The organism is Acidobacteriota bacterium (assembly GCA_016208495.1).
Lineage (GTDB): Bacteria > Acidobacteriota > Blastocatellia > Chloracidobacteriales > Chloracidobacteriaceae > JACQXX01.
Genome location: JACQXX010000019.1, coordinates 115,344 through 173,014, shown reverse-complemented (window position 1 = coordinate 173,014; position 57,671 = coordinate 115,344). Strand labels below are relative to the sequence as shown.

The 57,671-nt window shown below is 51.4% G+C and carries 45 protein-coding genes (1 of these 45 only partly in view); 29 read left to right on the top strand and 16 right to left on the bottom strand.

Features of this window, described 5'->3' with window-relative positions:
* Positions 1–401: 401 nt before the first annotated feature.
* The gene (gene lpxI / locus HY774_03770; GenBank protein MBI4747577.1) at positions 402–1,238 is read right to left on the bottom strand and encodes a UDP-2,3-diacylglucosamine diphosphatase LpxI; all 837 of its coding nucleotides are present in this window, start codon (positions 1,236–1,238) and stop codon (positions 402–404) included.
* A gap of 592 nt (positions 1,239–1,830) precedes the next feature.
* Between lpxI and HY774_03765 the strand changes: the two genes are divergently transcribed.
* The 3 genes from HY774_03765 (at position 1,831) to HY774_03755 (ending at position 6,415) form a co-directional block, all read left to right on the top strand.
* Entirely contained in the window at positions 1,831–3,057 is a 1,227-nt protein-coding gene (locus HY774_03765; GenBank protein MBI4747576.1) for an ABC transporter permease, read from the top strand.
* 37 nt (positions 3,058–3,094) lie between these two features.
* Positions 3,095–4,357 carry an ABC transporter permease gene (locus tag HY774_03760; GenBank protein MBI4747575.1) on the top strand — a complete coding sequence of 421 codons (1,263 nt, stop codon included), beginning with the start codon at positions 3,095–3,097 and terminating at the stop codon, positions 4,355–4,357.
* A 426-nt stretch (positions 4,358–4,783) separates the two neighbouring features.
* Positions 4,784–6,415 (top strand): acyl-CoA carboxylase subunit beta, encoded by a 1,632-nt coding sequence (locus HY774_03755; GenBank protein ID MBI4747574.1) that lies wholly within the window; start codon positions 4,784–4,786, stop codon positions 6,413–6,415.
* A 77-nt stretch (positions 6,416–6,492) separates the two neighbouring features.
* Here the strand turns inward: HY774_03755 and HY774_03750 are convergent, their stop codons facing one another.
* Complete coding sequence (locus tag HY774_03750) at positions 6,493–7,866, bottom strand: D-alanyl-D-alanine carboxypeptidase (GenBank protein MBI4747573.1); 1,374 nt, start codon at positions 7,864–7,866, stop codon at positions 6,493–6,495.
* Positions 7,867–8,043: 177 nt separating this feature from the next.
* Positions 8,044–9,033 carry a tryptophan--tRNA ligase gene (gene trpS, locus HY774_03745; protein ID MBI4747572.1) on the bottom strand — a complete coding sequence of 330 codons (990 nt, stop codon included), beginning with the start codon at positions 9,031–9,033 and terminating at the stop codon, positions 8,044–8,046.
* Between the two features lie 328 nt (positions 9,034–9,361).
* On the opposite strand from trpS, the gene HY774_03740 reads away from it, so the two are divergent.
* The 5 genes from HY774_03740 to HY774_03720 all read left to right on the top strand — a co-directional run bounded on the left by HY774_03740 (position 9,362) and on the right by HY774_03720 (position 18,793).
* Positions 9,362–12,877 carry a response regulator gene (locus tag HY774_03740; protein ID MBI4747571.1) on the top strand — a complete coding sequence of 1,172 codons (3,516 nt, stop codon included), beginning with the start codon at positions 9,362–9,364 and terminating at the stop codon, positions 12,875–12,877.
* A 132-nt stretch (positions 12,878–13,009) separates the two neighbouring features.
* Positions 13,010–15,751, top strand: coding sequence for a valine--tRNA ligase (locus tag HY774_03735; protein MBI4747570.1), 2,742 nt, complete (start codon positions 13,010–13,012; stop codon positions 15,749–15,751).
* Positions 15,752–16,474: 723 nt separating this feature from the next.
* The gene (gene nadC, locus HY774_03730) at positions 16,475–17,335 is read left to right on the top strand and encodes a carboxylating nicotinate-nucleotide diphosphorylase (GenBank protein ID MBI4747569.1); all 861 of its coding nucleotides are present in this window, start codon (positions 16,475–16,477) and stop codon (positions 17,333–17,335) included.
* A 179-nt stretch (positions 17,336–17,514) separates the two neighbouring features.
* The gene (locus HY774_03725; GenBank protein ID MBI4747568.1) at positions 17,515–17,937 is read left to right on the top strand and encodes a hypothetical protein; all 423 of its coding nucleotides are present in this window, start codon (positions 17,515–17,517) and stop codon (positions 17,935–17,937) included.
* A 49-nt stretch (positions 17,938–17,986) separates the two neighbouring features.
* Positions 17,987–18,793 carry a biotin--[acetyl-CoA-carboxylase] ligase gene (locus tag HY774_03720; GenBank protein MBI4747567.1) on the top strand — a complete coding sequence of 269 codons (807 nt, stop codon included), beginning with the start codon at positions 17,987–17,989 and terminating at the stop codon, positions 18,791–18,793.
* Positions 18,794–18,902: 109 nt separating this feature from the next.
* Here HY774_03720 and HY774_03715 read toward each other — a convergent pair whose 3' ends face one another.
* The 4 genes from HY774_03715 to HY774_03700 all read right to left on the bottom strand — a co-directional run bounded on the left by HY774_03715 (position 18,903) and on the right by HY774_03700 (position 22,286).
* On the bottom strand, positions 18,903–19,418 hold the full coding sequence (locus HY774_03715; GenBank protein MBI4747566.1) for a hypothetical protein: 516 nt from the start codon (positions 19,416–19,418) through the stop codon (positions 18,903–18,905).
* 22 nt (positions 19,419–19,440) lie between these two features.
* Positions 19,441–20,448 carry a VWA domain-containing protein gene (locus HY774_03710; GenBank protein MBI4747565.1) on the bottom strand — a complete coding sequence of 336 codons (1,008 nt, stop codon included), beginning with the start codon at positions 20,446–20,448 and terminating at the stop codon, positions 19,441–19,443.
* A gap of 191 nt (positions 20,449–20,639) precedes the next feature.
* A complete protein-coding gene (locus HY774_03705; GenBank protein ID MBI4747564.1) occupies positions 20,640–21,806 on the bottom strand; it encodes a radical SAM protein in 1,167 nt (388 codons plus the stop codon).
* A gap of 183 nt (positions 21,807–21,989) precedes the next feature.
* Positions 21,990–22,286, bottom strand: coding sequence for a YggU family protein (locus tag HY774_03700; protein ID MBI4747563.1), 297 nt, complete (start codon positions 22,284–22,286; stop codon positions 21,990–21,992).
* Positions 22,287–22,480: 194 nt separating this feature from the next.
* Between HY774_03700 and HY774_03695 the strand changes: the two genes are divergently transcribed.
* The 5 genes from HY774_03695 (at position 22,481) to HY774_03675 (ending at position 29,015) form a co-directional block, all read left to right on the top strand.
* Entirely contained in the window at positions 22,481–23,215 is a 735-nt protein-coding gene (locus tag HY774_03695; GenBank protein ID MBI4747562.1) for an NYN domain-containing protein, read from the top strand.
* A gap of 368 nt (positions 23,216–23,583) precedes the next feature.
* Entirely contained in the window at positions 23,584–24,252 is a 669-nt protein-coding gene (locus HY774_03690) for a hypothetical protein (protein MBI4747561.1), read from the top strand.
* Between the two features lie 297 nt (positions 24,253–24,549).
* Complete coding sequence (gene cysK, locus HY774_03685) at positions 24,550–25,473, top strand: cysteine synthase A (protein MBI4747560.1); 924 nt, start codon at positions 24,550–24,552, stop codon at positions 25,471–25,473.
* Between the two features lie 148 nt (positions 25,474–25,621).
* Positions 25,622–26,767, top strand: a complete 1,146-nt coding sequence (locus tag HY774_03680) for a cystathionine gamma-synthase (protein MBI4747559.1) — start codon at positions 25,622–25,624, stop codon at positions 26,765–26,767.
* 877 nt (positions 26,768–27,644) lie between these two features.
* Positions 27,645–29,015: a serine/threonine-protein phosphatase gene (locus tag HY774_03675; protein ID MBI4747558.1), complete on the top strand. Its 1,371-nt coding sequence runs from the start codon at positions 27,645–27,647 to the stop codon at positions 29,013–29,015.
* 268 nt (positions 29,016–29,283) lie between these two features.
* Here the strand turns inward: HY774_03675 and HY774_03670 are convergent, their stop codons facing one another.
* Entirely contained in the window at positions 29,284–30,546 is a 1,263-nt protein-coding gene (locus tag HY774_03670; GenBank protein MBI4747557.1) for an ABC transporter permease, read from the bottom strand.
* 416 nt (positions 30,547–30,962) lie between these two features.
* Between HY774_03670 and HY774_03665 the strand changes: the two genes are divergently transcribed.
* The 7 genes from HY774_03665 (at position 30,963) to HY774_03635 (ending at position 38,943) form a co-directional block, all read left to right on the top strand.
* Positions 30,963–32,078, top strand: coding sequence for a HEAT repeat domain-containing protein (locus tag HY774_03665; protein MBI4747556.1), 1,116 nt, complete (start codon positions 30,963–30,965; stop codon positions 32,076–32,078).
* A gap of 206 nt (positions 32,079–32,284) precedes the next feature.
* Positions 32,285–33,934, top strand: coding sequence for a glycosyltransferase family 2 protein (locus HY774_03660; protein ID MBI4747555.1), 1,650 nt, complete (start codon positions 32,285–32,287; stop codon positions 33,932–33,934).
* Between the two features lie 166 nt (positions 33,935–34,100).
* On the top strand, positions 34,101–34,733 hold the full coding sequence (locus HY774_03655; GenBank protein MBI4747554.1) for a radical SAM protein: 633 nt from the start codon (positions 34,101–34,103) through the stop codon (positions 34,731–34,733).
* A gap of 6 nt (positions 34,734–34,739) precedes the next feature.
* Positions 34,740–35,450 (top strand): hypothetical protein, encoded by a 711-nt coding sequence (locus HY774_03650; GenBank protein MBI4747553.1) that lies wholly within the window; start codon positions 34,740–34,742, stop codon positions 35,448–35,450.
* The gene (rimO, locus tag HY774_03645) at positions 35,386–36,825 is read left to right on the top strand and encodes a 30S ribosomal protein S12 methylthiotransferase RimO (protein ID MBI4747552.1); all 1,440 of its coding nucleotides are present in this window, start codon (positions 35,386–35,388) and stop codon (positions 36,823–36,825) included. Before HY774_03650 ends, rimO begins: the two co-directional genes overlap by 65 nt.
* Positions 36,826–37,508: 683 nt before the next feature.
* A complete protein-coding gene (locus tag HY774_03640) occupies positions 37,509–38,330 on the top strand; it encodes a M20/M25/M40 family metallo-hydrolase (GenBank protein MBI4747551.1) in 822 nt (273 codons plus the stop codon).
* 274 nt (positions 38,331–38,604) lie between these two features.
* The gene (locus HY774_03635) at positions 38,605–38,943 is read left to right on the top strand and encodes a hypothetical protein (GenBank protein ID MBI4747550.1); all 339 of its coding nucleotides are present in this window, start codon (positions 38,605–38,607) and stop codon (positions 38,941–38,943) included.
* Here the strand turns inward: HY774_03635 and HY774_03630 are convergent.
* The 5 genes from HY774_03630 to HY774_03610 form a co-directional block, all read right to left on the bottom strand.
* A complete protein-coding gene (locus tag HY774_03630; protein MBI4747549.1) occupies positions 38,925–40,124 on the bottom strand; it encodes a hypothetical protein in 1,200 nt (399 codons plus the stop codon). The two genes, HY774_03635 and HY774_03630, sit on opposite strands and share 19 nt — an antisense overlap.
* Before the next feature lie 30 nt (positions 40,125–40,154).
* Positions 40,155–41,156, bottom strand: coding sequence for a hypothetical protein (locus HY774_03625; GenBank protein ID MBI4747548.1), 1,002 nt, complete (start codon positions 41,154–41,156; stop codon positions 40,155–40,157).
* A 223-nt stretch (positions 41,157–41,379) separates the two neighbouring features.
* Positions 41,380–41,817, bottom strand: a complete 438-nt coding sequence (locus HY774_03620) for a hypothetical protein (GenBank protein MBI4747547.1) — start codon at positions 41,815–41,817, stop codon at positions 41,380–41,382.
* Positions 41,818–41,852: 35 nt separating this feature from the next.
* The gene (locus HY774_03615) at positions 41,853–42,485 is read right to left on the bottom strand and encodes a DUF1579 domain-containing protein (GenBank protein MBI4747546.1); all 633 of its coding nucleotides are present in this window, start codon (positions 42,483–42,485) and stop codon (positions 41,853–41,855) included.
* Positions 42,486–42,822: 337 nt separating this feature from the next.
* On the bottom strand, positions 42,823–43,059 hold the full coding sequence (locus HY774_03610; protein MBI4747545.1) for a thioredoxin family protein: 237 nt from the start codon (positions 43,057–43,059) through the stop codon (positions 42,823–42,825).
* Positions 43,060–43,200: 141 nt separating this feature from the next.
* Here HY774_03610 and HY774_03605 point away from each other — a divergent pair, with 141 nt between their 5' ends.
* Positions 43,201–43,560, top strand: coding sequence for a helix-turn-helix transcriptional regulator (locus HY774_03605; protein ID MBI4747544.1), 360 nt, complete (start codon positions 43,201–43,203; stop codon positions 43,558–43,560).
* Positions 43,561–43,649: 89 nt separating this feature from the next.
* On the opposite strand, the gene HY774_03600 is transcribed toward HY774_03605, so the two are convergent.
* Both HY774_03600 and purH read right to left on the bottom strand, forming a co-directional pair.
* Complete coding sequence (locus HY774_03600; protein ID MBI4747543.1) at positions 43,650–44,825, bottom strand: M48 family metallopeptidase; 1,176 nt, start codon at positions 44,823–44,825, stop codon at positions 43,650–43,652.
* A gap of 271 nt (positions 44,826–45,096) precedes the next feature.
* On the bottom strand, positions 45,097–46,683 hold the full coding sequence (gene purH, locus HY774_03595; protein ID MBI4747542.1) for a bifunctional phosphoribosylaminoimidazolecarboxamide formyltransferase/IMP cyclohydrolase: 1,587 nt from the start codon (positions 46,681–46,683) through the stop codon (positions 45,097–45,099).
* 263 nt (positions 46,684–46,946) lie between these two features.
* Between purH and clpB the strand changes: the two genes are divergently transcribed.
* The 5 genes from clpB to sixA all read left to right on the top strand — a co-directional run bounded on the left by clpB (position 46,947) and on the right by sixA (position 54,268).
* Positions 46,947–49,583, top strand: coding sequence for an ATP-dependent chaperone ClpB (gene clpB / locus HY774_03590; protein MBI4747541.1), 2,637 nt, complete (start codon positions 46,947–46,949; stop codon positions 49,581–49,583).
* A gap of 380 nt (positions 49,584–49,963) precedes the next feature.
* Positions 49,964–50,416 (top strand): Hsp20/alpha crystallin family protein, encoded by a 453-nt coding sequence (locus HY774_03585; GenBank protein ID MBI4747540.1) that lies wholly within the window; start codon positions 49,964–49,966, stop codon positions 50,414–50,416.
* Between the two features lie 80 nt (positions 50,417–50,496).
* The gene (locus HY774_03580; protein MBI4747539.1) at positions 50,497–51,144 is read left to right on the top strand and encodes a nucleotide exchange factor GrpE; all 648 of its coding nucleotides are present in this window, start codon (positions 50,497–50,499) and stop codon (positions 51,142–51,144) included.
* Positions 51,145–51,415: 271 nt separating this feature from the next.
* Positions 51,416–53,656 carry an ATP-dependent Clp protease ATP-binding subunit gene (locus HY774_03575; protein ID MBI4747538.1) on the top strand — a complete coding sequence of 747 codons (2,241 nt, stop codon included), beginning with the start codon at positions 51,416–51,418 and terminating at the stop codon, positions 53,654–53,656.
* 105 nt (positions 53,657–53,761) lie between these two features.
* Positions 53,762–54,268 (top strand): phosphohistidine phosphatase SixA, encoded by a 507-nt coding sequence (sixA, locus tag HY774_03570; protein MBI4747537.1) that lies wholly within the window; start codon positions 53,762–53,764, stop codon positions 54,266–54,268.
* A 127-nt stretch (positions 54,269–54,395) separates the two neighbouring features.
* Here sixA and HY774_03565 read toward each other — a convergent pair whose 3' ends face one another.
* Positions 54,396–54,653, bottom strand: a complete 258-nt coding sequence (locus tag HY774_03565) for a hypothetical protein (GenBank protein ID MBI4747536.1) — start codon at positions 54,651–54,653, stop codon at positions 54,396–54,398.
* 467 nt (positions 54,654–55,120) lie between these two features.
* Between HY774_03565 and HY774_03560 the strand changes: the two genes are divergently transcribed.
* The 3 genes from HY774_03560 to HY774_03550 form a co-directional block, all read left to right on the top strand.
* Positions 55,121–55,942: a rhomboid family intramembrane serine protease gene (locus HY774_03560; GenBank protein MBI4747535.1), complete on the top strand. Its 822-nt coding sequence runs from the start codon at positions 55,121–55,123 to the stop codon at positions 55,940–55,942.
* A gap of 72 nt (positions 55,943–56,014) precedes the next feature.
* The gene (locus tag HY774_03555; GenBank protein ID MBI4747534.1) at positions 56,015–56,389 is read left to right on the top strand and encodes a response regulator; all 375 of its coding nucleotides are present in this window, start codon (positions 56,015–56,017) and stop codon (positions 56,387–56,389) included.
* Between the two features lie 367 nt (positions 56,390–56,756).
* A protein-coding gene (locus tag HY774_03550; GenBank protein ID MBI4747533.1) for an HNH endonuclease crosses the window boundary here: on the top strand, positions 56,757–57,671 show its 5' portion. The gene runs 357 nt beyond the window's last position; the window shows 915 of its 1,272 coding nt (coding positions 1–915); the start codon lies at positions 56,757–56,759; its stop codon lies off the right edge, out of view.

Below are 57,671 nucleotides of genomic sequence, written 5' to 3'. Positions count from 1 at the left end.
GTCTGTCAACTCCTTAGGGACCCAGAAGAAAATAAAATCCCACTGAAATCGGGTTCAGGGTTCAGGGTTCAGGGTTTCTAATCCCCCCGGATTTTGTGGGGTGATTAGTCTTGTGTTGAAAACAAAGGACTTAGCTAAACCACATTTTTGTGGGTGACAGGTAAAACAGCTCAAAACAGGCCATTTTTAGGGCTTTTGGATTCATTTTTGAGCTTACCCCACAAAATCCGGGGGGATTAGCAGGGTTTCGGCGATGAAGCGACTGATCCCACACAAGATGAAGACTGGGGAACTGGCGGGTACCATTCAACGTGGACTATTTGGCCCTGAACCCCGAACCCTGGTGGTATGATGTTTCCATCCGACTCCCTTAACTCTATGGTTTTGACTATTTTGCTATTTCACTCTTCATGGGCGGTGATGGTGATCTTATACCGATTTGCCAGATTGAGCATTTCATCTTTATCAAAAAGAAGTGTTTTTCCAGCCGTGACCGTGAGGGCCGTGGCACCCGCGCGCTTGAGGGTTTCAATCGTCGGCAGTCCAATGACTGGAACGTCAAAGCGCATATCCTGATTTGGTTTCGCCACCTTGATCACGGTCAATGGGCGACCGTTGGCAAGTTCACCAGCGCGTAAGATCGTGGCATCCGTGCCTTCCATGGCTTCAATCGCCACCACCGCGCAATTGCTCACCACAATCGTTTGACCAAGATCAAGGCGGGCAATCTCGCGGGCCACCTGCAGCCCATAGGCGAGATCTGCCTTCTCTTTTTGATTTGGTAAGCGGCGAGTCAGCGTTCCAGGTGGCGGCAGCAGGTGTTTCACAAAATAGGTGGAGTCAATCAGGCGGATGCCTTCAGCCTCCAGTTCGCCCGCCACGGCCCCAAGGAGTGAGTCCGTGTTTTTCATCGTGAGCCGGGCCAGCATCATCAGCATTCGCAAATCCGGCAAACTGGAACTGAAGATTTGCTTGTGTTTGACCTGACCAGCCATCAACGCATGCGTGACCCCTTCACGTTTAAAAAATCGAATCAATTTGCCAAGTTGCCCAATTCCCAGCCATTCAATGCGCTGTGTGTGGTTGGTGATGTCCGGAAAAGTCTCTTCTTTAATCGCGGCCACCACTATCTCCACACCTTGCACACGTGCGCCCTCCAGGACCAAAAACGGAAACTGGCCATTGCCGGCGATGAGCCCAAAAGTTGTATTGGAAGGAAGTGAGGAAGACTCAGCCATGACATCACTCTATAGGGTGCTTTTTCAGAGAAATCAAGCAAATAGCGAATTAGATAGGAAAGTGAAATAGCGAAGTGGCGAAATAGCGAAATAGTCAAAATCACAGAGTTTTAGGAGTAGACAGACTAGAACCAGGAATCAAGGCTGAACTACTTCACTACTTCACTACTCACTACCTCCGTTGCGGAAAGGTCGGTTTTCGCCCGGATGGGCGCCGGAAAGTAGCCGGTGGGAAGCCTGCTTTGAGGCGCACCCACCGGAATATGGGCACAGCATGGTTTGCGCCCGGATGGGCGCTGGACCAAAGTTTCAAGCGGGTCAGTGAATGCTGCGATGCCAGACCGAACCAATCTTCCAGCGCCCATCCGGGCGCGAGACGGGGCTGGGCAGTGAACCGGTGGTAGCGCCCAAAGCTGCGCGACCACCGGCTACTCTCCATCGCCCTCCGGGCGGGGGTTGTCAAGCTCAAGTGACCTTTCCGCAACGGAGTACTCACTACTTCGCTCCTTCCTCTTCCTTCAGGTTGCTTGCGCCGGCATTTCCGGATAGCCTTACAGGCCACCCCAATTTCCGAAAAGTGCAGTCTTTACCCATGAATTGGATCGAAGCAGTACGCATTGCCTGGAATGCGATTCAGTCGAATAAGCTCCGTTCGTTTTTAACACTTCTGGGCATTATCATCGGCGTGGCCGTGGTCACGCTGGTGGCAACCGTGATCGAAGGCGCCAATGTGTATGTTTCGCAGAGTATTTCCTCCCTTGGGGCCGGGGCCTTGCGCATTGAGAAGGCCAGCTTTCAGGGGTTTGGCAACTTTGACAGGTTCTTGAAAGCTTTTAACCGCAATCCGGATCTGAAACTTGATGATTTGCGGGCGCTCAGTGAACAGCTAACGGATGTCCTGGCTGTCGGTGCCCAGGATGGAACCAGCGCGCCAGTCCGCTATGGCAATACTGAATTGACCGGGGTTGGTATTCAGGGAGTCACCCACAACTTTGAACTGCTTTCAAAAATTGATGTGGAAACCGGACGGTATTTTTTACCTTTCGACGATGAAAACCGGCGGCCAGTCTGCTTTCTTGGACAGGATATCGTCAAAGGATTGTTTCCGACCGGAAATCCGCTTGGGCGCGAAATTCGGGTTGGGAATTCGCTGTATACCGTGATTGGCGTCGCACGTCCCCTGGGTGTTTTTCTCGGTCAATCACAGGATAATTTCATTCAGATTCCACTTTCCTCCTACCTCAAACAATTTGGATCACGCCGATCACTCATCCTTTATGTTAAACCTGAAGCGAAGGCCGATCCTTTAAAAGTCGAAGACCAGATGCGGGTTGTCATGCGCACCCGTCATCATCTGGGGCTGTCGGAAGAAGATGACTTTAGTATCGTCAACGACGAAGCGACCCAGGCTTTTCTCAATAGCATTACTGGTGCCGTGGCGGCGGTTGCCTTGCCGATTACCAGTATTTCACTGGTGGTCGGTGGCATTGTGATTATGAACATCATGCTGGTATCGGTCACCGAACGAACCCGCGAAATCGGGATTCGCAAAAGTATGGGTGCCCGGCGACGTGATATCCTGGCTCAGTTTTTAGCTGAGTCAATTTTACTCTCTGGATTTGGTGGAATGAGTGGTGTGGTGCTGGCCTTTTTTCTGGTCGAAGTGCTCTCGCTTTATCTTGGAATTCCAGTTCACATGCCGGTGTGGGCCGTTCTGACAGCACTTATTGTGTCAATTGCGGTGGGGTTGTTTTTTGGAATTTTCCCAGCCAATCGAGCTGCGAAACTTGATCCCATTCAGGCTCTCAGATCCGAATAAACCCGCCACCTGCTCACGCAGGTGGTACTGACTTTCTATGCACGCATTTCTGGAAAACCTGCTCCTGGCCATTTCGACGATCTTCTCAAACAAATTACGGTCGCTCCTGACCGTGTTGGGGGTTGTCGTGGGGACGGCAACCGTGATTGCCGTGTCTTCGGTTTTGACTGGGCTCCGCGTGCGGACTCAGGAATTGGCGGATCAAACTGGCCCCAATGTAATTTATGTCAGCAAAAACACCAACATCGGCCCGCGATTCAGCCGACCAACTCCCGAAGAACGCAGACGCAAACCATTGACATTAGAGGATGCCGTGGCTGTCAATGAGCTTCCTTCGGTAAAGGCTGCCAGCCCGCAACTGGTCATTGGAAGTTTTGGCCCCAGTGCCACGCAGCTCGGTGTGAAATATCGCGGGCAGGAAGCCATCCGCCCAATCATTTTTGGGGTTTGGGCCAATTATCCTACTGTGCGTCGGACCGATTTGCGGAGCGGGCGGTTTTTTACGCCACAGGAAGTCGAGCACAAATTGAATGTGGTTGTGATTGGTCCAGCCATTGCCGATACACTGTTTGGAACTGAGTCACCATTGGAAAAAGAAATTGAGGTCGAGGGGCAGGTGTATCGAGTGATTGGTGTGGTTGAGAAAGGCCCAACGGGCATTTTTGGTGATACAGCGGAGGACCGCCAGCTTTTGATTCCTTATGACAGTCTGGCCAAACGGTACGCTGATGTTTTAAGAGATCGTGGAATTACCGTTATTGCCTGTGCCCAGGATGGCAAACTGGAAAAGATGAGGGATGAAATTACCGAGTTGATGCGCCGCCGTCGTGCCGTCCGGTATGATCAACCTGACAATTTTGGTCTCAACACACCTGACGCCATTTTTTCAACCTTCGATAACATCACCACCATTCTCGGACTGATCGTGGTGCCGATTTCCGGGGCGGGACTTCTGGTCGGAGGCGTCGGCGTGATGAACATCATGCTGGTTTCAGTGACTGAACGCACGCGTGAAATCGGAGTCCGTCGGGCTATTGGAGCTCGCAAACTGGATATTTTATCCCAGTTTTTGATCGAAGCTGTTTCACTCACAGTGACTGGCGGCGGGATTGGAATTCTCCTTGGCTTTGCCGTCAGCCTTGGGCTGAATATCTTTATGCCCACCGTACCGTCAGTGGTTCCACTCTGGGCAGTGGTGATTGGGTTTGGCATTTCGGTTGCGGTGGGAATTTTATTTGGGCTTTGGCCAGCGATGCGCGCTGCACGCCTTGACCCATCTGAAGCACTTCGGTATGAGTAATATCAATCAGGGCTGAAGACATCGAGCTGAAGACATTCTTTTCAGGTGTAGATTTTTTAATGAACTCCGGCTGGGACGAGGCAATGAACCTGTTTTGAGCATCCCGAAGGGCTGCCGTTCGGATAGCCGGTTGGTTGCGAGGTTTTGGGAGCTACCACCGGGAAAAAAGGTCGTTTCCCTATCCCTCCCCGCGCGTGAGCCGCGCCCTGCAGGGCGCGGCTCACGCGCGGAAAAAGAAGGGTCACCGGATCCGGTGGTAGGCCCAAAGCGGCCAACCGACCGGCTATCCGACCTGCAACTCTTCGAGGTGCAAGCCAAAAACCCACACGTGAAAGGATGTCTTCAGCCCCAAGCCCCAAGCCCGAAGTTTTCAGCCCGAAGTCTTCAGCCCCAGATTGGAATCCAACCCTGAAAGCCAAAATTTATATGTCTTCTTCAGAAAATACCGACCAACGCACTCATTTTCAGAAATTAACTGATGAACTCCGCACCCTCGAAGCCAGACTTCGACTGGGTGGAGGTCCCAAAAAAATCGAACAACAACACAACCAGGGCAAATTGACTGCCCGCGAACGGGTAACCAAACTGCTTGACCCGAATACCTACTTTCAGGAAATCGGGTTGTTAATGGCTTATGACCAGTATGACGGGCAAGCACCAGGCGTCGGCGTCATTACCGGCATTGGCTGGTGTTGTGGCCGCGAAGTCGTTGTGGTTGCCAATGATGCCACGGTCAAAGCCGGCGCCTGGTGGCCGGAAACCATTACCAAGATGCTCCGGGCGCAGGAAATTGCCATGCGCTCACGGGTCCCGATTATCTATCTCGTTGATTCGGCTGGGGTCAACCTGCCATATCAGGGTGGCGTCTTTCCTGGCCAGTATGGAGCGGCACGCATTTTCCATTACAACTCAATTATGCGTCGCCACTTGAAAGTGCCTCAACTGGCTGCCGTGATGGGACAGTGCGTCGCGGGTGGTGCCTATCTGCCAGCCCTTTCAGATGTGATTGTGATGGTTGAAGGCACGAGCTTTATGGGACTTGGCGGCCCAAATCTGGTCAAGGGCGCGACCGGACAAGTCGTGGATGCTGAAACGCTTGGCGGCGCCCGCATGCACAATGAAATTTCGGGTGTGGCTCATTATCGCGAACCCAACGATGAAGCCTGCCTTGAACGCCTTCGCAAACTGGTTCTGGAATTGCCGCCCCGGCCCGTTTCAGATGTAACGCTGGTTGAATCACGGTCACCAAAACGCGCTGAAACCGATCTCTATCAAATCATTCCAAATGACCACAAGCTGCCTTATGACATTCGCGAAGTGCTTGATTGTCTGGTGGATGCCGATAGTTTTGAGGAATTTCAGGCGGATTTTGCCAAAGAGGTGATATGTGCCCACGTTCGATTGCGAGGGCTCCCGGTTGGGTTAATCACCAACCAGCGTGGATTGATCAAAGGCGCCAAAGGTAAACCGCCCCGGTTTGGAGGGATTATCTATCGCGAAAGCGCCGAAAAAATCGCTTATTTCATTGAAACCTGCAATCGCCATCGAACGCCGCTGCTTTTTGTCCAGGATGTGTCAGGGTTTATGGTCGGGACGGATGCCGAGCAATCTGGAATTATTCGGGCTGGCGCGCATTTTGTTGAAGCTATGGCCACGGCAACTGTTCCACGGCTGGTGCTGACGGTCAACCATGCTTCCGGGGCCGGGTACTACGCAATGGCGGGCCAGGGGTTTGATCCCGATTTTATTTTCTCGTGGCCAACTGGTCGGATGGGTGTCATGGAAGGAGATTCTGCTGTGATGGCGCTCTTTTCAGCGCAACTCGACAAGATCAAGAAAGAAGGGAAAGAACCCGACGAAGCATTGAAAGCTGAAATGGAAAAAGTGCGGGCAACCTATGAAGAGCAGTTGGATGCCAAATTTGCCGCCGCACGCGGGTTTGCCGACGCCGTCATCACGCCTGAAGATACCCGCTCAGCTTTGGAACTTGCCTTGCGGACCACGCTCAACAACCCTGGCTCACACCTGGGGCCGTTTGTCCTGCCGGACGTACGATGACCGCTGTCAGTACCACCTGCGTCAGCGGGTGGGTAGCATTGGAACCCGCCCGTTGACGCAGGTGGTACTGACTTTAGTTAATTCCGGCTGGTTTCTTCACGCAGAATGTAGACTCGTGCATCTTCCACGAGGGACACACCCATTTCCGAACCATAGGCAATTCCAAGGCCGCCACCGCTGTCATTGGCCACCAGGCTAATGATTTCTTCCTGCAACCGGCGCATTGAGCCAGGATAGCCACGCTCCAGAATGGCAAAGAAAACCGGCCCCCGCGCTTTGGTGTACATCACGCCAGCCAGCGCGCTCACATTGGAAAGTGTTCCGGTTTTGGCCACGACGCTGCCAACGAGGTCTGATCGTCTGAAGCGATCCGCCAGCGTTCCATTATCAACCCCGCCAATGGGCATCAGGTCAGTCATTGCAATTCGATTGCGTTCACACCAGTTGTGGGCATAGCGCATCAACTTGACCGTGCCGCGTGGGGTGATCGCGTTGTTGCCCAGACCTGAGGTGGATTCCAACCGGATTTCCCCAGGGAACAGTTTGACCCGCCGAATCATAAAATCCTGAACTCCCGATGGACCACCCACCAGTCGTCCGAGCAGGTGAGCCATGTCATTGTTGCTGTAGGCATTCATGACCTTGATGATTTTCAGAATTGGCGCCGAATGGTATTCAAGCAATCGTTTGCGTGGCTGACTGACATCATCGGCGAGCACTTTGCCCGAAACGAAGGTCACGCCGCGAAACTCAGTTGAATCAATTTTCATCTTCGCGGCGATTTTTGCTTGCAAATAGTATTTCCAGGCATTTTCACTGGTCCGGGTCCAACGGGCTTTATCCATCGTGGTGAGGATTTCATTGCCGGCGGACACACCGCTTTTCTTCAAATTGAGCACCAGGCCGCTGCTGACCAGAAGATTGCCTTCAATGGTTGAGATTCCGGCTTCATTCAATTTTTCAACAATATAGAACAGACTGTCATAGTTGAGTGTCGGGTCATAATTGCTTTCAATCACCAGATCCCCGACCAGGGTTTGGCGTTCCCGGTCAATGCTGCCGGTATAGCTCAAGCGGGTGGTATACCGATAGTTTGGGCTATAGCGTTCGAGCACGGCCAGGGTGGTCATGACTTTGGTGACCGATGCCGGGTTGTAGGCCGCGTCAGGATTGGTTTCAAGCACCGACTTTCCGTCCAGGGTCTCAAAGTATAAACCGTGAGCCAGGTCTGTACGGGAATATTCACTGATTCGACTGCTGACCAGATCCAGCAGGCTCGGAGGTGTCAGAACAACACCCTGGACATTTTCACCAGAGGCGAGTGGTTGCGGGGTCGTCGTGTTTGGGTACCCCTGTTGTTGCGCCCATACAGTGTTTGAAAACAAACACACGCTAAATCCCACTGCTAAAAAGACGCGCCCTGGATTGATCAATCGGGTTTTTTTCAACATAAGGTCCCTCAGCTTTCAAGGAAGAATTTGAGTGGTTAGTAGTTAGTGGTTAGTGGTTAGTACTACAGCGAGGATTTGGTGTTGAATCTTGGTTTTGAGCCCAAGAGCTGGACTCAAAACCGCTCTTTTTTCAACCCTTCATTCGCATCCTAACCACCAACCACTAACCACTAGCTACTAACAAGTCAGTCCACACGCCTGGCGAACCTGTTTCATGGTTGCTTCGGCGGCAACTGCGGCGCGCTCGGCACCATCGCGCAATACCTGGTTCACAAAATCGAGGTTTTGTTCCAGTTCCTTGCGTCTGGCGCGGGCCGGTGCAAAATAGGCGTCGAGTTTTTCGAGAAGCGTTTTTTTGGCTGTCCCGTAGCCATACCCACCAGCGCGGAACTTTTCAGCCATGTCGGCTGCTTCTTCAGGGGTGGCGACCAGCGAGTACAGTTGATAAATGGAATTCGTTTCTGGATCTTTCGGGGCTTCGATGGGAGTGGAATCGGTAACGATGCCCATCACTGATTTCTTGAGCGCGGATCCTTCGGCGAAAATTTCAATCGTGTTGTTGTAGGACTTGCTCATCTTCTGGCCGTCGGTGCCGGGAACAATTTTGGTGGCTTCGTTGACCAGACATTCCGGCATGGCCAGGACCTCGCCATAAATTGAGTTGAAGTATCCGGCCATGTCACGGGTCATTTCAACATGCTGTGCCTGATCCGCGCCGACTGGAACGTGAGTTGGGTGGTAGATCAGGATATCCGCCGCCATCAGAACCGGGTAGTAAAACAACCCGACTTTGGCTGGAATGCCACGGGCGACTTTGTCTTTATAGGCATGGGCACGTTCAAGTAAGCCCATTCCGGTCACTGTGGACAGAATCCAGGCCAGTTCCGTCACTTGCGGCACATCTGACTGACGGAAGAAAACAGCTTTTTGGGGATCCATGCCGAGCGCCAGATAGCTCAGCGCCACATCCTGGATGTAATTGCGTAAAGTGGCCGCATCATTTACCGTGGTCAGGGCATGAAAATCAGCGATGAAGTAATAGGCTTCACCCTGGTCCTGATATTTGATGTGTTGTTGAATTGCTCCAAAATAATTGCCAATGTGCAGTTTTCCGGAAGGTTGAACCCCGGAAAGCAGCCGCAGGCGCTGTGGTTGTTCGGTTGTCATAAATTGTATTTTGAGTGTAACCGGGAATAGGTGTGTGGGAACCGAATTGACAGTTGCCCTGCAGAGAGATACGTGACTTTACACTGTTCTTCCCCAGGGAAACAATGGCAAGCTGATGGAAAAACGGATGAAATGTGCTGTCATCATTTTGGTGAACCCCATCCATAATCCAGCAAAAGCCTTGACTTTGCAGATACTTGCACTGGGCCCTACCTTGACAGTCTCACCGTATCGGTGCTAGCGTTAGGCCGCTTTTCAACCCGCTCATCTCTCTATACCTGGGTCGCAATCAGCCAAAGTTTTCATTCATTTACCGTGGAGGTCTCGGATGGGACGGAAAATCCTGCTCGCCGACGACAGTATCACCATCCAGAAGGTCGTCAATTTGACCTTTTCTGACGAAGGGATCGATGTCGTAACCGTAGGGAATGGGGAATTAGCCATTCATAAGCTTGAAGATGTGCGCCCCGATTTGGTATTAGCCGACATTTTTATGCCCGGTCGGAACGGGTACGAAGTTTGCGGGTACATTAAGGACCACCCGGAATTCAATCGGATTCCGGTTTTGTTGCTGGTGGGCGCCTTCGAGCCATTTGATAAAAATGAAGCCGCGCGCGTTCGAGCCGATGGTCATTTGACCAAACCGTTTGAATCACGTGCGCTGGTGGCAACCGTCAAAAAATTGCTTGACCAGATCGAACCGCCAAAGGCTGTTTTTACGCCACCTCCACCGCCACCACCGCCGCCAGTGGTCAACCCCTATGCGCCAGTGGAAGCACCGAAACCGATTTATCCTGCCCCGCCGGCTGTTGTGCCGCCGGCTGTTTTTGCGCCACCACCTGTTCCTGTGGCGCCACCCCCAATCACGGTGCCCCCAGCCCCCATTGTGGATTCAGGCTTTCAACTTGGGCAGGAACCGCCGATTGCCACCAAACCTTTTGGAACTTCGTCACCTTCTGCGCTCCAACAGGAACCAATTGGGTTTTCGTTTGATGCCGGGACACCGGCTGCCCCACCACCAGTGGTGACAACCCCGTTTGGAATGGAGCCGCTTGCCCCACTGGGACCAGTCGAACGGGGTCATATTGATGATGGGAAGCATCCGGATTTGGAACCATTAACCCCAACCCCGGCGCCGGCGCCACCTGCCCGGAGTGAAGCTGTGCTGCCCGTGCTTGATGTTCCCACGTTGGCTCAGCCTCCTCGGGTGGCGTACCCGGAACCCAGTGCCAGCCAGTTTGAAACGGTCAAAGCCCCGCCGACTGTCCCGTCGCCCTCCTCTCTCCACGCCGATGATGTAGTTTCCTACCAATCGGTGGATATGCAGTCTCCGCTGGAGTTGGATTACCTTGATACGGCGGTCAGTTATGAGTCGGTGCGTGATCCGTTGCTGGATACTTTCGCCGATGTGGCAGCGTCAACGGCTACGGTTCAGGGAGTTTTTGACCCAAGTGTCGTCGAAACAACTGCCTTGCCAGGTACGGAAGCGGCGGTTGTTTCTTCCATCCCAAAGCCGATGGCCGAAGCCCAACCCGTGGTCATTCCCTCAGGACTCGAAGCCCCGGTTGCATTTTCGCCGCTCTCAACCGAACCAATCTGGGCGGCCCCCGAAACAACTCCACCAACCCAACCCGAACTTCCGCCAACGCTGGAAATTGCTTCGATTCCTTCGTTTGATCAAACCCCGATTGAAGAGCCAGTCGAAGAGATTTCACCGGTTGAATATGAGCCAGTGGCCGAGGCGCCTTCAACTCTGGTTTTTTCTTCTCCGCCAATTGCGGAAGCGTCACCGATTGTTGAGCCTGAACCGCTGGCTGAGGTTTTAGAAGCGGCACCCACCCTGGCTCCAGAAGCTGAAGTACTGGAGTTACCACCAGTTGAGACGCCTGAACCGCCAGTGGTGGAAGCGGCTCCAACGTTTGAAACCCCAGTGGAAGTGGCAGAACCGCCAGTTGCTGAAGCAGTTCCTCTATTTGAAGCGCCAGTGCCTGAGCCTTCTCCTCTGTTTGAAGCGCCAGTGGCCGAAACGGCCCCAGTGTTTGAGCCCGTTGAAGTGGCGGCACCTGAAGCGCCGGTTGAAATGGCGAGTGAACCACTCCCTGAACCAGTTCCTGCGCCGCTACCGCCGTCAATGCCCGTTTTTGAGTTGCCAGGCGATGACACTGAGCCAGTTGACACCGAATTTATGCCGCCAGAACTGGCCGCTGTGGTGTCAGGACGTAAGTCTGAACCTGTGGTTGAAGCCCCAGCCCCGGTTGTGATTGAAGAACAGACACCAACTCCGATTGGCGCCGCGGCCCCAGCCGTGTTTGAACTCCCGCCAGAACCAACCGAAGAATTGCCGATTGTATTTGAGCCGCCACCGGCTGCCAGAACCGAGCCACTGGCTGAAATTCAGCCGCTCGAAGAAGCTGCTGCCGCGGAACCAACCCCAACGGCAGTACTTGAACCAGCCACTGTGCCGGAATTTGCCCTGGCTCCAGAACCGGTTGAAGCTGAAGAAACAGCCCAACCGTCATTTGTGGTGACAGAGCCGATTACCGAGGTTTCTGAACCGGTTGTCGAAGCCTTCAGGGTTGAGCCACCAGTTGAACCTGAGCCAGTCGTTGAAGCCGCCGCCACGGAGTCAGTGGTTGAAGCGGTGGAAGTTGCCGAACCGACCGAGGTTTCAGCTCAGGTGTATGAAGCGGTCACCGAACCTTCCTTTGAGTTGCCTCCACCCGTCGTTGAACAGGCGGAACCTGTTTTCGAATTGCCGCCTCCGCCAGTTGAGACGGCTGAACTGGTGGCTGAAACTGAAGCTGTTCCGCATACAATTGAAGAACCTGCCGTGACCCTGGAATCACTGCCGGTGAGCGAACCTGTCGAAGAGACGGTGGTCGAAGCTCTGGTTGAGCCAGAACCCATTGCCCCTGAAGAATTTGCCGCACCCGTGGCTGAAGAAGCCGCTGTTACGTTAAGTGAAACCTCAGTTGTGGAAGAAGTCCCGGTTGAGGCCATTTCAGTGGCCGAACCAGAACCGGTCGCGGAAGCTGACTCGGGCTTAACCGCAGGTGTTGTGGCCGCAGTCGGTGCCACGATGCTTGCCGCACCACTTGTAACCGAAGCATTTTCTGGCGGCGAAGCTGCTGAAGCTGTGACTGAAGCTCAACCGGTGGAAGAAGCTCCAACACCAGCCGTGGAAGAAGCTCCAGTCGAAGAAGTCGTCATGGCCGAAACGGCGGCGCCAGCCGTTGCAGAAGCCCCGGTTGCCCCGGTGATTGTGGCGGCTGAAGTGACCGACATCAGCCAGATTTCGCCGTCCGTGATTGATCAACTGGTGCAACGTGCTGTCGCAGCGGTACCAGCAGCCCCAGTGGTGACGACTGAAGTCACGGATATCAGTCAGATTTCCCCAGTGGTGATTTATCAACTTACGCAGCGTATAGCCCCAGCCGCTACACCGGCCCCCGTTGCCCCGGTGGTCACTGAAGTCACTGATATCAGTCAGATTTCCCCATCTGTGATCGAGTACATTGTGCAGCGTGCCGCCCCCGCTCCCGTTGCCCCGGTGGTCACTGAAGTCACGGATATCAGCCAGATTTCGCAAACTGTCATTGATCAACTGATCCAGCGTATGGCCGCAGCCGCGCCACCAGTTGCCGCCGCGCCGGTCGTAACGGCTGAAGTAACGGACATTGCCCAGATTCCACAAGCTGTCGTCGGACAGATTGTAGAACGCGTTATCGTAGAACTCTCTGATCGAGTGGTCCGCGAAATTGCGTGGGAAGTTGTCCCAGACCTGGCCGAATTGCTCATTAAGCAACATCTTGAAAGCGGTGCTCTGAAAAGTTCATCCCGGTAAGGTTGCCAAACAGTGACGTAATTTGTTGTAAGGAAAAGCAGCGGATCAACCATGTACCAGTTGATCCGCTTTGCTTTTTTTGAGCGGCGACTGGGCAAGCACCAACCCTCAACTCCAAAAATTTTCAAATTTATGACCGAACAAGCACAACCAAAAGCACAACCAACCGAACAGGAAATTCCAAAAGTGTATAACCCGGCCCAGATTGAACAAAACTGGTACCCAGTCTGGGAAAACAAAGGGTATTTTCAACCTCAGGGCGACGGTGAACCCTATTGCATCGTCATTCCCCCACCAAACGTCACCGGTTATCTGCACATGGGTCACGCCTTGCAGCATTCGTTGATGGATACCCTGACCCGCTGGCGACGAATGCAGGGACTCAAAACCTTGTGGTTGCCCGGTACCGACCACGCCGGAATTGCCACCCAAATGGTCGTTGAACGCCAACTCAATGAACAGGGAATTCGTCGCCTGGACCTTGGTCGCGAAGCCTTTGAGCAAAAAGTGTGGGAATGGCGCGAACATTCCGGCGGCACAATCCAGAAGCAAATGCGCCTCGAAGGGGTCAGCGTTGACTGGTCACGCGAACGCTTCACGCTTGATGATGGCCTGAGCGAAGCCGTGCGCGAAGTGTTTGTCCGCCTCTATGACGCAGGGCTGATTTTCCGCGGTGCCTATATGGTCAACTGGTCGCCGGTGCTCAACACTGCGGTGTCTGACCTCGAAGTGGAAATGAAAGAGGTCAAGGGCAAGCTCTATCACATCAAGTACCCGATCAAAGACAGCGATGAATATGTGGTTGTCGCCACGACTCGACCAGAAACCATGCTTGGTGACACGGCGGTGGCCATTCACCCCGATGACGAACGCTATCAAAAGTACCACGGCAAACACGTGGTGTTGCCGCTCGTCGGTCGTGACATTCCATTTATCACTGATCATCTGGTTGAAATGGACTTTGGAACGGGTGTGGTCAAAGTCACCCCGGCTCATGACCCGAACGACTTTGAAATGGGCAAGCGGCACAATCTGGAATTCATCTCCGTGATCGGTAAAGACGCCAAAATGACGGCTGAAGCCGGGGAAGCCTTTGTTGGACTGGATCGCTACAAAGCCCGCGCCAAAGTGATTGAACTCCTGACCGAGCAGGGCTTGCTGGAAAAAATCGAGGACTATACCCACAAGGTTGGTCACTGCCAGCGGTCACAGGTCGCGATTGAACCACTCATTTCCGACCAGTGGTTTCTGGATGTGAAGGACATGGCTCAGAAAGCCATCCAGGCAGTCAAAGACGGACGCACCCAGTTTGTGCCCAACAACTGGGAAAAAGTGTTTTTTGACTGGCTCGAAAACATTCGCCCGTGGTGCATTTCGCGTCAACTCTGGTGGGGACACCGGATTCCAGCCTGGTATACTCCGGAAGGAAAGCTGGTGGTGGCACGTTCGGAAGCCGAAGCCCGCGAACGGTTGGGTGATCCGACGGTTGCATTACGGCAGGAAACGGATGTGCTTGATACCTGGTTTTCATCGGCACTCTGGCCGTTCTCGACACTTGGCTGGCCAAACCAGACCGAAGACCTGAAAACCTATTATCCCACCACTATTTTGGTCACTGGCTTTGACATCATCTTTTTCTGGGTGGCTCGCATGATGATGTTTGGACTCTACTTTATAGATGACGTGCCATTCCGAACGGTCTATATCACGGGCCTTGTGCGTGACGGAATGGGGCAGAAAATGTCCAAGACCAAAGGAAATGTGGTGGACCCGCTTGAAGTGTTTGTTCGCTATGGAACAGATGCCGCACGGTTTACCCTGGTTTCCGCCGTGACAAGCGGCAATGATATTAAGCTCCAGGAAAAGAAGAAAAAGGACGAACCCAGTGATTTTCCGCAAATGGAAGCCGCTCGGAACTTTGCCAACAAAATCTGGAATGCCAGCCGCTTCGTCTTGATGAACCTTGAAACTGGAACCGAAGTTGAAACCGATAGCGGTGACTCAACGGTCCCGCATTCGCTTCCAGATCGCTGGATTCTTTCGGAACTCAATCAAACCGCAATTGATGTCAATGCAGCCCTGGAAAACAATCGGTTCCACGATGCGGCGCAATCGCTTTATCATTTCTTCTGGGATGATTTCTGTGACTGGTACATCGAACTCTCAAAACAACTGGTCACCGCAACCCAGGTCACACCGGAAGTGAAAGCCGCCCGGCAACAGATTGTGACCGTGCTTGAGCAATCGCTCAGGTTGTTGCACCCGATTATGCCCTTCATTACCGAAGAGTTATGGCAGCGGTTGAAAATCTGGCGTGATGCCAATGGTGAGACTGATCTGCCGGAGAGCATTTGTATCGCTCCGTTCCCAGCCGGGGACCGGTCGCTCATTGACGAAGAAGCCCATCAGGATATGGAGGTGCTCACCGGAATTATCACCCGTGTGCGCAATATTCGTTCGGAGATGAATATTTCTCCGTCGGTGTTCTTTACCTTAAATGTGGCCACACCAAACGAACATCTGGCGGATATGGTCCGGGAATATGAATGGGCGATCAAACGGCTGGCCAGGGTTGAAAGCCTGAATGTATCGCCGGAATTACCTGCGACTGGTTTGGCCGCTAAAGCTGTCTTGGCCGAAGTCGAACTTTCGATTCCGCTGGAAGGCGTGATTGATCTTGAGAAGGAAAAGACCCGGCTCACCAACGAAGTGATCCGACTCCAGAAGCAGTTAACTGGATTACTGGCGGCACTGAGCGCGCCAGACTTTGCCTCAAAAGCACCAGAACATATCGTGGCTGAGAAAAATGCTCAACGCGAGGAACTTGAAACCAAACTGGCCAAACTGAATGAAGTTCTGGCCATGATGAACTAAAGGAATGAAGAATGATTAAAGTGGTTAGTGATGCCAGTGAAGAGTTGAAGCCGTTTTGGTTCTCAGCCCACGAAGTGGGCGCCGGCTCGTAGCCCAGGGCGAGTCTTCGAGCCCTGGGAATTCGGGTCATTCCCCGCCTTTTCCCCGCCCGGTCAGCCGCCGCCGTAGGCGGCTGACCGGGCGGGGTGAGGAGGCAACGTTTTCCCAGGGTTGCACCCTGGGCTACGAGCCTTCCACCCGCTTCGCGGGTTCAAATCCGATCATTTTTTCAATTCTTAACTGGCATTAGTGGTTAGTGATTAGAAATCAATACCTTCCAAGAACTAAGGGACTGTAAAAAATCAACTTCCCGTTTTCTTTTGGGAATCAGGCATTTGGATTGAGCATCCCGGAGGGCTGCCGTTCGGATAGCCGGTGGTTGCGAGGTTTTGGGAGCTACCACCGGGAACGGGTTCGTTCTCTCCAGTGCTCCTCGCTTCGCCCGCGCCCCGCAGGGGCGCGGGCGAAGCGAGGAACAACAGGGGTGGCCTTTGGATCCGGTGGTAGGCCCAAAGCGGCCAACCGACCGGCTATCCGAACGGCAACGCTTCGCGGTGCAAGACCAAAACCTGGACGAGGCAGAACGCGCCCCAGGAACTTATTTTTTAACGCTCCCTAGCCACTAACCACTAGCCACTAACCACTTTTTTTCATTCTCAATTCTCCATTCTGCCTTTCAAAATTATGCGACTTGATTACAACCTTATTCAGCACTTAGTAGCCTCATTTCTTGAAGAAGACCTGGGGCGGGGCGATGTCACCACCAGCACTGTTGTTCCCGCCGAAGCCGATGCCCGAGGCCGATTTTTGGCGAAACAGTCACTTGTCCTGGCGGGACTCGAAGTCGCCGAATGCGTTTTCCAATGGCTCGATCCCGAACTTCAGCTTGAAGCCTTTTATTTTGATGGGGATACCATTCCAGCCGGAACCGAAGTGGCCCGGATTGCCGGCCCCGCTCATATTCTGCTGGCTGGCGAACGAGTGGCGTTAAACCTGCTCCAGCGGATGTCAGGGATTGCCACACTGACCCGAACCTATGTCAAAGCCGTCGAGGGCACCTCGGCCAGCATCTGTGATACCCGCAAAACGGCGCCAGGTCTTCGAGTCTTTGACAAATATGCGGTTCGAATCGGCGGCGGTCGTAATCATCGCTTTGGTCTGGACGATGGTGTGTTGATCAAAGATAATCATATTGCTCTCGCCGGTGGAGTGACCACGGCCATCAATCGAGCCCGTCAAACTGCCTCTCACCTGCTCAAAATCGAGATCGAAGCCGCCAACCTGAACCAGGTCCGTGAAGCTGTCGAAGCGGCAGCGGATGTCATTTTGCTGGACAATATGACTCCGGAGCAGATTCGGGAAGCAGTTGACTACATTCGCGCCAATGAACCCGCCGGGCGCAAAACACTGGTCGAGGCATCGGGTTCAATCACGTTAGAGACGGTCCGATCTTATGCCGAGGCCGGCGCCGATTTGATTTCAGTGGGAGCTTTAACCCATTCTGTTCCCGCGGCTGACATTAGCCTGAAAATGACACTTTCCTAATAGTAGTGAGTAGTGAGTAGCGAGTAGCGAGTAGTAAAACAAAATTTTTCCAATTTGAAAAATCAAGCAATTTTCAGTATGCACCCGTGGAACCCATGGGTTTAAGTCAAAATTCAGACTGTGATTGATTGGCTACTCGCTACTCGCTACTCGCTATGGTTCGCTACTTCGCTGTATCTATGCAATCACTGAGACTTCGTTTTGAAGGTGTTGTGGTCGAATCGTTACCTGAGAATCAATGTCGGGTGACGATTCACTGTTCACATGGCGACCAACGCTTTCGTGCGAGCCGTGAAGGGCAGGCTGTCGGAGATGCTCCGATTGGGTTGGCCGCAACTGCCACGCTTGAAATCGTGGAGGTATTTACCGAGCACTTGCTCAAGTGCTCGTTGGAAGGGTTTGAACGGACTCAGGCGTTTGGCAGAGACCTGATCGTGTTGCTGGTCCGTGTCGAACATAACGAAAGTCGGGTTCAGCTTTTCGGATCCTATCGTACCCGTGGCCCAGAGTCAGATTGTCTGGCGGCTGGGTCACGGGCGGCATTGGATGCCACCAACCGGTTTGTCGAACTTGTTCAGCGCCAGCTCCATCCAGAGGCGTAACTCAATATCTCACAAAGCGGCGTCAAGCGGGCCGCACTCCACAATTTCCATGGATGATTTCACACTTCTTTCCACCACACCCTACGTTTTTGACCGACTTCGCGGAGATATCCGCGTCTATGACAGCCTTCCTTCAACCAATACTTTGCTCAAGCAACTGGCTGGAAGCGGTGGCCAGGAAGGGCTCTGTGTCATTGCCGATGAGCAGACCGCAGGGCGCGGGCGACATCAGCGCCAGTGGATTTCGACCCGTGGGGAAGGGCTCTATCTCTCGGTGTTGCTCCGTCCCCAAATTGCACTGGATCGGCTGCCGCTGATTTCTTTCCTGGGTGCGGTGGCAATGGCACGGGCGGTGAGCAAAGTCACAAAGCCTGTCCGAGCCGTCAATGTTGACATCAAATGGCCAAATGACTTGCTGATCAACGGGAAAAAAGTCTGTGGCGTACTGGTCGAATCCGGCCTGGTTGGTGATAAAGTGGCCTATGTCATTTTGGGAGTTGGGTTAAACCTCTATCATCAGACCTTTCCGAATGGGCTGTTATATCCAGCCACATCGCTGCTCCTCGAAACCGGTGAACGACTGGCTCGAATCAATGTGGTGAGCGAGTTTTTGCGCGCCATGGATAAAAGCTACCAGGCATTTGAACAAAATCCCTCATCAATTGTCGAGGAGTGGGCTTCGCTTTCAAGCTTTGTCCATGGCAAGTGGGTGCGGATCAGCCTTGGAGATCGAACGATTGAAGGCGTGACGCGTGGGGTTCGAGCCGACGGCGCACTCCGGGTGGAACTCAAAGATGGAACCGTGCACGAGGTCCTCAGCGGCGACGTCACCAGTGCCCACAGCACTGACCACTGAAAAGCGAGTGGCTGAAGGAAACCATTGGAAGAATTGGTTTTAACTTCTGTGTGTTCTGTGTGTTCCGTGGTTTCTGTATCTGAAATTTGATAGATGAGTGGCAAGCCGGTTAGTGAATCTTCCCCAACGTGACATAAATCAACACCCAGGTCAGTAAACTGAGGGTTGATCCAATGACAGTCAGTGTTATTTGATAGCCAGAAAACCAGGACCAGCCGCGTTTTTTGGCAACCACAAATGGCATAACCATTGGAATTCCCAAACACAAAACAAGCCCGGTCAAAAAAACAGGTATTTCAATTGATTGGCCCGGCTTAAAAAATACAAGCCCGGCCACCCAAAACATCAATCCTGCCCAGTGCATCGCACCAGTGACAACAAATCCAAACCGTAGAGGTTGATCTGGGGAGAATGTATGACTCCCCAATTTTGCCTCCTGCGCTCTTTTCGCCAAGACAATTTTGGCAGGTGTTCGTGCTGGTTCACATACTGAGAGAAGCTGATTCTTGAGAGAGACCCTGGCACAGCGGGCACAGGTTTCGGTTTGCGGATCAAAAACATCGGATTGATGACAGATTTCACACCGCCGGGCTAAATGAACCTGATTCACGGCAAAAGATGCCATAAACACCTCGTTCTTCCCTCGGCTAATCCCTTCCCAAATAGTAGCCCTCGCGCCAACTGGCTTTCATCCCAGGACGCGTCACAATGACGGAGATTTTGCGAAAGGTTGACTTTGGGGTTTCATTGCTTGAAATGTAGGTCAAAACATACTGGCTTTGAAGTTCTTCACAGACCTGACGATAAGCGGTCGTCAGGTCTTCGCTTTTCATGGCATTAAACAATTTGCCGCCAGATCGCTCGGAAAGCTGGGACATACGGGCTTCGTCTTCGATAAAGCGATTGTACAGGGCATTGGCCTGACTTCGGGTTCCAGCAATCGCCCCGCGTTTCCCACCATATTTCTGTTTGATATCTTCAGCAATTGCACGGGCTTTACTGATGACATAGAGGCTGGAGTTTGAGCGCACGACGGCGCCGAGCGCCTGAGCATCCGTGACCCGACTGCCATTATCGTCACAATCGGTGAGCAGCAAGATCGTGCGACGGCCTTCAACTTTCGGAAGCAGTTCATCTGCCGCCAGAAACATGCCATCCCAGAGATGGGTTTCGGTGAAATTTGCCTGGGTCGCTCGATACTCCCAGTTGATGGCGCGTTCGATTTTGGCCCGGTCTGATGTCCAGTTCTGGAGTAGCTCAACCGATTTTCCAAATTGAATCACGGCGACTTCATCGTCGGGTGAAAGCTGGCGCACAAACTCAATCGAAGCCTTGCGAATGGCCTCCATTTCCGAAAAGACGCTGCCTGAAACATCGAGCAGAAGCACGACTTTGAGCGGAACACGCTGGGTATTGAAACTGGTGATTTCCTGGCGGGTGCCGTCTTCGACGATGATGAAATCTCGGGCACTCAAATCAGTTGAAAGCCGACCATAATCGTTGCGGACCGTCACCGGGAGCACGATTTCGTTGGTTCGAACCCGGCTGATGACGTCATCTTGCGAAGGATTGGCGTTGGGGAAGGGGAGGGTGTTGGAAGATGGCGGGGATTCGGGTTTGCGTCCGCTCTGTGCCAGACCCGAAGGAGCCGACAAAACTCCCCAAATCACCAAGACACAAAGCAAAACACATCGAACAATCATAAAAACTAAATGACATGACGATGGGGCGAAGAAGTTTGGGCACAAGACCTGGGCTCAGAGCTGGAGGCGATGGGATGAAGAATTGGTTTTATTTCATCCCTCATCCCTTCAAACGCCCCAAGCCCGTTTTCTTCAGCCCGAGTTTAACGACTTTCAACCGCAACCTGACCTGTGGCTTTTTCGCGGGCTTCAGCTTCGCGGAATGAATCGCGGATATTGCGTTCAAGTCGCTTGATCTTCACGAGATGGCCCGGATTGAAGGCCAGCGATGGGTAATAGCAATTGCTTTCGTGGGTGCAGTAGCAGCCGTTTTTGACGTGTTTGCGTCGGTCAGCCATGGCCTGTGATGCCCACAGCGCGCCAAAATCCCAGTCAAAATCGCGGAGGTTGCCGATAGCGGGCAGGTTTTCGCAGCTTGAAACCGTGCCTTCATCATAGATCACACCGCCAGCCGTTCCAGCCCAGCACCGCAGTTGGGCTTTGTTCTCAACCTGTGTTTTGGCGATCAGTTCGTGCATGTAGATATCAATCGCCGCTTTGAAGAAGCCCGAATCGCCGGTGTAGATATTTTTCAACGAGGCGCTGCACGAATCATCCAGAATCTGCTTGGAGAGTTTCTGGTACCGATTCAGATCAATGTTGAGTTCTTCCGGGCGGGCTGAGGGGGGCCGAATATAGTTGACGTTGATTTTGTCTGGCTTCAGTTCATGTTTGAGGAAGTCATACCATTCAAAAATGCGATCCTGGTTTGAATTCATCAAACAGGTGCAGGTTTGAATATCAATGCCGCCATATTCTTTTTTGAGTTCTTTGAGTTTAAAGGCCGTGTCGATGGCCTTCGCCCAGCTTCCCGGCTTTTGACGGATTTTGTCGTGCTCAGTTTCCAGCCCATCAATTCCAAGCGCCACGGTCACATTCAGATTCGGGCATTCCTTCCGGATGCGTTCGACATCCGGCAGAATCCGCTTTTGGATCTGACCATTCGACATCAGGTAGATGGATTCTAGCTTGTTGTTTTCATAAAAGGCACGTGCAATCTGTGGCAGGTCAATACGGGTAAACGGTTCACCGCCGGCAATCACCAGCACGCCCAGATTTCCGCCCAGCGTTTCGCTGATGCGAACGATGTTGTTGGTTTTCATCTGGAGCTTTTTGCGGTCTTTGTCATCGAGTTCTTCGGTGAAAAAGCAGTGCACACACCGCATATCACACACCGAGGTCACGAGAATATTGAGAAAGATCGGCGGGAAAATCTGCCCCAACGCCATACGTCCATAGCGTTTGAGCATTTCTTTGGTCATGTAGTTCATAAAACAATCCTTCGGTGCGTACCAGACCTGGCCGGAATGCCGTTGCGGTACTTGCGTTTGATCTGAAAAAAGACGTGATTGATGAGTTGAGGTGTGAGGTTCGCTTGAGTATGGAGTCGCACACCATAGGGAACCACTGAAAACCAGTCAACCGTTCTGCGCTGAGCCTGGCGACCGGTACCCTTACAGTTCAATTTGCTTCAGTTTGGCTTCAAAAGCCTGGGCTGAAAGGCCACGTAACAGAATAACTTTGTTGCGTGTGGTTTCGCCAGTCAGGATGTCCACTTGACTCCGGGAAAGGTCAAAAAATTTTGCCAAAAACCGGATACATTCGGCGTTGGCTTTCCCATCCACCGGCGGTGCCGCCAGTGCCAGTTTCAGCGCCGTGTCATGCTGACCCAGAATGCGGGTACGCGGGGCGTTGGGCTGGACTTTGACTTCAAAGGTAATCCCCTCAGGTTTTTCCAGATATGGAAGCATAAAAATTTTCAAGATATTGAAAAAGAGTAATTTATTGAGTCAGGTCCGGGTATTTGAGCAAACTTGTGAAAAGTCTGGACGGTTTTCTGGCTCCTGAATTGACCTTTACACGGAGCGAAGGATACAATCATTTTCGCTCATCCTTCACCAAGTATCTCGTTCACTGCATGTCGCCTTCCGTTAGGAGATTTCCTATGGCGCACGAAAATGGTCGTCCAAGCCGTCCTACCTCTTCCCATCGAGGTAAGGTCGCTATTTTTATTGATGGGAACAACCTCTTTCACGCTGCACGATCCGTTGGAGTTGAAATCGATTATGCCAAACTGCTGGATATACTTCGGGGGGATGATACGCTACTCCGGGCCTTTTTTTATACCGGCGTAGATCAGCAGGCAGAGCGGCAACAAGGATTTTTGCTTTGGATGCGTCGCAATGGGTATCGGGTCGTTGAAAAAGAATTAAAAACATTCGCTGATGGTACCAAGAAAGCCAACCTCGATGTTGAAATCGCGGTGGATATGCTTTCACTGGCTGATAAATATGACACCGCGATTTTGGTCAGCGGAGATGAGGATTTTGCCTACGCAGTCAATGCCGTTGCCTACAAAGGCGTCCGGGTTGAGATTGCCGGATTTCGAGGCAATACCTCTCCACGCTTGATTGACGTGGCGGATCGGTTTATCGAACTTGACTTACTGGTCCATGAAATTGCCAAAACCGACCGGTACAACACCGGAAACCTCCATCGTCGCTATCCGCCTGAATGGGCTGGTGAGCGATCTGGTTCGGGGGCCTTACGCCAGGACTGGAATGGAACTGAGCGTACCCCGAGTGGATCACTGGGGCAGCCACGCCAGGAGTGGCCTTCAGACCGGCAGATGCCCGAAGCTCCGCCAACGGCACCGCTGGAACCCCACGATGTTTCATAATCACCTGATCGAACGCAAGACGGTTCGCTTCTTTGAAAAACAAAAAAATTGAACCCCTGCTCAGTCTCAATAAAGAACTATGGATTCCTCTTCTCAATACTCATCAGGTATTTGACACAGGTCAGCACGCCAACGTACATTGCTATCAGCAATAAACCCGTTTAAACCCAAGATTTTGGGAAACTTGGACAAACATCGGTTCCCTGTATTTCGTAACACAAAACAGAAGATCATTCCATTTCTTGTTACCCCTTCAAGCTTTACACTCGCAGTACTTTCAAACGATCTGAACTCAGGTAGGCGGCTACCTGCACACATTTTGGAGCAAGACCAACATCGTGACAGTTTCACTGTAGAGGAGACCCACCATGGACGAACGATGGAAAAGATTGCTGCTCGGGTTTGGCATCATGTTCGGAATGCAGTTTCTGGCTGCGTTCTTTGGACTTAAACTGGGACAAAATTTCCCGGAAACCACTTTTTACATCATGTTGGGATTTACGCTGGCAGCCTATTTTGGCGGTGGTTTGGTCATGGGGCTGTTGGCTGACCACGTGATTATTTTAGAGCCGTTGCTGGTCTCGCTGCTGGCGATCACGCTCAATACGACTATTTCCGCATTGAGTGCGACCCAGGCGGGTGAAGCAGCCGGTACCCTTCAATTTGCAGATGTGCTGTTGATGGCGTATGCCCTCAAAAAAGGTGCTGTTCTCAGCCTTCTGTTTGCCATGGCAGCCGTTGTGATTGCGGCCTTAGCTGGGGCATTGGTGGGTGAGCGTATCGCCACGCCAACCTACGACTGGATTAGCACGGCGGCCCCGATTGTCGGACTTGTCAGTTTGGTGATCGGCCCCATTTTCTTACTGGCCTTTTCAGGAACTGAAAAAGGAAATCCAGCCGTCCCCTGGCCTTTTTTGATCATCATTATGCTCGCGTTTGTGATTGTGGTCGGGGTTGGGTATTTGCTCTTCACCCGCGAGCACAATGAGGCTGAAGAAATTTCAATCAGCCCGGATCATCGGCGCGATTTGTCGTAACCCTTGTTTTATCAATAAAAAACAGGAATGCTCCAGGCTTTTCTGTTTTTTCAATTCATCAAATTGGGGGTAATTTGACACCCTTCCCCCCCTGAGGTAATATCGCCAGCTACAGTTTAACCAACTGTTTAGCTGGCGATCTTTTTATCTTGCACATTTTTTTACCCCCACTTGTCTTTATCTCCCTCACAATTTTTTCTGAGGTCCGGGTTAGAAGAAGCCGGTCACGGCTTTTGTGCTTGTTGTGGATTCAGCCAAAAATCTTCGAACAGGTCAACGAAAGGCGCTCTTAAAGGTATGGCTCTAGGTGTAACAGAAGATATTACTGAACTTATCGGGAAAACCCCGCTCCTCCGATTCAAGCATGTTGTTCCCGCCGGAGCAGCCAATGTCTACGGAAAACTTGAATATTTAAACCCTGGCGGCAGCATTAAAGATCGTGCCGCGATGGGCTTGATTACCGATGCTGAACGACAGGGGTTCTTAAAACCTGGCGGAACAATTATTGAACCAACAGCGGGCAATACCGGCGTTGGTCTGGCATTGATTGGTCGGGCCCGAGGTTACCGGATTGTGTTGTGTGTCCCTGAAGGATACAGCATTGAGAAGATGAAAGTGACTCAGGCATTGGGTGGTGAAATTGTCTACACCCCTAATGAACTGGGGATGCAAGGCGCCATTGACAAAGCTTTTGAACTCTCCAAAACAATTCCAGATTCGTTTGTCCCGCAACAATTTAGCAATCCAGCCAATCCACGTTACCACTACGAAACCACTGGTCGTGAAATTTACGAGCAGTTAGATGGAAAAGTGGATGCGGTTGTCATCGGGTGTGGTTCGGCGGGCACGTTCAGTGGTGTGGCGCGTTACGTGCGCGAGCGCAACCCTCAGGCTGTCTGTGTTGCCGTTGAGACCCAAGGGTCAGTTTTAGGCGGTGGTCAACTGGGACCACATCGGGTTGAAGGCATCGGAACCAGCTTTATTCCCGGCAACTTTGATCAGGAAGTATGTAGTGAAATTGTGGCCGTGATGGATGATGATGCTTTTGCCACCGTGCGTGCCCTGGCTGCCCAGGAAGGTGTGTTGTGTGGTGGATCGAGTGGTGCCAATGTGTATGCCGCCATCGAGGTCGCAAAACGATTAGGGCCTGGGAAAAATGTCGTGACCATTTTGCCTGACAGTGCCGAACGCTATATGAGCAAGGGAATTTTTGACGAATAACCTGGTTTCAACACCAGCTCATACCAAATTGTCCTTTGGACCAATGAGACCCCCCTCTACGAGCTTGCTGAAGTGAGTACTGCTCTCTCCAAATTGAAGTCAGTGCGGATCCAGTGATGGTCTTCAGCCGCTGGCGAAAGAATGAATTATGGGAATCGCAACAGATGTTATTCACGCGGGTCAAGCCCCAGACCCAACCACTGGTTCGATCACTGTTCCAATTTATCAAACCTCCACCTATGTGCAGGACGGATTGGGGAAACACAAAGGCTATGAGTATGCCCGGACGCACAATGCCACGCGGGCAGCGCTCGAAGAGAATATAACCGTTCTGGAAAAAGGAGTTGGGGCCTGCGCCTTTGCTTCAGGGATGGCTGCCATCCATGCCGTGATGACGACGTTGCTCAAGGCAGGCGATCACGTGGTGGTTTCAGACAATACCTATGGCGGTACTTATCGTTTGTTTGACAAAGTGCTGACCAAATTCGGGTTGCGGTTCAGTTATGTTGATACCACTGACCCTGGGGTTGTGGCTGATGCCCTTCAACCAAACACCCGCATGATGTTTTTGGAAACCCCAACCAACCCGGTGATGCGGTTATGTGATTTGCGGGCTCTTTCAGAGATTGCTCGCCCGAGAGAAATTCAGGTGGTGGTTGACAACACTTTTATGTCACCTTACCTCCAGCGGCCAATCGAGTGTGGCGCCGATATTGTGGTTCATTCGACCACCAAATATCTCAATGGCCACAGTGATAGCGTGGGAGGCGTGGCGGTGGTGACTTCCAAAGAAGTTCACGAAAAACTGGCCTACATTCAGAACGCGGCTGGTGCCATTCTTTCGCCATTTGACGCCTGGTTGACCTTGCGGGGGATCAAAACGCTGGCCGTTCGCATGAAGCAACACGATATCAATGGACGGGCCGTTGCCGCATACCTGAGCACGCATCCAAAAGTAACCCGCCTGTATTACCCAGGACTTCCAGCCCATCCACAGTATGAGCTGGCCTGTCGGCAAATGGACGGGTTTGGCGCCATGCTGGCTTTTGAAGCCTCGGGTGGTATTGACCAGGCCCGGAAAATACTTGAAGGACTGAGAGTCTTTGCACTGGCTGAATCGTTAGGAGGTGTCGAAAGCCTGGTTTGCCACCCGGCTTCGATGACCCATGCCAGTGTCCCTGATGAAGATCGCCAACGTCTTGGAATTACCGATACCTTGATTCGCTTATCAGTCGGGATTGAAGATTGTGAAGACCTGGTTGCGGACCTGGATCAAGCCCTGGCACAGCTTTAGAACCCACGCTGGTAAAAAGCCATTCAGTCAGATGGTTCCGCGCCTCCTCACTTTCAGGGAAGTGCTTTCGTTTCATTTATTTCTGGCCTGAAGTCACAATTTCCAATCACCAGGAGTTCAGCGATAAGTCAACGCTCCTCCAGTTTCAACACCAGGTGAATCTGGTATTGAGGAGAGCGGCTGGAAAGTGTTTTTCGATGTGAACTGATTTCACGCTAGGCTCCTGGAAAAAGCTTGGCTATAATCGGCGGCGAATAGGGTGACATTCTCTTCACATCGCTCAACCTGAACCCAGTTTTACATTCACTTTGAGATCATTTCCAACATCACGTTTCAGTCCCCGCGTTTTCTCTTTTTCCAAACCGTGATGATCTCCTTCCGCTTGAGATCACGCGAAATAGGGAAGCCAATCCAGGTTGACGTTGGTTTCTTGAGGAAAAGCAGACAGACCCCCGGGCACTCTTCATCACCAGGGAAGTTTCAGACCAATCGCATCTGCCAGTTACACTATCCACGGGTTTGGCTTGAAAGAAGGACAGTCTTAAATTTTAGCATCTTCATGCCAGAATGAAGACCGTCTCCTATTTTTTGGGTTGCCTAATCAGACAACCATAGGTAAAAAGAATTCGCCGACTTTCAAGGTCCTGGAATTGCCCTGACCGTGGCTGCACATTGAGGGTAATTCACTCAAGACTTGATGACGCATCAATTTGGGGAGCTTTTCTTGTCACATCACAGGCTGGCGTAAAAACTTGCCTGGCTCCTGGGTTGGTCGGCATGAGGTCAAATAAGGAATTCCCACGATTCACTGTGGGAATAACGTCACTGTTTATGGATCACTGACACCGCAATCATTTGACGCAAGGCTTGCCTGCCTATGACACTCGAAAATACAAATAGTGAAAAAACCGTGTTGATCAGGATGTATGCTCAAACTGACGTGGGCATGGTACGCCAGGGAAACGAAGACAATTTTCTGGTGGTTGACCTGAGTACAGCGGCCACCTGGACCGCCGACCATGACGCACCGCCTCCCGAGTTGCTATCTTTTGCTCAAGGCCGATATGGATCACTGTTTGCCGTGTCTGATGGGATGGGCGGGGCATTAGCCGGTGAGGTTGCCAGCCAGTTGGCGGTAACTGCGGTTCGGGATTGGATGCTTCAGTTTCAGGCGAATCCAAAATTTCAACCATTTCCCTTCCACGAACGCCTTCGCCTTTCGGTCGAGCAAGCCAATCTCCTGATCAATAGCAAAAGTCAATCGCATGCCGAGTATGCCGGGATGGGGGCCACCTTTACGGCTGCCGGTGTGGATAACACCACGCTCTATCTGGCCCAAATCGGAGATTCACGCGCCTATTTGATCCGCAATGGCCGAATTGCCCAAATGACCAAAGATCAATCCCTGGTCAGCCAGTTGGTCGAGGCCGGGCATATCACTGAGGAAGAAGCCGAAAGCCATCACTATAAAAATGTGATTCTTCAGGCGTTAGGGGCAACTGCCTCAGTGATTGTGGTTGTGGATTGCGTGCAATTACAGCGCGATGACATCTTGTTGCTGTGCAGCGACGGGCTGTCAGGCAAAGTGCGTGGACCTGAAATGCTCCAGATTTTCAATGCCTGCAATGGAGATCTGACCGAAGGCTGCCGCAAGTTAATTCAATCGGCCAACGAACGAGGCGGGGAAGACAACATCACCGTCATGCTGATGCATTTTTCGGGTGATGGATTAGATGCGCCAACCGACAGCAATAACTTTGAGTCACGAATCATCCAGCGTGATCCACGCCTCCCGGATGAAATTGATGAAAGTTTGCTGATTTACGAGAAAGATACCCTTGACGCTCAGAACAAAGCCACTGGCTCATTAAAAGTTCCACAAACCACCGCTGTCCTCTCGGCAGCGGTCGTTGCCGAACTTTATGAAGTGGCGGCGGCGAATTCACAGCCGTCGGTTGCCCCACCACCACCTGCTCCATCTCCACCGATGCCGGCGCTCCCGACACCTGTCCGCCAGAGTCAAAATAATTCGAAACTGATTGCTGCCAGTCTGTTCATGCTTGCCTTGATCGTGGTGGCTTTTTTGCTGTATCGGAAGAATACCGCACCCACTGCGGCTGAATCTCCTCCCCAGCCAAAACCAAATCCAACTACTCCAGCCCCACCCGCCCCCGCCCCGCCAGAAAGCCAGCCTTCTCCCCAAAAATCTACCCCACCTGCAAGTGAACCGGCGAAAGAGAACAAGTAATCGTTCCTGTCGCCTTTATTTTTTGATCAAAGGGAAACTGCACTCGAACCGCAACTTTGATTCAATCGGGATACCTGTCTTCAGTAGTCAGTAGTTGATAAGCCAGTAGTCAGTAGTTGATGAGTCAGTAGTCAGTGGTCAGTAGACCAAACCCAGGTATTTCAGTCTGCAACGATCTTGAAAAGAGCACTTTGCAAATAATTCAAAAAGAACCAGATCCGCTTGACAGACACTTCAAAATCCCAACACTCGACGACTGACGACTGACTTATTCATATCGAAGCGCCTCAATCGGTGACAATTCAGAGGCTTTAATCGCCGGGTAGAGTCCAAAAAAGAGGCCAACCACCACGGAAACTGTCAATCCTGCCACCATTGCCCACCAGGGAACGGTTGAGGGAAGGGGTGAAAACCGATTGATAAGTAAACTTAAGGTCTGTCCGACCAGAACACCAATCATTCCCCCAATTCCAGTGAGTGTGACGGCTTCGAGCAAAAATTGTTGTCGAATATCAACCCGGCGGGCACCGAGGGCTTTGCGGACGCCAATTTCTCGGGTGCGCTCAACCACCGATACCAGCATAATATTCATGACCCCAATCCCGCCGATTCCCAGTGAAATAAAGGAAACAGCGGTCAATACTAGAGCGGTGGCACCCGTAAGCTGGTTATAGATGTCCAGCAAACTATCTTGAGTGGAAATACCAAAATTGTCTTTTTCGCCAAATGGAACATTTCGCCGCCGGCGCAACACCTCGGTGATTTGTTCAACTGCCCGCGAAACCATGCGTCGGTTTCTCGGACGTGCAATGACAAAGAAAAACGAGCCGCCCTGTTCCGAAAAATCTGAGTAGTATTTCTCGAAGGTGGTCAGTGGGACCAAAATCACATTGTCCCGCGTCTGACCAAAGAAATTTCCCATTCGCTCAAGCACCCCAATCACCTTGAGCGGGTGTCCATCCATTCGGATTACCTTCCCAATCGGGTCATCATTGGGGAACAGCGCATCAACCACATCCATTCCCAGCACGCAGGTTTCCGTTCGATGCAAAATATCCATGTCGGAAAAGAACCGCCCGCCCGCCGTGTAATTGCTACGGGTAATCTCATACGTCGGCAAAACTCCAGCTAATTGAGAGGTATCCATCACGCGGGCTTCATACCGAAGTGAAATATTATTGCGCCGTCGCTCAGGTGACACCGACAAAATGGATGGCGCTTCACGCCCGATTGCCAGTCCATCGTCCACCGTCAGGTCTTTTCGCTGCCGTTCTTCACTGGTTCGAGTTCGGCGAAAGCTCGGGTCAAACTTTGAAATAAAAATCGTGTTTGACCCGAGGGATTCAATTTGATTGGCAAACGCCCGGTTGAGTCCCTGAATAATTGAGACCATTCCAATGACGGTTGAAACGCCGATGATGACACCTAAAATTGTCAGAAAGCTGCGAAGGCGATGGGCATTGAGCGCATCTAATGCCAGAGCAATGATTTCCCGGAAGCTGGTCCGGCTCGAAAACGGAGAGGAGGCCATAAGGTGTGGTGTGCCTGAAGATGGAGTATGGTCAGTGACCAACCATAGAAGTGCAAAGAATATCGGTTTTGAACCGCGAACCGGGTGCTGGCTCGTCGCCCAGTTTCTGGGCTACGAACCAGCCATCAGAAACACAAGCTAAATCAAAGAAAAAGAGACTTTTTCTCAAGGTTGTGATCTGAGTGATTGAATGTAGGTTCCTCAAACTGAATGACTGAAATGGCGCGATTTTGAAGCTGAACAGGAAAAAAACGCATTGTCAGCGTGCGGGAAACCTGATTCTTTCAACGCTCTACATTCCAATTTTCGCAATCATGGTCTAGGATACCCAAGTCTGCAACCAATCTGTCATTGCTATCCACTGGCATCACATCATCTCAGCTAACTATTTTTAGCCATTGTACAGAGCATTCGTTATGGAGTCGCTCGCACCATTCCTCGTTTGGGGGCTCACCGGACTTCTGGTGGTTTTGGGTATTGGCGTGGTGATTCTGCTCGGGATTCGATCATATGCTGCCTGGCGGGACCGGATTCGGCTCGATATGCGGGATACGACCCGATCAAAACTCCTCACCGCCATTCAGGAACTTGCCGATCCAAATAACAATGGATTGACCTGGGTCGTCAAACCTCTCAAACCAAAATCACAGGATGAAACTGCGGTCTTGAAGCAAGTCATGACCGAACTGTCGCGTGTCTTGTCGGATGAAGACCGCTGGCGATTAGCCGAGTTGTATGAAGGCACCGGGATGCAGGCTGAGGATATGCAGATTCTGCGCGACACCAAAAAACCCTGGTACGAACGGGCTCGCACTGCCTATCGCCTTGGGCAAATGCGATGTGCTTCAGCAATTGAAACCTTGACCACGGCGTTGCGTGACCCATCTCAGGAAGTTCGGTTGATGGCCATCTGGGCACTGACTGAAATCGGGGACGACCGCGCTGTTTCCCCAATTGTGGTCTCGCTCGCCGATGCCAATGGTTGGGAGTTGATGCACGCCGCCAATTGTTTGCTTGGAATGACTGGTGAATTGACGCTCCCCTTGCTTGACCTGCTCCGGGCTTCAGGGCCCAAACGTGAGCGGCGCGAACGAATTTCAGCCACCGTCCTGGATTTGCTCTCTGAATTTGGTCAACGAGCCCGGAATCGTCTCAATCCGCGTGCCTGTCGCCAGGCGGCTGATGATTTACTGAAGTCTGATTCGGTTGATATTCGGGCCCGAGCTGTCCGAGCCCTCACTGCTCTTGGTATCGAGTCTCATGATGAACTTGAGGTCATTCTGCGCTGTTTGAAAGACCCAGCCTGGGAAGTTCGAGCCGTGACTGCCCGCGCCCTTGGGGAAATGCAGGTTTTAGATGCCATTCCATTGTTGATTCAGGCTGTTTCAGACGAAGCCTATTGGGTCCGGCATAATGCCGCCGTGGCATTAAAGCAATTTGGTGAATTTGGATATGAAGCACTGGATCATCTTCAGCGAAGTCAAGACCGGTTTGCCCGGGAAATGGCCAGGCAGGTGATGGACCAGATTTAGTCCTTCGGGATGAGAAGTGGGCTGGTGACTGGTACTTGATACCTGGTTCTTCAAGGACATTGCTTCCCAAACACGAAACACGAAGCACCAGGAACTTTGAACGAGAGACCCGATACGAACTGCGAATCACGAGCCGTAACATGTTCCCCCTTCACTCTATTTCCTCTCATTGACGGAAAACAAACTTCGTCAGCACACAACTGCCCATGGAAAATCTTGGACTGCGAACTGAAAACTTTCCTCACCGGGATAACAGCTTTGCCGGGCGATTTAGCCGGCTAGGTGGCTGGTTGTTTCTGTTAAGCCCACTGATTTTGGGAGCGGTGTTCTTTGCACTTGAACTCACCATTGGCAACCGTCAGGCAACCAGTTCGGCGTTTGCTCGCGCCATTCACCACCTTTTTATTGTGCTGCTTGGGTTTATTTTGATTGCGGGTGTTATCCGTCTGGTTCAGATGATAATTTCAGTTATTCAAATTCGGGTATACAGTCTGAGTCAGCAACTTGGTCAAGGGTGGTTGTTGCCCTATTCACTCCGCGTGCCTCCGATTTCACTGATGGTGTGGGTTCATAATGAAGCGGGAACAATTACTGAACGAATTGAACGCCTGCTCAAGCTGGAGTACCCGACGTTTGAACTGGTGGTGGTCAATGATGGATCAACCGATGCGACCCAGCAAATCCTGCAATCCTCTTTTGACCTGCATCCAGTGAATAAGGTGATTTGCCGGACCTTACCAACACGGACCGATGGGAACGTATGCACCTCCGCGCTTTACCCAAATTTGACAGTGGTGGATAAACCCTGGAGTGGCCGGGGAGACTCCCTCAACTTTGCCCTCAATCTGACTCAATACCCTCTCGTCCTGACTGAAGACCCAGATACAGTTTTACAATCCCGCGCACTGGTTAGGTTGGCAAAAGGCTTTATCGAAGACCATACCAACACTGTGGCTGTCAGCAGTCTGGCTGGCCTGACAGGGGATATCAATCTCGAAGTGCCCGACACCGAAATTGGATTGGGACGCAATCAGGATTCTTCCGAATCACCTGAAGCACCAGTTGTGGTTGGGTCACCACTGACACGATATTCCCCAACCGTCAGCATTTTTGGAGCCACTTTTGCCGAAGAAGACCTGTCAACCTGGATCCAAAACCTGCAACGTGTAGACCGAATGAGTGCGTTTCATTCAAGCTGGCTGGCTCGAAACTGGCTGGGCAGCGTTCCCGTCTCAGGTGGCATTCCTCGATTGCTTCGCAAATCAGATGTTGTGGCCGCTGGCGGGTATGATCCGATGAGCGAGGAGGTCAGCTTTAACCTGCTGCTCCATATTCAATATCAGGACAAACGCAAACTCCCGCGACGGGTCGTTTTCCTCTCCGATATTCTGGCCAGGATCGAAGTTCCCGAAGATTTAAATGTGATTGGACAGTCCCAGCGAAACTGGCAGCGTCTGGCATTTCGATCCCTGATAACTCATTGGAAGTTGATTTTTAAATCTCATGGCGATTTCTGGTGGCGGAGCCTGTCCTACCCGGTCTTTTTCCTGATTGATATTCTGGGCCCCGTGATTGAGTTAATTGGATTTGGACTGGTTTTTCTCATGGGCGTCCTTGGTCTGATTGATCCATCGGAAATGATGTTTTTCATTTTTGCGATGATGACGTTTGCCCTCGTCCAGTCAATCGGATCTGTGTTAAGTGAAGAATTTTCAGCTCGTTCCATTCGACAACCTGGAAGATTGCTGAAACTCATCCTGGTTGCCTCAACGCATGCGATTGGCTACCGCCAGATGTCCGCATACTGGAAGCTCCGTGGAATCATTGATTATGCTTTGGGAAAAGGAACCTATTGAATGAAGAATGTGGTTAGTTGTGGTTAGTGGTTAGTTGGATTAGTGGTTAGTGGTTGGTGGTTAGTGGTTAGAAATCAATACTTTCGAAGAAGAACCAAGAACCAGGAATCAACCACTAACCACTAACCACTAATCACTAAAAGGATTCTTCATTTGATTATGAACGATGCGAATTACCGAGATTTTTTTCAGTATTCAGGGCGAGTCCAGCTTTGCCGGGTTGCCCTGTATTTTTGTCCGAACGACTGGTTGCGATCTGCGCTGCACGTGGTGTGATTCGGAATACACTTTTACCGGCGGGACCCAGATGACGCTCGATGAAATCATGGATCGGGTTTATTCGTACCCGACCCGATTGGTGGAATTAACTGGTGGGGAACCCTTGCTGCAAAAGGAAATCTACCCGCTAGCTACCCGACTGCTTGATGAAGGGTATCAGGTGTTGATTGAGACCGGTGGCCACCGCGATATTTCAAAACTTGACCCACGAATCATCAAGATTATGGATATCAAGTGTCCTGAAAGTGGCGAAGCGGAAAAAAATCTCTGGTCGAACCTGGAGTATTTGACGCCCCGAGATGAGGTCAAATTTGTGCTGGCCAGCCTCAATGATTATTTCTGGGCGCGTGACTGTATTCGACACCATCACCTTGAGTCGCGAGTCAATGTGTTGATTTCGACCGTGTTTGGAATTGACCGGCGGCCAATTGTCGAACAAATGCTGGCCGATGGGCTCCGGGCACGATTCCAGGTGCAGTTGCATAAAATGGTTTGGCCGGCTGATATGCACGGAGTGTGAAGTGCCATGGGACCGCTACTGCTTTTATTCCTGTTGATCATTGGTGGGGTGATGTGGTACGCCATTCAGCAGGCGCAGTTGCGGGGCGATATTGAACGGATGGCCGAACTTGAACGCCAGATTATCCGCATGGCCCTGATACGCAATGGCCGAATTACCGCCCTCGATGTTCATACACGCCCACCCGAAAGTGTCGAAGTGATTGAAGGCTGCCTGCGGCGGTTACAGCGGGATGGATACTGTGACAGTGAATTGACCCCAGATGGGCATCACATTTATATTTTCCAGTCATTTGACGACACGCCGGTTCGGACAAAGGCAATTGAGAAAGAAATCCTGCGGCTGGCCAAGATTTTTAATGGTGTGGTTCGGCCAGGAACGGTCGCCTTGCGAACGGAACTGACCTATAGCGAAGCCCGGCTCTGGTTGGAGGAAATGGTTCAGCAACGCATTTGCCAGCCACATCCGGAACTCCCTGACGGATATCTCTTCCCCGAGTTTGCACTTCCTCAATCTCAAGATGCTTCACCGGCGCAACCTGTTCCCCTGGTAGCAGGTTCCATTCCATCGGCGGCACCGTCCGAAGACCATGCCACCGAATCTCCTTATGCAGAATTTCCTTCAGGGTATCAGGAAGCCGTAGATTTTATTTATGACAAAGCAGAAGAAAGTCGGATTCATCAGCCTCGGCTGCCCCAAAAATCTGGTGGACAGTGAAGTGATGATGGGTCTTCTGGCTCAACAGGGCCACACCTTAACGCAGGAAGCCGATGAAGCTGATGTCCTGGTGGTCAACACGTGCGGATTTATCGAAGCCGCCAAACAGGAGTCAATCAATACCATTCTTGAAATGGCAACGCTCAAAGAACAGGCGCAAGGCCGCAAGTTGATTGTGACCGGGTGCCTGGTCGAACGCTATCGCAACGATCTGCTCCAGGAAATTCCAGAAATTGATGGATTTCTTGGAACCAATGAACTTGAAGGAATTACCTCGCTGGTTCACGGGCTCAATGACCAGGTCGTCCGCAATCCAGTTCAATTACAGTCAAAACGACGGCTGCCAGTTTTGGCGACACCATCCGCCAGACTTGATCCCGTACCAGCTCGCGAAGCCGGACTTGAAGCCGCAGCTTACCTCTATAGCGACCAGACTCCGCGCCTGCGTACCACGCCCCGCCATTATGCCTACCTGAAAATTGCTGAAGGCTGCGATCACCCTTGCGCGTTTTGCAGCATCCCGCAAATGCGCGGCAACCTGCGCAGCCGGCGGGCAGGCTCGATTTTACAAGAAGCCGAACGGTTGGCTGCTGAAGGCGTCAAGGAGTTAATTCTCATCGGGCAGGATACCACCAGTTATGGCGAAGACCTCGGTGTCAAAGATGGTTTAGCCAATCTGCTCAAGGAGTTAGCCAAAATTGAAGGGTTGCAGTGGGTCCGATTTCTCTATAGCTATCCAACCCGGTTGAGCAATGCCGTGCTGGACGTTATGGCAGCAGAACCCAGACTCTGCAAGTACGTTGATATTCCGCTCCAGCACGCCAGCACGCGAATGCTTCACGCGATGCGGCGGCCTGGGTCGCGTGAATTTCTTGAAAAAATGGTGCGTCGGATTCGAGCTCATGTCCCCGATATTGTCCTGCGGACCACCTTTATTGTGGGCTATCCAGGTGAAACCGAAGCTGACTTTGAGGAACTGATTTCCTTTTGCAAGGAACAGGAATTTGACCGGGTTGGTGTGTTTACTTACTCGGACGAAGACTCCACACCGGCTTTCAACCTGGCTGACAAAGTTCCAGCCCGCACTGCCGAATCCCGTCGCAAAAAATTGATGAAAGTCCAGGAGCAGATTTCCAAGCGCCGCAACAAACGCTTTTTAGGAAAAACGGTTGATGTCGTGTTTGAAGGGTTATCTGAGGAAAGCGATTTAATCTGGCAGGGACGCATGGCAACCCAGGCACCGGAAATTGATGGCCATGTGCTCATTACTGATACCCCTGAAGGGTTCAAGCCCGAAATTGGCCAGCTTGTCCGGGTTGAGATCACGGAAACCCACGCCCACGATCTGGTTGGTCATATTGTTGCCGCTGGTTGAAAGGCTACTCCACCCCCACGTTTATGAAACAACAATTGAATTTGTCCTTGCGGAGAATTGCTTTCCAGTTTGGTGCAATTCTCCTTTTTCTTTTGGTTGCCACGCCCAATCTTGAGGCTCAACAAAAACGGCCTTCAAAACCGCGCTCGCGTAAGTCTGCCAAAACCCCCAGGCCACAAGCGGCACTGGTTTTTACCGGGGAACCGGTTCAGGAACGCAACGTCCGGGCTCATCTTGAGTTTTTGGCGAGTGATGCGCTTCAGGGAAGAGCCAGCGCCACACAGTTTGAACGCATTGCCGGCCAGTACATTGCCGCTCAGTTTCGCCAGTTTGGGATTGAACCAGCCGGGGAAAAAGATAAGTCCGGTACTGTGACTTATTTCCAAACGGCAACGCTGACCAAACGCACCTTTGCTGAACCGCCACAGTTGTCATTTCCTGGTGCTTTAAATCCTGTGACGTGGACCCATGGCAAGGAAGTTGTGATGTATCAGGTGGCTGATGCTGAACTCAGCGGTCCGTTTCAAAAATTAGTGCCTGATGCGGTTGCCAAAGCCGGAGCCTTTGTCTTTCTGGATAGCAAAGAGGGCGCCAGTTCCCAGGATCAATACACCCAGGTTTCAACTGCGCTTTCTCAAGGGGCAAAAGCGGTGTTGCTCGTGATTGGTGAACGCGAACAGGTGATGTGGGAACGGTTCTCGAAACAATCTCCGGAACTCCCTCCGGGGAATGCTCAGGCGCCAACGATCATTTTTGTTGAAAAATCAGCGGCTGAAATATTGCGACAGGTTGCTGACGGAACGCTGTTTTCAATCAAAGGGAAAGTTCAGGCTGGTGAAATCAAACAAACCTGGAACGTGGTTGGCTGCCTGCCTGGAAGTGACCCAAAGCAGCAGGCCGAAGTGATTCTCCTGTCAGCCCATATGGATCACATTGGCGGCAAGTACTCTCCAGACAAAGACACCATTTACAATGGAGCCGATGACGATGCGTCAGGTGTGGCGGCGGTTTTAGAACTGGCCCGGGCTTTAGGAAACAGTCCCCGTCCAAAACGAAGCGTCTATTTTGTCTGTTTTGGCAGCGAAGAAATTGGCGGACCTGGCGCCCGATATTTTTTAGATCATCCACCAGTTCCGCTCAAAAATATTGTGACCAACCTCGAATTTGAAATGATTGGGCGACCCGACCCGAAAGTTGGATCGGACACGCTCTGGTTGACTGGCTTTGATCTGTCTGACCTGGGTGCTGAGCTGGCCAAACAGGGTGCTCACCTTGTGATGGATCCTCACCCCCAGGAATTTTTCTTTCAACGATCTGACAACTATGCCCTGGCCAAACGGGGCGTCATTGCGCACACGGTTTCAAGTTATGGGCTGCATGGTGACTACCACAAGGTGAGCGACGAGATTGAGAAAATTGATTTCCTATTTTTCCGGTTTTGTCTATTGAGGCTCAGCAACTTCAACCACCTGGTTCAAATTCAGAACCTGAATTTCGACCACTGAACCTGAACCGAGGTTTGTGAGTGACCCAAAAGGACGGAAAACTGGAAAAACAATTTTACAAGCAGGATTTTGAGAGAGGGGGCTGTTTGCACAAAATCTAGGCTGACGCAGGTGGTACTGACCGATGTTGTACCAGGTTGCCAGGAGGTTCTGGCATTAGAAAACAGTCAAATAGTTCAATTAAATAAACTTAGTACAAGTTCCCATAAATAGGGGATGGAATTTCGGTGATTCCGAATTGGCTTTCGCCCGGATGGGCGCCGGACAATAGCCGGTGGTTTGCCGCTTTGGGCACACCACCGGAGCTTCAATCCGCAGTGGTTCGCGTCCGGATGGGCGCTGGAAGCTGGTTTGGGTCCCGGTTTTCGTGGAAGTTTCGGCTGCTCGCTCACAACTCCTGTTCCAGCGCCCATCTGGGCGCGAACCCGTGATGGCGGCTCTGTCCGGTGGCCGCATGTCCAAAGCGACACTTGCCACCGGCTATTTTCCAGCGCCCATCCGGGCGAAAACCAATGTTTCTGCCAGCGACTGGTTGAATTTCATCCCCCTTTTATGGGGACTGGTACTTAGCGAACTACTGACTACAAACTGGCTTTACTTGCTCTTCTGCTGATTTTTGGCTTGCTCCATCGCAATTTCCCGAACTGCCTGGAATGAGGTTTCGGTTGAAGCGCCTTCAATGGCCTTGACTGCCAGATCTTGAGCCTGTTTGAGCGCCGCGGTGAGTTGGGCTGAGAGGGTTTGAATTTGAGCTGACTGCTTGGTGATTGCGCTCTCAAGTGATTGAATTTGCAGCTCTTTCACTCGTTTGACGCCTTCGGTTTCCTTCGCAATTAAATCCGCTTTGAGCCGTGCCTGATGTGTGGCAATCCCGGTGCCTTCGTTGGCGGCTTTCTTTACGGCTGCTTCCAGCTCTTTCTGGAAGTTTTCAACCTTTGCCTTTAATTCATCTGCCTGTTTTTCCCGCTCGGCAGTGGATTGCTCCCGTTTGGCCCATTCTTTTTCCTTGACCTGGCGGTTTTCAACCAGTGCCTGATCAAGTTCTTTGCGAAGCCGGGTATAGGCTTCGTTGTCGAGCTTGCGGGCGTTTTCAAGGGTAAACCGGTACTCGGCTTCTTCGCGCTGACGGGTTTTTTGACTGGTGGCATTGCGGTCTTTGATCACCAATGCATGATCGTCCTGTTCTTTGCGCCAGGTCTTTTGTTTTTCAGAAAATTCCTGTTCAAACGTGGTTTTCTTCACCTTGAAGTCTTCCTCGAACGTCCTGGATTTCACCTGATAATCCTGGATGAGTGTTTCGAGCGTGGTGTCCGAAATTTGAAGCCCATACAGGGTTTCCAGTCGCTGTCGGCCTGATTCTGTGGTTTTGCGGAGTTGCTGTAAGGTTGAAACTTCACTGGTGAGCCGGGTTGAAAGCTCGCTGACGGCTGTACCAAAACGGGCTTTTAAACTCGTTAAATCATTGATGATTTGGGGAATTGTCGCTCCAGTTTGAATTTCGGGCATAGGTTTTCGATCTCCGCGGGCGGGTGGCTCCTGAGGGGTTGATGGAGTTGGGTCAGTTGATTTTTTCTCTTTGCGTAGCGTTTCGAGTTGAGCTTTGAGTGATTTATTTTCTTTGGTCAATTGCTCAACGGCGCCTTCGGCTTCGCTGAGGTTGTGCTCAAGCTGCTCTTTTTCCTCAGTCACTTCGTTGAGGACATCCAGGATTTCATTTTTGGTGCTTTTTGAAGAGATATTTTTGCTCATGGCACGATCCTTTCGGTTAAGTGGATGCCGGATGTAATGTGACATCAACGACATCGGGTCCGCTTGAGTGGAGGACTATTGGGCTGAGAGTTTATTTTTGGTTGTGCCTTCAATGGCTCTCATGGCCAGTTCCTGGACCTGTTTCAATGCGGCCTGGAGCTGAGTGGTCAGGTGTGCAATCTCTTCAGTTTGGTGAGTGACAGTTGCTTCAAGTGACTGAATTTTAAGATCAAAAATCTTGTGGGTGGCTTCGGTTTCTTTTTCAAGCAGGAGCGCCTTTTGTTTTTCGGCTTCGTGGGTGTCTTTAATGGCATCTTCACGAGCGGTTTTAATTGCTTTTTCAAGCTCAGCGGGCATGGTTTCGACTTTGGCTTTGTGCTCTTCAATTTGTGGCTGGCGTTCAGTCAGGATGGTTTCGCGTTCGGTCCAGCGTTTTTCTTTTTCCTTTTCGGTTTCCGTCAGTTCAATTTCAAGCTTGCGTTTTCGATCTTCATAGTTGTTGGCTTCGATTTTACGGCGATTTTCAACTTCGTACTGATAATCAGCTTCGGCCTGCTGGCGTTCTTTTTGGATCAATTCCGCATGTTCCTGGGCCAGTCGGTCAAAACTCTCCTGTTCTTTTTTCCAGTTGGTGCGGGTGTCTGAAATTTCAGTTTCCAGTTCAGATGTGCGCCGGGCCTGATCTTCTTCAAATGCTCGAAGTTGTTCACGGTGCTCCTGGGTCAAGATATCGAGGGCATCGGCAGCAATTTGCGTGTTGTTGAGGTCAACGAGGTTTTCGCGTTCGACTTCAATCGCCCGACGCAGTTCATCAAGTTTTCCAGTTTCCGTGGTCAATTTGGTGGCAACCGCATCAATCGTATTGCCAAAATCAAGTTGCAGGTCAGCCAATCCCTTGACGGTGGTTTCAATCGTGTAAGTTGAAGCCTGGGCCAGAATTGCAGCATCTTTTTGTTTTTCCGCTGCAATCTCTTTCGTGGCGACCTGGGAAGCCGCCCGTTTTCGTGATTCCAAAAGTTGCTGGAAGGATTTTACGATTTGGGTTTTATTGTCTGCTGGGGTACCGTTCGCAACCATGGTGGATGCTTCTCCTTTTGGAAAATATTGATTGTTGAGGGGTTATGAACCAGTGCCTTTCTTGATTCAAGGCAAAAAAATATCCTTTGCACATCAGTGTGTTGTTTGAACTGAAACTTTGTTGGAAATCAAAAAATCAGTCAAGTTACAAACTAAGGGGCAAAGGATGAAAATGTATTCTTCAGGAGTCGAAGAGTCGCTATGGAAAAGAATTTGGGTTAGATCACGGCAAAATGCCTTTATCAACCATCCAGGGATGGATTTCGACTTGCAGTCGTCCGGCTTTGACTGCCGGATCAGCTTCAGCCAGGGCTTTGGCTTCTTCTAAGGTGCTGACTTTAAAGACAAAAATCCCACGTAATTGACCACCATCCAGAAACGGACCCGCAATGACGAGCTTGCCTGACGCACCCATACTGCGAATGTGTGCCATGTGCTCTTCTTGAATCCGGTTGGTTTCGGCTGTTTTTTCGGGTGTCCATTTGGGACCACGGCTGAGAAGTCCCATATAGTACACAGTCATCCCTTCAGGGATTTCCGGTTTTTTTTGACTTTCGGCGGTTGGTTTGGTGGCTGGCTGCGGGTCTGATTTTTCCTGAGCCAGGATGGATTGGCTGAACCAGAGGCCGGCTGTAAGCAATGCAATCGCAAGCACTTTCATAATCTGTGATTCCTGATGAAATGGGTTTCCCTGGCTTATTTTTTCCGGGTGTAAGTGATTTCCATCATTTTGAATTCACCCACGCCTGGGAGCGTGTCATACATTTCAAAGACATGCGTATCCTGGTCAATGACCCGCTCAATGGATTTGCAGACTTTATCCTTAATACCCATGACGGGGTCATCCATGGTACCGGTGTAGGTAAACACTTTTCCTGACGCATCCCCGGTCCCAGTACTGATCATAATGGCCGTACTCATCGAATCAACCCAGGTTGATGTGTATTGTTTGCGGAAATTGTCATAGCCGACCAGTGCCATTCCCTGAAATGGCTGGCCCATAAAGGTACTATGAAATTCCTGGACCAGATACCGGCCACCCAGAATCAATTTATATTCACAGGTCCCTTTGGAAATAACCGGTTCGCCTTTGGGGTCCATCCAGGCGCGATTGGTGACATTCCAGGTTCCGACCAGGGACTTGAATCGCTCGTGAGCCGGGCCAGGCGTGGAAAGTTCCTGGTATTTTTTCATCATTTCTTCCATTTGGGCCTGGGATGGGGCTGGAGGATTTTGGGGGGCTTGTTTTTCCTGGGCGAGCATATTAGCTGACATCAATTCAGCGCCGACAAACAGCAAGATAGCACAAAATACAACTCGAAATTTCATGGTGGGCCTCTCCTATTACTTTGAAGATGAAGGTCTTTGATGTTGACCTTGTCTGTGGCTGGTGAACCCTGATCGAAAGGGAAATAACTTTGAAATGTCTTGTGAGTATATCATGCCCTACGAAAAAGAATAGAAAAATGATCGAAAAAAATCGAAAAAATAATAAGAAGTAATAAGTCCAGTCATGAAAAAAGGAGCACTTGAGGTGCTCCTTTTTGACAAGGTGACAAATGACAGGGTGACAAGGTGACAAGGTGACAGAGTACTACTTCTTTGAACCTCGTCGGTTTGAAAACCCTGAACCCTGAACCCTGAACCCTGAACCCTGAACCCTGAACTATTTAAGGTCAGCCAACCCCGCCCCATAGTTAATATGCAGGACCTGACCGTCGAGGACGAGTGCCGGGACTGAGCTCACTCCCAACTTTTCGGCCTCAGCCAGTTGATCTTTGTGCTCACCCAGGTGGACAATTTCCAGGTCATAGCGTGAAGCGTCCAACGCATTCACCAGACTTTGTTCGGCACTGACACAAACCGGACAGCCCGCGTGATAAAATACAGCTTTTGATTTCATACTCATTGCTCCTTCAATGTCTTAACAGAATGTGATGCTGTGGGTCACACAGCCAGTTTCGTTTCGAGGAGCAAAGTAGCAAAACTCTTTTCCTTGCAACAGTAAGCACAATTTGGTTCGATAGGTACTTTTTGGTGCAAAATGACGATTCCAAAGCAGAAAATAATTCCGGATCCTGAGCCGCCGCTCTCAGTTTCGCGCATGGTCGAAGATATTATTGGATGTAAGTGGTCACTGACGGTGTTGAATCTGATTCGGCAGGGGGTGCATCGGCCTGGGGCCATGCGGCGAGGTGTGGAAGGCTTGACGACAAAAGTCCTCAACGAACGGCTTCGCAAATTAACACGGTTTGGAATCGTGGAACGGCGGGTCTTTCCCGAAGTCCCGCCGCACGTTGAGTATACCTTGACCACTTTTGGTCACAAATTTTCCGAGGTGCTTGAGTCAATTGAACGGCTTGAAGCTGAACAGGGGCGAATGAAGAATGAAGAAAGCAGATAGTGGTCAGTGGTTAGTAGTTAGTGGTTAGTGGTTAGAAATCAATACTTTCGAAGAACCAAGAACCAGAAACTAACCACTAACCACTTTTTTCAGGCTGAGGCGGCCTGCGTTTGCTGAGGTTGACCAAGTTTCAAAGCTCGTTCGTAGCCTTCAGGATCTTCTGTCCATTTCAGGATTTCAGAAACGCGCCAGACAGGGAACGGATGTGTGCGTCCACTGGCCAGGATTGAGGTCCAGAAACTGTCAATGAAGCTCGACTGTGTAGATTTGTCAAATTCACGAGCCTGGTTGATGAATTCTTCATAGTTGACTTTTGAGGTCATGCTCCCGCCAGCCAGCTTCATCATCACATTGACCAGTGCTTTTGAATCTTGTGTCACCAGCAATGCCGCTCGATCACAACTCAATTCAGCTTTTTGATACCAGGTCATCAAGGCGGCTCGAACCGGGAGTGTGATCAGATTGACCAGTCCCGGAGGTATTGGCGCTGATTCCAGAGCCGTATTGGCTACCATAAACAACAATTCAGCGGCAACCTTATACAGCAAGTGGTTACAGTGGATGTGGCCGACTTCGTGGGCCAGAACGGCGAGAACCTCTGTATCATCAAGCCGTTCAATCAACGGCGAAAACACAACGATGAACGGTTTTTCAACGCCGCTGGTAAAAGCATTAAACCCAAGCCCGCCGCCCCCACCGAGCGGGTTGGTGACGCTCAGGTACAATTCTGGTTTTTCAACTCCCAAGGTTGAGCATACCACTTCGAGCTTGGCATTCAGATCTGGGCATTGACGCTCGGTTACCCGGACACCATTGGCCGAGAAAATAATCCGCAAAATACTTTCACCAGTGACTTCCAGAAATTTTTTCAGAATTGGATCAATTCCTGGAATCATTTGCAGTGTTCGGAGTGCCTGTGAATCCAGTGGATGGATGTAGCTGTGCGGGTCAAGTGTTCCAAATTTGGTGTGTGGCTCTTCGCTGAGAGGAAGCCGACACCGCCCACAGCGAATATGACCATCTTTTGAAAGCGATACCCCAGCTCGGAGCTGGTTTAACTGGTTGCAGAACCGGCACCGAACCCGTGTGGTTTCGGTGTGGCTTGACGGGTCAGCCGAAGAAACCGGCTGGCCTTCTTCGGGCGAGTGCGATGCTTCGCCTGAATCGGCATGGACCGCGTCTCCATTATTTGATTCCGGATCATTTGACTGACCATTCTTCCCAGGCTCATCAGGTGGTTGCGGATTTTCAATCTCGTTGGACATAGGTGGTTCCTTAACTTTGGGATGAAAGTGGATAAGGTTGCAGTCAGTAGTCAGTAGTTGATAAGTCAGTCGTCAGTAGATAAAACCCGGATCGTTGAATCCGTCGAATTCTTGAAAAGAATTGTTCCTAAATAACTCAAATCAAACCAAATCCACTTGACAAGATTTCTCAATTCCCAACACTCGACGACTGACGACTGACGACTGACGACTGACGACTGACGACTGACGACTGACGACTGACGACTGACGACTGACGACTGACGACTGACTAATGTCTAAAATGCCTGACGCCGGTAAAAACCATTGCCAGACCATGTTCGTTGGCAGCCGCAATGACTTCTGCATCGCGGACAGAGCCGCCGGGTTGGATAACGGCGGTGATTTTATGTTCGGCGGCGGCATCGAGCCCATCGCGGAACGGGAAAAAGGCGTCGGAAGCCAGCACCCCGCCTTCGATAGGTAATTTAGCCTTCATGGCACCGATTTTCACTGAATCAACCCGACTCATCTGGCCGGCGCCAACTCCGACCAGTTGCAAGCTGCGTGCATACACAATGGCATTTGACTTCACATGCTTACACACGGTCCAGGCAAACAACAGGTCCTGAAGCTCGGCTTCGGTTGGATGACGCTCGGTGACTACCCGGAGCTGGTCAGTTGTGACCCGGAACGTATCTTGAGTTTGGACCAGAATCCCACCTGAAACGCTGCGCACATTCCACCCGCTGGCAGCATGTCCGGGGCGGGCCCGCATGACACGAACATTTTTCTTGGCCGCAAAAATCTCCAAACTGGCTTCGTCAAAATCAGGCGCAATCACGGCTTCGACAAACAAGCTCGTCACCTCAGTGGCCGTTCCAGCGTCAACCTGGGAATTAAAAGCAATGATGCCACCAAATGCTGATACCGGGTCGGTTGCCAGCGCCTGGCGATAGGCTTCGAGTGGCACGGATGCCACACCTACGCCACAAGGATTCGTGTGTTTAATGATGGCACAGGCCGGGTGATCAAATTCACAGACCAGGTTCCAGGCGGCATCGAGATCAATCAGATTATTAAAGGAAAGTTCTTTTCCCTGTAACTGGTCGGCAAAGGCGATTCCACTTCGATCAGTTGTGGTCAACTGGTACAGTGCTGCTTGCTGGTGTGGGTTTTCTCCGTATCGGAGCGCCTGACGACGTTCAAGCTGGAACGACAGGTGTGCCGGGAAGGGTTCCGGATCTGATACCTGGAACTGGTTGGAATCGGCATCAAACCGAGCCCGATTGGCAAGAAATTCCGAAATGGCCAGGTCATAGCTGGCTGTATGTTCGAAGGCCGCCGTGGCCAGCGCAAATCGGGTGGCCAGGGTGAGCGCGCCATCGTGAGCCTGGAGTTCTTCCAGAATGGCTGAATAACACCGTGGATCTGTCACCACCGCGACATGGCGAAAGTTTTTGGCTGCCGCCCGAACCATGGTTGGTCCGCCCACGTCAATTTTCTCGATGGCTGCTTCCAGGGTCACTCCTGATTGAGCAATGGTTTGGGTAAAAGGATAGAGATTGACGACAACCAGATCAATTGGTTCGATTCGGTGTTCTTCGAGTTGAGCACAATGGGTTGCCAGTTCACGGCGGGCCAGGATTCCTCCGTGGATATGTGGGTGCAGGGTTTTGACTCGACCATCCAGAATCTCCGGAAAGCCAGTTACACTTGAGACATCTTTGACCGGAAGACCTTCTTTCTGAAGGCTTTCTGCCGTTCCACCAGTCGAAATCAGTTCAATACCCAGCGACTGTAACCCCTGGGCAAATTCAACCAGCCCGGTTTTGTCGGAGACGCTTAAGAGTGCGCGTTTGATGAGATGTGTGGTCATAAAAGAAAGCAAGAGTGGAAAGAAATAAAGATAAAGTTTGAGTGACTCTACCAAAGGCGTTGCAATCGCTGCAATCTTCCTTCGGTTCTGGTGTACTCTGGCAATTGGCCCGGATTTTTTGAAATCGAAAGCCGGTGAATAAAACTTGACAATGATTCACTCAGATATTTATATTATCGCCACGCTAAGATTTTCTTGCAGAGCTTGCCACCTGGTAAGGCTCAAGCCATCAGGAAACTGATTTCGACACTTTGGAGATATTTATGAGATTAGATCGCTTTACGCTGCGCGCTCAGGAAGCTATTCAGGATGCCGTTGCCATGGCCGAACAGGCACAACATCCTCAGGTTGAACCCGAACACCTGTTAGTGGCCATGCTCGAACAAAACGAAGGCATTGCCAGATCAATCCTGGAAAAAATCGGCGCCAGTGTTCCGTCGATTGTGCAGGATGCCCGTGAGGTCATTGGCAAGTTACCGAAAGTCAGTGGTGCCCAGCGCTATTTTTCTCCCAAAGTCAGCGCCATTTTTACCGCCGCTCAAAAAGAAGCCGATCAATTTCAAGATGCCTATCTCAGCACGGAGCATTTGCTGCTGGCAGTTGCTGGTGACAAAGACAGCACGGCGGGGCGAATCCTGCGTCAGCGTGGCGTCAACCGTGAAGATTTGCTCAAAGTCTTGCAGCAGTTGCGTGGTGGCGAGCGGATTACCGATCAGGATCCTGAATCAAAGTATGAATCATTGAAAAAGTACGGACGTGATCTCACCGAACTGGCCCGCATTGGGAAGCTGGATCCGGTGATTGGCCGTGACGATGAAATCCGACGGGTGGTGCAGGTTCTGTCACGACGGACAAAGAACAACCCGGTGCTGATTGGGGAGCCAGGGGTTGGGAAGACCGCCATTGTTGAGGGATTGGCGATGCGGATCATCTCGGGTGATGTTCCGGAATCCCTCAAAAACAAGCGCCTGATTACGCTGGATCTCGGCGCTATGCTGGCTGGTGCGAAATACCGGGGCGAATTTGAAGACCGTCTCAAAGCGGTGTTGAAAGAAGTCATCAGGGCCGAAGGGCAAATTGTGCTCTTTATTGACGAGTTACACACACTGGTTGGCGCCGGTGCCGGGGAAGGCGCGCTGGATGCTTCAAATATGCTCAAGCCCGCCCTGGCTCGTGGCGAATTGCGGTGTGTCGGTGCCACAACCTTAAATGAATACAAAAAGCACGTTGAAAAAGATGCGGCGCTGGAACGGCGATTCCAGCCGGTGTTTGTGGCCGAACCTGATGTGCAGGATACGATCTCCATTTTGCGCGGCTTAAAAGAACGCTATGAAATCCATCACGGCGTACGCATCAAGGACGCCGCGATTGTTGCCGCCGCTCACCTCTCAAATCGCTATATTGCGGACCGATTCTTACCTGACAAAGCGATTGACCTGATTGACGAAGCCGCGTCGCGGTTACGGATTGAAATTGACAGCCTGCCAACTGAAATTGATGAAGTTGAACGCGAAATCACGCAACGTGAGATTGAGCGCCAGGCTCTTCAGCGTGAAGAAGATGTAGATGCCCGTGAGCGGTTAAAGCGAATCGAGCTGGAAATTTCAGAGATGAAGGAAAAAAGCTCCGGTTTGAAAGCCCGGTGGCAATCTGAAAAAGAAGTCATTCAGCGTCTGCGCGAAAACAAAGAAAAACTCGAAGAACTCAAAATCGAAGCCGACCGCTTTGAACGGGCTGGCGACTACGCCAAAGTGGCTGAAATCCGGTACGGCAAAATGGCTGAGCTCCAGCGGCAGGTTGAAGCCAACCGGGCGCGGCTGGTTGAGTTGCAAAAGACCGGGCGCATGCTCAAAGAAGAAGTTGATGAAGAAGATGTCGCCCTGGTCATTGCCAAGTGGACCGGGATTCCAGTTTCAAAAATGCTGGAAAGCGAAATGCAAAAACTGCTGCACATGGAAGAGCGGATGCAGCAACGGGTCATTGGTCAAAATGAAGCCCTGGAAGCCGTGGCCAATGCTGTTCGCCGTTCGCGTGCTGGCCTGCAGGATCCAAACCGGCCAATTGGGTCATTTATCTTCCTTGGGCCAACCGGGGTTGGAAAGACCGAAACGGCTCGGGGGCTGGCCGAATTTCTGTTTGATGACGAACACGCGATGGTGCGCCTCGATATGTCGGAATATATGGAGAAGCATTCGGTCGCCCGTCTGATTGGTGCGCCTCCAGGATATATCGGCTACGAGGAAGGCGGTCAATTGACCGAAGCCGTTCGGCGACGGCCCTACTCGGTCATTCTCTTTGACGAAATCGAGAAGGCCCATCCGGATGTATTCAATGTGTTGCTGCAGATCCTGGACGATGGACGCCTCACCGATGGGAAAGGGCGGGTCGTGGACTTCAAAAACGTGGTCATCATCATGACCTCGAATATCGGAAGCCGTGAAATCCTTGAATTTAGCGGAAGAAAAGAAACTGAAACCCAGATGCGCGAAGCAGTCCTTTCCCACCTGCGCAATGCCTTCAAGCCGGAATTTCTGAACCGAATTGACGATATTGTGATTTTCCATTCGCTCGGACGTCAGGAATTGTATCGGATTGTCGAAGTCCAGCTTGAGAAACTGCGAAAGATGCTGGCCGACCGCAATGTCACCCTGATGTTAACTCCTGAAGCGACGGAATACCTTGCCTCTGATGGGTTTAACCCGACCTACGGTGCGCGTCCACTCAAGCGGTCAATTCAGAATCTGTTGCAAAATCAACTGGCCGTGCGGTTGTTGCGCGGTGAGATTGGACCCGGGCAAGCCGTCAAGGTTGATTATGACAGCCGGGAAGAGAAGTTGACCTTTACGGCTGTAGCCGCCACCGGATCTGATACCCAGGTGGCGGCTTCGAAAGGCTTTTAGTTACCAGGACTGGGGGCTGAGGGCCATAAGCGCCAGGATAAGGGAACAGAACCCGATCTGGACAAGGGGACAAGGGGACAAGGGGACACAGGACACGGAGAGAAAAACATTCTCCCGTTCCCAACGTCGGGAGGATGATCTCCTTGTCTCAAACAGGCTCACATTTCCTTATACCAGTTTGTAGTCAGTAGATCGTAGTCAGTAGTTCACTAACTTCAATTGATTGAATTACTTGACTGTTCTCTAATACGATCACTTCATTCCAAAATGGTATTATCCTGGTGCATATGGGGCTGAGGGCTGAGGGTTTTTTCAAACGCAATGAACTTTCAACTCAGCCCAATTGCCCTCAGTCAAAAAACAAAATGTGGAGGAAAAGTATGTCAATCCAACGATTTGAACCATTTCGTGAATTGATGAACATTCAAGAACGCATGAACCGGTTATTCGGAGACCTCGGTGCCCAATCACCGGCGGCTGATGGCGAACTGGCCACGGCGACCTGGTCTCCGGCGGTGGATATTTATGAAACACCACAGGAAATTGTCATGCTGGCTGATCTGCCGGATTTAAAACAGGAAGATATCCAGGTCAGTGTTGATCGTGACCGGTTGTTACTGCGTGGAGAGCGCACATTGCCAGCCGATGTCAAACGGGAAAATTATCACCGGATCGAACGCGCGTACGGTGCCTTTGCCCGCGTGTTTACCCTGCCGCCAAATGTAGATCTGGAGCGCATCCGAGCTGATTACAGCCGGAATGGGGTGCTGAAAATCACGTTGCCAAAACGTGAAACTGGACACGTCCGTCAAATTGCGGTTGATGTTGAATAGAACCAATAATGAGCATTTCCTGAGGTGGCGGTACCTGTGTACCGCCACTCACCATCCAGCGCCGAGGATCACGTAAAACCATGAGCAAAAAAGAACCTGTTGTACCAACCGGTAAACCAGTACCGGCCCAATCTGAATTGGCAACCACTCAAGTGGGACAAGCTGAAGAGTCCGTGATCAGTGTTGAAGGCGAGGTCATTATGGATGATCCACCCCAGGTTCAGCCGACGGTAGCCGAGTTGCAAGCCCAGTTGCGCGAACGCGAAATGGTTGTCAAACAAATCCAATCGCGGGTTGAGGATCTGGAGCGCCGAATGCGCGCTGAATTTCAGGAATCACGTGCCCGACTCGAACGTGATTTTTCCCAGCGGAGCGAGGCCCGGAAAGAAGACCTGGTCCGGGATTTGCTCGCGGTTTTTGATAATCTCGATCTAACATTAGAAGCCGCCAATCAAGGACAAACCGCTGAGAATCTGGCTGGCGGAGTTGCTGCCACCCAGCGGTTGTTGATACAGGCACTGCAACGCCATGGGTTTGAACGCATCGAAGCCGTCGGTCAGCCATTTGATCCCACGTTTCACGAAGCCATCGAAGTGGTTGAAGTGGCTGAGGCACAAGCTGGTTTGGTGGTCAGTCAGTTGCGGGCTGGATATCGGTCGGCAAAACAATTGTTGCGCCCGGCAATGGTCCGGGTTGGGAAAGCCAAAGCCCAATCGGAAAATGCCTGATTGGGAGTGAATTCAGAGCGGAAAAAAGAGGGTAATGATGCCTCTGCTGCGCATCTCCGGCATTCTTCAAGATGTGCTTGACACTTATGGAAGTGTGCTAAACAATCGCGTCAGGCATCCAATTGAGTCAAATTGACCAGGGGTTTTTCTCTCGCCTGTTGGCAGCATTGGGCTGTAAAGGAAAGATAAACTCTCAGTCTTTCGAAAGAGGGTTTTTATGATTGATCTTGGGGATTTTGCAGATAGATTCGCAGATAGTGGACAACGGGTAATGAAGCGTGCGTTTGAAGAGTCCAAGCGCCGTGATCACAACTTTCTGGCGCCTGAGCACATTTTTCTGGCCTTAACCGAAGTTGAGAAAGCCCTCTTCAATGACGTGATGCAGAGTTTAAACCTCGACCCACAGGCCATCCTGAATGAATTTAATGGTCGGCTGGGCCATCAGCGGCAGTATGTCGGGCGGCGGATGAAGCTTCATGATTCAACCCGCAGCTTGCTCTCCTCCGCCATGATGCGGGCGCGTAAGGGTGGCCGGCAAACCATTGAATCGGTTGACCTGTTTGCCTCGATGTTTGAAGACCAGGAAAGTGCCTCGGTGAGTGTTCTGAAGAAATTTGGCGCTGAGGCTCAGGAAGTGGTCGAAAAAATTACTTCACGAGTAAAAACACGCGAGGAAAAAGAGGCCAAAATTAGCCGCAAGTTTGAGTTGCCGCCTTATCTCAAACACTTTGGCGTCAGTCTGAACAAACTGGCCCGTCAGGATAAACTGCCGCCAGTGATTGGTCGTGAGCAGGAAATCCGTCAAGTCATGGAAATTTTGTGCCATCGGGAACGAGCCAATTCTCCAATGCTGGTTGGGGATCCTGGTGTCGGGAAGACCGCCGTGGTCGAAGGTCTGGCCCGAATGATTGAACTTGAGCCAGAGAAAGTTCCGCAGCGGTTACGCAATTCACACCTTGTCCACCTCCAGATTTCCGGGGTGGTGGCGGGCACCATGTTGCGTGGTATGTTTGAAGAGCGAATTCAGGGCCTCATCAATGAAGTCAAAGAGCGTGAAAACATCATTCTGTTTATTGACGAAGCCCATACCTTGATCGGCGCCGGCAATGCTCTTGGCGCATCGTCAGATGCGGCAAATATGTTCAAATCAGCCCTCGGGCGCGGTGAATTGCGGATCATTGGGGCCACCACAAGTACTGAATACAAAGAATATATTGCCGAAGATGAAGCCCTGGCTCGGCGTTTCCGAATGGTGAAAGTGAACGAGCCCAGCCTCGATGACACCCGGCGGATTTTAACTGGTGTCCGTTCACGACTGGAGCGCAACTACTCGGTTCAAATTACTGACGAAGCACTTGAAACTTCGCTTGAAATGGCGCCGCGCTACATGCGGAATTTGCATCTGCCCGACAAAGTCATTGGCTGGCTTGATACAGCATCCGTCAAGGTCGAAATGGATCATCCCGAGCACCCGGTGGTTACCTCAGCCGAGGTGATCGAAGTTATTTCGCAGGAGTCGCAAATCCCACGCGATATGATCTTTCGGGAAACCAATCGGCGGTTTGGCGATATGGAAACCGGAATTGGCCAGCGAGTGATTGGTCAACACGAAGCAATCAAAGCCGTTGCCCGCCGGTTGCGCCTGAATAAAGGTCCGTTGAAAGAGAATTTCTACAAGCCCGATGGTGTGTTGCTGTTTCTTGGTCCAACCGGGGTTGGGAAAACCGAACTGGCCAAAGCCGTGGCAGAATTTATGTTTGGTGACGAAGGCAAGATGATTCGCATTGACATGTCGGAATACCAGGACGGCACGGTTTCGGTTGAAAAACTGATCGGCATGCCACGTGGCATTGTCGGATCAGAACGCGGAGGGATTTTAACTGAGAAGCTTCGGGATAACCCCTACACTGTCTTACTGCTTGATGAAGTTGAAAAAGCATCACCCTATTTGCTTAATCTGTTCCTTCAGGCATTTGATGAAGGCTGGTTGACCGATGGTCGTGGCAAAAAGGTCTATCTTTCAGATGCCATTATTATCATGACCTCGAATCTGGGCAGCGAGAACTTCAAGAAGTATATGAAGCCGCTTGGGTTTGGCACCAAAACCCTCGGCGATATGCGAGAGATCAAGAATGAAGTCCTCAAAGTTGCCGAACAGCGATTTTCCCCGGAATTCCGCAATCGAATTGACGAAATCGTGGTGTTTTCACCGCTGACGCGCGATGAAGTTCGTCAGGTTTGCGATTTGTATCTGTCCAAAATCGAAACCCAGATGGCTCGCCGCGGGAAAACCGTGGAAGTAACTGAAAATGCCCGCAACCTGCTGGTTGAAAAAGGATTTAGCCCGGCATATGGTGCTCGTTTCTTGAAACGGACAATTGATGAGAAAGTGAAAATCCCATTGACTGCCCAGTGGGATAACGGCAATACATTTGTGGTTGAAGCCGAACAGGGCGAAATCACGGTGAAAAATATTGATCCAATCACCGAGTCAAAAGATTCAGTGAACTGAATTGAGTAACAGACCAGTTCAATGGTACATAGTGAGGCGAGGTTGACCCAGAACCTCGCCTTTGTTGTTTCTGTGGAAAAACACTTATCACGGAGGACGTTGAACATGGAGATTTATCTGCTCCGCCACGGTATAGCTTATGATTTAGGAGATAGTGGATCGCGAACGGATGCGGAACGAGCACTCAGCCCGGATGGGAAAATCAAAATGTACCAGCAGGCTGAAGGCATGCGTCAACTTGATCTGAAGTTTGACGCAATTCTCACCAGTCCCCTGATTCGAGCACGTGAAACGGCTGAAATTGTGGCTGAAGTGTTACGGCAGTCAGATAAACTTGAAGTCTGCCAGGCTCTGGCACTTGGCGCTGATCCAGAACGGGTATGCACTGTCTTAAGAGACCAGTTTGGATCGGCTGGGGCGGTGCTGCTGGTTGGGCATGAACCGGATTTGAGTTTGTTGGGGGCGTATTTGATCAGTTCACGCGGAGATGCGGCGTTGCAGATGAAAAAAGGGAGTTTATGCCGGATTGATAGTCTGCGTGTGGTGAAAGCCGGTGGGAGCTTGCGGTGGTTATTGACACCGACTCAGATGCGATTACTGGGGAAGAAATAAGTACGGTCGAAGCGGAAATACGAAAGGTGGCAAATTGAAGGAAAAAAAGTGGTGGAAGTTTCAGGAAGTGATTCGAGAACAAGAAGTGGATGACGCCTCTTCACGTTCCCGAATCACTTGCCTACCCCTATGCTGCTAGACATCTACTGTCCCCCTCGTCGGATTGCTCACGTCCAGCGGTGATTGTGCTCACCAGTGCTGCCGAGATTGGCCGCAGGTTGCGCAATCGTCGCTTTTGTTCAGCCTTGGTGACCAGATCCCGCAACCGTTCACGCATTTCGGTGCGTGCCAGTGGCGAAAGCTGGGCCAGGGAATTGATGGTTTCGACACGGACCAAACGGGCATTGTGAATGCCCTGACCACGAAAAAAGGCAAAGAGCTTCATTGGATGTATCCCTCCTTTGATTATTTTTTTCAACGATCAAAAAGCGAAAGGGCCAACCCGCTTCTGAACAGCAGGTTGGCCCTCACGAGGTGAAGCCCGTTTGTCTGAAAGTGGCCTACCGACCTCCTCCAGATGTGCTGCTGTACAGATCGGTACCTGGATACAACACACAGCCATTCTGAACCAATGAACAGAATGTGCTATTCGCAAAATACAAAGAACCCAACGCTGAAAACTGCTGAGAGTTTCCACCAGTTGGCTCAGGTATATTGCTACTACTGCTTGCTGACATAGTGCCTCCAGGCAACCTTTCTAAAAAATGTATGGAACAGGCCATTATCCACGAAACAAGGACCTGGTCAAGCATTTTTCCTGAGTGAGACGCAAAAAATTCAGGGTAGGTTTGCCAAAAGATGGAAGTGCGTGAGATAGTGCTGCAGCAAGACTTCGGCAAAGGAGCATTGCCTATGCGACGAACTGGTAACCTCAATGATTGGAATGGGTCAGCTCACAATCGGGGTGGATGGCGCCGGCCACTCACGCCTGGGGTGAAATATTTGATGATCTTCACCGGGTTGGCCTATCTTGGACAGGTTTATGCCATCAAGCAGGGCCTGATTGATGCCTGGTTTCTGGCACTGGTGCCTGACCGGGTTCTCCAGGGAGCCGTCTGGCAATTTATGACCGCCTCGGTTGCCTATGCGATTTCGGCGGATGCCACCAGCAACCTTATAAATCTCCTTCTGGGGTTGCTCGGATTTTATTTTGTGGGGACTTTGCTGGAAGGAATGTGGGGGACCAAACGATTTCTCTGGTACTACCTTTGGGCCGGGATTGTGACACACCTGATGGCCTTTGTGTTGATGGCGCTCATTGGCCAGGTTCATACCCGGTTCCCCGTTTCAAGTGCCACCGCCGTGGTGTTTGGGACATTCCTGGGGAGTTTTGGAGCCTTGTTTTGGGAGCAAACGGTAAATTTCAATTTTGTTCCCTTGCGCGGAAAAACGCTGGTTTGGGTTATGACCGGAGTGGCGATTTTTCTCTTGTTACGGGGTGATTTCTGGTGGGCTGGAACCCTGAGCGGGGTATGGGTTGGTGTTCTGTCGGTTCGGAAAGATCAATCCCGATGGTACCGAACCGTGATTGCCGAAATACAGGAACGGATTCGACTCTGGAGAATCCGGCGTAAGTATCGTAATTTCAAGGTGATTGATGCTGAGATGAAAGAATTGTGGGATGACCTTGAAGATCGGATCAATCGAGACAACCAAAGTAAACATATCCACTAAATGAGCGGATTGAAACCAGATACTCAGGTTTTAGTCAGGTTGAGATCATTGATTCATAAGAAAAGGAGTTTTATGAAACGTATCTTGGCTGCCGATGATGATCCGGCAATTCGATTTTTGATTCAAAATATCCTGCGTGGCAAATTTGAACTCACCATGGTTGGTGATGGCGATCAAGCCATACAGTGCTTGCAGCAGGATACCGGTTGGGATTGTTTGTTGCTTGATATTGAAATGCCCAACAAAACCGGGCTCGACGTATTGCAATTTGCCAAAGGGAACCCGAAGTTGCACCATATTCCGGTGATTATTCTAACTGGGGTGACCGATATTCGAACGCAAAGCAATGCTTTGAGGGAAGGCGTGGTTACCTACTTTCGCAAGCCGTTTTCACCATCACAACTTTTATCAGTGATTACGGCCACCACCCGGAATTTTTCAAATTAGCGTCTGACGCCTATATTTTATATTGAGGAAGCGGTTGCAAGGTCAACAGACTCAGCCCTCAAGGGTCGAGCTTGAGTCGTCAAGCCACGATGCCATCCTGACGGATGGCTGGTTGTGGGGAGATTGGCTCAAGTTCCGGTTGACCAGACCCCCGTGCAAATCACGGGAAACGATTGGGAAGAATATATAGGTACCTGCGGATGCCGCCTCAGTCCGCTGCTCTACGGTGACCGGTTAAACAGGCATGGGAGTCAGTGCCAGTGCCGGTTACGGTAAACCTTCCCAAATCCGGTCGAGAGGAGGTCGAATCCGGTCGGCGGTCACAGTCAGACCGGTACGCATCACTCCGAAAGGAAGAATAAACGATATGTTCGTTTATGTTTTGAATTGTCATGGGAAACCGCTGATGCCGACCAATCCGGCCAAAGCCAGGCTCTTGCTCAAGACCGGCAAGGCGAAAGTGGTTCGGAAAACACCGTTCACGATCAAGCTGCTGTTCGGTTCATCAGGATACAAGCAGGACGTGGTGGCGGGGATGGACACGGGAAGCACCAGGGTTGGAACGGCGGCGGTGGCGAACGGCAAGGTGATCTACCAGGCGGAAGTCACACTTCGGATGGATGTTTCGCGCAAGATGGAACAACGCCAAGCCTATCGCCGTAGCCGCCGCAGCCGAAAAACCCGCTACCGGGCAGCCAGGTTTGACAATCGTGGGGCATCACGCCGGCAGGGCCGGTTGCCGCCTTCCATCCGGAGCAAAGTCGAGTCGCACCTGCGCGAGCGCACACACGTCGAGTCATTGGTACCTGTGACTTGCTGGAAGGTGGAAACGGCGAGTTTTGACATTCACCGACTGGTCAATCCAGAGGTGGCGGGAGTTGCATATCAAAACGGACCGCTCAAGGACTGGTATCACGTCAAAGCCTACGTGCTGCACCGGGACGGCCACCAGTGTCAAAGCGGACAAAAGGTCCCCCACAGCCTCAAACTCAATGTCCATCACGTGCAGTTCAGGAGTCGTCAAGGCGGCACCCATCACGGCAACCTCGTCACGCTGTGCCTGACTTGTCATCAGGATTTACATCAGGGAAAGTTTGAGATCAAACCGAAACGAAATGTGACCAAACCGGCGACCGAAGTGGGTGTGATCGCCACCCAACTCAAGGGATCTGGCTGGGAATTTGAACCGACCTTCGGGTACGAAACCAAATACAAGCGCGAGCAATTCTTGAAGTTACCCAAGTCTCACATCCATGATGCGATGGCCATTTGTTGCGAGGAT

Bases quoted from the DNA above. Each gene is read 5' to 3' on its own strand.
- lpxI (MBI4747577.1), bottom strand. From the start codon at position 1,238: ATGGCTGAGTCTTCCTCACTTCCTTCCAATACAACTTTTGGGCTCATC.
- HY774_03765 (MBI4747576.1), top strand. From the start codon at position 1,831: ATGAATTGGATCGAAGCAGTACGCATTGCCTGGAATGCGATTCAGTCG.
- HY774_03760 (MBI4747575.1), top strand. From the start codon at position 3,095: ATGCACGCATTTCTGGAAAACCTGCTCCTGGCCATTTCGACGATCTTC.
- HY774_03755 (MBI4747574.1), top strand. From the start codon at position 4,784: ATGTCTTCTTCAGAAAATACCGACCAACGCACTCATTTTCAGAAATTA.
- HY774_03750 (MBI4747573.1), bottom strand. From the start codon at position 7,866: ATGTTGAAAAAAACCCGATTGATCAATCCAGGGCGCGTCTTTTTAGCA.
- trpS (MBI4747572.1), bottom strand. From the start codon at position 9,033: ATGACAACCGAACAACCACAGCGCCTGCGGCTGCTTTCCGGGGTTCAA.
- HY774_03740 (MBI4747571.1), top strand. From the start codon at position 9,362: ATGGGACGGAAAATCCTGCTCGCCGACGACAGTATCACCATCCAGAAG.
- HY774_03735 (MBI4747570.1), top strand. From the start codon at position 13,010: ATGACCGAACAAGCACAACCAAAAGCACAACCAACCGAACAGGAAATT.
- nadC (MBI4747569.1), top strand. From the start codon at position 16,475: ATGCGACTTGATTACAACCTTATTCAGCACTTAGTAGCCTCATTTCTT.
- HY774_03725 (MBI4747568.1), top strand. From the start codon at position 17,515: ATGCAATCACTGAGACTTCGTTTTGAAGGTGTTGTGGTCGAATCGTTA.
- HY774_03720 (MBI4747567.1), top strand. From the start codon at position 17,987: ATGGATGATTTCACACTTCTTTCCACCACACCCTACGTTTTTGACCGA.
- HY774_03715 (MBI4747566.1), bottom strand. From the start codon at position 19,418: ATGGCATCTTTTGCCGTGAATCAGGTTCATTTAGCCCGGCGGTGTGAA.
- HY774_03705 (MBI4747564.1), bottom strand. From the start codon at position 21,806: ATGAACTACATGACCAAAGAAATGCTCAAACGCTATGGACGTATGGCG.
- HY774_03700 (MBI4747563.1), bottom strand. From the start codon at position 22,286: ATGCTTCCATATCTGGAAAAACCTGAGGGGATTACCTTTGAAGTCAAA.
- HY774_03695 (MBI4747562.1), top strand. From the start codon at position 22,481: ATGGCGCACGAAAATGGTCGTCCAAGCCGTCCTACCTCTTCCCATCGA.
- HY774_03690 (MBI4747561.1), top strand. From the start codon at position 23,584: ATGGACGAACGATGGAAAAGATTGCTGCTCGGGTTTGGCATCATGTTC.
- cysK (MBI4747560.1), top strand. From the start codon at position 24,550: ATGGCTCTAGGTGTAACAGAAGATATTACTGAACTTATCGGGAAAACC.
- HY774_03680 (MBI4747559.1), top strand. From the start codon at position 25,622: ATGGGAATCGCAACAGATGTTATTCACGCGGGTCAAGCCCCAGACCCA.
- HY774_03675 (MBI4747558.1), top strand. From the start codon at position 27,645: ATGACACTCGAAAATACAAATAGTGAAAAAACCGTGTTGATCAGGATG.
- HY774_03670 (MBI4747557.1), bottom strand. From the start codon at position 30,546: ATGGCCTCCTCTCCGTTTTCGAGCCGGACCAGCTTCCGGGAAATCATT.
- HY774_03665 (MBI4747556.1), top strand. From the start codon at position 30,963: ATGGAGTCGCTCGCACCATTCCTCGTTTGGGGGCTCACCGGACTTCTG.
- HY774_03660 (MBI4747555.1), top strand. From the start codon at position 32,285: ATGGAAAATCTTGGACTGCGAACTGAAAACTTTCCTCACCGGGATAAC.
- HY774_03655 (MBI4747554.1), top strand. From the start codon at position 34,101: ATGCGAATTACCGAGATTTTTTTCAGTATTCAGGGCGAGTCCAGCTTT.
- HY774_03650 (MBI4747553.1), top strand. From the start codon at position 34,740: ATGGGACCGCTACTGCTTTTATTCCTGTTGATCATTGGTGGGGTGATG.
- rimO (MBI4747552.1), top strand. From the start codon at position 35,386: ATGACAAAGCAGAAGAAAGTCGGATTCATCAGCCTCGGCTGCCCCAAA.
- HY774_03640 (MBI4747551.1), top strand. From the start codon at position 37,509: ATGTGGGAACGGTTCTCGAAACAATCTCCGGAACTCCCTCCGGGGAAT.
- HY774_03630 (MBI4747549.1), bottom strand. From the start codon at position 40,124: ATGTCACATTACATCCGGCATCCACTTAACCGAAAGGATCGTGCCATG.
- HY774_03625 (MBI4747548.1), bottom strand. From the start codon at position 41,156: ATGGTTGCGAACGGTACCCCAGCAGACAATAAAACCCAAATCGTAAAA.
- HY774_03620 (MBI4747547.1), bottom strand. From the start codon at position 41,817: ATGAAAGTGCTTGCGATTGCATTGCTTACAGCCGGCCTCTGGTTCAGC.
- HY774_03615 (MBI4747546.1), bottom strand. From the start codon at position 42,485: ATGAAATTTCGAGTTGTATTTTGTGCTATCTTGCTGTTTGTCGGCGCT.
- HY774_03610 (MBI4747545.1), bottom strand. From the start codon at position 43,059: ATGAAATCAAAAGCTGTATTTTATCACGCGGGCTGTCCGGTTTGTGTC.
- HY774_03605 (MBI4747544.1), top strand. From the start codon at position 43,201: ATGACGATTCCAAAGCAGAAAATAATTCCGGATCCTGAGCCGCCGCTC.
- HY774_03600 (MBI4747543.1), bottom strand. From the start codon at position 44,825: ATGTCCAACGAGATTGAAAATCCGCAACCACCTGATGAGCCTGGGAAG.
- purH (MBI4747542.1), bottom strand. From the start codon at position 46,683: ATGACCACACATCTCATCAAACGCGCACTCTTAAGCGTCTCCGACAAA.
- clpB (MBI4747541.1), top strand. From the start codon at position 46,947: ATGAGATTAGATCGCTTTACGCTGCGCGCTCAGGAAGCTATTCAGGAT.
- HY774_03585 (MBI4747540.1), top strand. From the start codon at position 49,964: ATGTCAATCCAACGATTTGAACCATTTCGTGAATTGATGAACATTCAA.
- HY774_03580 (MBI4747539.1), top strand. From the start codon at position 50,497: ATGAGCAAAAAAGAACCTGTTGTACCAACCGGTAAACCAGTACCGGCC.
- HY774_03575 (MBI4747538.1), top strand. From the start codon at position 51,416: ATGAAGCGTGCGTTTGAAGAGTCCAAGCGCCGTGATCACAACTTTCTG.
- sixA (MBI4747537.1), top strand. From the start codon at position 53,762: ATGGAGATTTATCTGCTCCGCCACGGTATAGCTTATGATTTAGGAGAT.
- HY774_03565 (MBI4747536.1), bottom strand. From the start codon at position 54,653: ATGAAGCTCTTTGCCTTTTTTCGTGGTCAGGGCATTCACAATGCCCGT.
- HY774_03560 (MBI4747535.1), top strand. From the start codon at position 55,121: ATGCGACGAACTGGTAACCTCAATGATTGGAATGGGTCAGCTCACAAT.
- HY774_03555 (MBI4747534.1), top strand. From the start codon at position 56,015: ATGAAACGTATCTTGGCTGCCGATGATGATCCGGCAATTCGATTTTTG.